Consider the following 57,671-nt stretch of genomic DNA (forward strand, 5'->3'; position numbering starts at 1 on the left):
AGTGCTCACATTTATTGACTGTTAATTGTTAAAGATCACAGAATATTGAATTCTTTTTTCTGCTTGCCTTCCGGCTTTTGCTTCGAATCGTTTTGTTCGTCAGCAGCAGAGAAACGAGATTATGAAGCCTAGCCACGCTTGTGTCAACACCCTTCGATGAATTATGCGATTGTCTGTGGTTTTATAAAGAAATTCCTTTGCGCTCAGCTGAAAGATTGAGGATGCAGATCGCTTGATGCAAAATCACTATTGTTCAAATTAGGAATTCAGCATGCTCCCGGAAACAACACCAGATACAGATATCGCCGCCGCAGCAATTATCGCTACAGGCCTTGCTTTAGATAATAAGGAAGAGGCTGGGCATGGCAGTTGCGCCAATTGTCAACAACCCGTGATAGGCGCTTACTGCCATCATTGTGGCCAATCCACCCATATTCATCGATCACTGCTACATATGGCAGAAGAACTGCTGCATGGTTTATTTCATTTTGAAACGAAAGCCTGGCGCACACTGCCTGCACTGGTTGTCTCCCCTGGGCAACTGACGCGTGACTATATAAACGGGAAAAGGACACGCTTCGTATCTCCACTTGCCCTTTACTTATTTTTGTTATTCCTGATGTTTTTCGTCTTCTCTTTAACCGGAACGACTTTGGATGGATTTCAAACTAAAGAAGAAACCAAGGTGCTTTCACAAAAACAAAAAGAATCGTTAAAGAAGGAAATAGCGGAATTACGTGCACAGGAGAAGCAAGCCCAGCCCGGCAGTGAGGAGGCAAGAGAGTTGCAGCTTGAGATAGAAGAATTAGGAAAGGAGCTAACGGCGAGCACTGCCAGTCAGGCACAAAGCAGCACGACTAAGCTCACTGAGCCCACAACTAAGGAACAATCCGCCGCTACAGGTTTAAAAGAACTGGCAACAGAGCTGGAGAAAAGTGCTGAGAAGAATACACCAACCTGGCTCACCACACGATTGAAACATGCAGCGGAGAATCCTGAGCTAGTAATTTACAAAATGAAAAGCGGGGCGTCCAAATTCGCGTTGCTGCTGCCGCCTTTGGCTTTGCCATTTCTATGGTTGATGTTTGTTTTCCGAAGACAATTTGTGATGTTTGACCATGCAGTCTTCGCCTTGTACTCCTTGTGTTTCATGGCTTGCCTGATGATAGTATGCTCTTTACTGAATACGCTTGATCTCGGATGGTTGGCGATTATGCTAATCATTTTCGTTCCGCCTGTACACATGTATGCACAACTCAAAGCGACGTATCAGCTGACGCGCTTCGAAAGTATCTGGCGCACTCTGTTTTTGATCGTGATCGCCCTTATTTCTATCGCGCTCTACATGTTGTCATTGCTCGCAGCCAGCATGTAATTATTTGACCCACTTACACGGCGACACCGCCAGTTAGCAACTGGCGTACATGGCTGCATGCAAATACTCCCGCATTAGCCATATGTCACCCTTACTCAAACATAAGCCTGACTTCATATGAAAAAACTAATCTTTGCTTTATTCATGAGCATCGTAATGACACCCACACTTGCTCAACAGGACTACATGGAGGCGATCGCTAACCGTTCCTGCACCTGCATAGAAAAAATTCCGCGCAAAGGAATTAACAAGGAGGCGCTTACCATGCAATTGGGTGTGTGCATCATGCAATCCGTCACTCCTGCGGACCGGGAAAAGATACTGGCGGATTACAAAGTAGACCTGTTCGATATTGAACGTAAGGGACAGGAAAAAGCCGGCGCTATTATCGGAACGAGAATGGCAGCTGCGTGTCCTGGGCCAATTACCACTTTATACAGCATGATCAAAGATACTGTGACCGACATATCTGGCACGGTACAAAAAATAGAAACCGAGGGTTATGTCAGTTTAATCATCAAAGATACCCAAGGTAAGACGCATAAAGTTGTATGGTTGTCCCCCACCAAAGGAAATCTGGATCTGCCCGCTCAATACACGGGAATGACTGGAAAAATGGTGACCGCGCGTTGTGAAGTCAAAGAAATATTTGATCCGCGTATCGGAGAATATCGCCCCATGAAAATCATCACGGAAATTTCAGAAGGTTTTATCAAACCGTCGGCCAACTGATACAGGCAGGCACAGCGTCTCAATACTAAATACTATTGAGACAGTTTGCCTCATGACGCAAAAAAGGTCCGCAATCACTGCAAACCTTTTTTTCATGCAAACCTACATACTGGAATGCGTATGTAAGTGCAAACGCTTGTCGTCCGCTTCCAGCGCAGTCTGACATGGCATGCAACGCTCTGCGGTCGGCTCTACGTCCAGACGCGCATAAGGAATATTGGCGCCACACTCCTTACAAACATCTGCAATATTTTCACTGAGTCTGGCCTGAGCACGCTGCAAAGCTTCCCATTCTGCATGCTGGTGTAAATACTGCGACATCGCTTCGTGATTCAGTGTATCACCTGTTGCACTGTCACCCGCTTCAGCGGCCAGGCTGTGTGTCGCCGGGTTATGTTGACGTAAGTCTCGCTGGATACGCAATTTTAAAGCGTCCAGCTTCTGTTTCAGGCTCTCGATTTGGGAACTGCTCAGACTCATTTTATCTCCGGATTGAAGTGATATGAGTCAGATTACTCCGCTACCCCCTGATGGCTTTGATACAGCGCAATACCTATGCAGGCAAAATTTCTATCCTGCTTTGATTACGTCCAGAGTGTTTAGCCTGGTACAAAGCCTTATCTGCGCGCTCAAGCAAACGCTCCAGTTGCTGATCTTGTAAATGGTTGGAGGCGATACCAATACTGACGGTCACACCAAACTGTGCACCATCATTATCAAAAAAACGCAATTCTTCCACTCGCTTACGGATACGTTCAGCAACGATCATTGCTTGCTGATCTGTAGTTTGCTGCAACAATACGCAAAACTCTTCCCCACCCAGGCGACCAAACAAGTCGATCTCCCTAAGCTCGATTTTTACGGCCTCTGCAAATCTGACCAAAACCTGATCCCCAACCAGATGCCCGTGCTCATCGTTGATGGTCTTAAATAAATCCAGATCCAGCATTAACAGGCTCACGCGCGTGTTATAACGCTGAGCACTTTTGAACACGTGCTCGGTGTGCTCAAGGAAAGCACGACGGTTTTCTATATTCGTCAACGCATCAGTCGTGGCCAGACGTTTCAGCTCCTGTTCCATCTCATTACGTTGCGTGACGTCGCGAAACACACCCTCTATCCCTGCAAAATTGCCCTGTTCGTCGTACAGCGCCTGGCTATTGAGAGAAATATCGATCACACGTCCGGATTTGCAGCGCATTTTCCCAGGAAAATCCGTCACTCGCCCGCGGGACAGTATCGCCTGACGGTAAGACTCACTGTCTTCAGCATCCAGATAAAAAGACTTCGCTTCCTTGCCTTCCACTTCTTCAGGATCATAGCCCAGCATATTCACGACTGAGGGGCTGATTTTTCTGATAAACCCAGCTGCATCGGTGCGGTAATACACGTCCTGCATATTTTCAAACAAGCGCCGGAGGTCCAGCTCACTCTGCCGCAGATGCGCATCCATCGCATCATGCTCAGTCATATCGAGCGCACTGATGAGTACCGCATCTTGTTGCTGGTATTGAATGGAACGGCTCGCCACCAATAAAATACGGAAATGATTTTTCAGCGTGCGGATGCGCATTTTTGTCGCTGGGTTTTCCCAGCTACCGCCATCTTTCTGAATTCTGACCTGTGAACGGGTTTGATCCAGGGTGTGCACCAGATCAGCAATTTTCTGCCCCTGTAATTGCGACAACGCATCTGCCTCCATCAAGCGCAATGCTGCCGGATTAGCATCAACCAATACGCCATCAAGCGCGACAAAGACCGCGCTGGGAAGAACCTCAATCAGGGAAATGGGAGAATGTAAGGAATTCAAAAAGAGACCTTTGGAAAGTAGAGGGCATCAGAACTGCTTTTATTTTACTCTGCGATCTGATAAAAGCACGCACAAAATTACTGTGCAACATTAATTTCACAAAGGAAATGTTAATCCTCTACGTTTTTCATGGCACCTGATCGCAAGCACATCATAAGCATGAAATAATAGCCATCTAAACTAGATCGGCAAGCTGGGGCATCGCATTCAACACCTGGAGTATGCTCCGCCCGCAATAGCTTAATTTTGCTTTCTCCTACTAACCAGGAAACCATTTCCATGAAAAAGACATGTTCCACATCCGCAAATCTGCTGCGACGTATGCTCATCAGCAGTCTGCTCAGCGCCCCTGTTATCGCCCTTGCCGCGCAAGCTGGCGAAAAGCCGGCGCAACCCAAACTGATGGTCGTACTGGTAGTGGATGGACTGCCACAAGAACAGGTTGTGCGTTACCGTGACCAGTTTGCTGCTAACGGTGGTTTCCGTCGTCTGATAGACAAAGGTGCCTGGTTCAGTAATGCCCACCAGGCCCATGGCGTGACGCTGACCGCTGTGGGTCATACCGCCGTCCTGACTGGTGCTTATCCTTATCAACATGGCATTATCGCTAACGAATGGACGGACCGTAAGACGCTGGAACAGATGTATTGCACGCAAGATAATGCACACAACTATATCGGTGAAGAAACCAAGGCCGGTGCCGGGACTTCCCCTGCCAACCTGAAAGTCAGCACTGTGGGTGATGAACTCAGATATGCAACTGGCAATCAGGCCAAAGTCATTACAGTATCCGGTAAAGACCGCGGTGCCATTCTGTTAGCAGGCAAAGCCGGTACAGCGTATATGTACATGAGCAAATCCGGCCATTTCGCGAGCAGCACTTACTATATGCAAAGTCATCCGGCCTGGGTGCAACAATATCATCAGAGCAATCCACAAGATCGCTTCTACGGTCAGGAGTGGAAACCTTTACTGGCTGATAAGGCATATACCAATGATGCCAGTGACGATCTGGTCGCCGATCCCAAAGAACGCTTCCCTTTTCAATACGTGAGCAAATCCGGTAAGCCGGATGCCGAGTATTACAACAAGCTGCTCACCGGCCCGTTTGTCGATGAAATGACGCTGGACTTTGCACGCGCTGCAATCGAGGGGGAGAATCTGGGTAAAAATCCAGCTGGCGTAACCGATGTACTGGGCGTGAGCTTATCCAGCCACGACTACGTGAATCATGCCTACGGACCGGAAAGCCGCATGTCACATGATCATTTGCAAAGACTGGACAGATTGCTGGGTAACTTCTTCAGCTATCTCGATAAACGTGTCGGTCTGGATAACACCATCGTCGTGCTGACCGCCGATCATGGTTTCCCTAACGTGCCTGAGTTTTCACAATCGATCAAACGTGAAGCGCAACGCATCAACAGCAAAGACATGATGGCAGCATTGAATAAAGCACTGAGTGCCAAATTCGGCAGCGAACAACTGGCCGAAAAATGGTCCAGCCCGACTATCCTGCTAAATACCAAGCTCATCGCTGAAAAGAACCTGAAGCAAAGTGACATCGAAGCCGCCGCCGCAGAATTCTTACTGGGCTATTCGGGCATCGCCAATGTCTACACCCGTCACCAGCTGGAGCAAGGTATGATACCGGACACACGTCAGGCCAAACTGATACAGCGCGCCTGGAATCGTCAATTATCCGGCGATTTGTTGTTAGTGACCCAGCCTTACACTTACTTCAGCTACGGTGCAAAAGGGACTTCGCATGGGTCCCCGTATAGCTACGATACCAATGTGCCATTGATGATCATGGGTAAGCCATGGTTCCGCGCTGGTAACTACAGTCAATATGCAGAAGTCGTTGATATCGCCCCTACCCTGTCTCATCTGTTACGGATACGTCCGCCATCCGGTGCAGAAGGCCGCGTACTAAGCGAAATTCTGCATTGATAGCAAGATGAGATAAAGCACAACAGCCCGTATCACCGGGCTCCGAACTAAGCTGCAATAAAAAAACCGCATGCTCAACACATGCGGTTTTTTTTTGACTGCAGCCTGCCAATATTCAGCAGCTACAGAATCCGTATCAATATCAGGACTTACGATAATTATTCAGCATCTGGTAACTGCGTGCATACAGTGCAAATAACAAGGCAGCGACCAGCGCAAAACCGGCGAAGAAGAACATCTGGAAAGCCGTCACGCTGATACCTGTCGTTTTAATATACTCCGTCACCGCCGGGCTTTTCACGCTGGAATTGGCGAGCAAAACCCACAGGTTACCGATAGTCACAGACAGATTCCAGAAGCTCATGATCACGCCCTTCATTGCCAGCGGCGCCTGACTGTAAGCGAATTCCAGACCAGTCGCCGATACCAGTACTTCACCAAATGTCAGCAAAGCATACGGCAGGATTTGCCAGGTAATCGACAAGGCATCCCCACCATCCATTGCGAGCTGCATAAAGCCAACTACAATCCAGGCCAGACCGGAAAAGGCGATACCGAGTCCCATGCGGCGCAAGGCCGTCAACTCCACACCCATGCGTTTGAGCATAGGGTACAGAATCAGGTTATTAAACGGAATCAGCAGCATGACCAGCATAGGGTTCAAAGCCTGCATCTGAGCAGCCTGAAACCATTCTGGCTTAGTCATGTCATTGGCCTGCAATACCCAGGTCGATGCTTTTTGATCGAACAGTGACCAGAACGGCGTGACCAGCGCGAATACCACCAGCACACGCAAAACAGCACGTACACCGTCTACGGCTTCATCCGGATGCACGTCGCGTGCACGCTCCAATTGCAGCCACGCGCCCATACCACCAAAACCCAGGATCAAGACCAGCGCCAGACAGAATGCTGCCACTAAGCCAACGTTAGGTGTCAGGAATAAGGCGGCAACAGCCAGCAGCGCACCCAATACCGCAATGAAATAACCCGTGCGGGATTGGCCTGGTTGGCGGGCATTCAAGGCAGTTTTCACCACATTCAGGAAAGAATGAGGATTGTTTGGGGATGGCGGCACATGTACATATTTAGTACGACCCGACCAGAAAATCACTGTCGCAATAAACATCAGAATCCCCGGGATACCGAAGGCCACACTCGCACCAAACTGTTTCAGGAAAATCGGCATCAGCAGCGACGCAAAGAAGGAACCGAAGTTAATGATCCAATAAAAGCCATCGAATACTTTCTGCGCCAGACTGCGGTTACTCTGATCAAACTGATCACCGACAAACGACGTGACCAGCGGTTTAATCCCGCCTGAGCCCAACGCTATCAGGAATAAGCCGGTATAAAAGCCTTCTTTATTATTCTCAAACACCGCCAGACAGGCATGACCCGCGCAGTACACCAGGCTGAGCCAGAACACCGTATTGTATTTACCAAAGAAACGGTCCGCCAGCCAGCCACCGAGTAAAGGGAAGAAGTAAACGCCGATCACGAAGGTATGAAATACCTCTTTTGCCATGCCAGCGCGCATGCTTTCCGGCATAGACAACAGCAAACTGGTAATCAGGAACGGGGTCAGGATATTACGCATGCCATAAAAGCTGAAACGTTCACATCCTTCATTTGCGATGATGTAGGGGATCTGCCCTGGCATCTTCGGCTTATCCAATTGAGCAGTTTGCTGCGTCATCGGTCTCTCCAATTCAGTTATTGTAAGTAGTGGTAAATATTTGCAGTTCGTAATGAACACAGTCCCTGCTGACAGCTGCGCTGACCGCAGCTTCAAGCGCTTCCAGCTCAGGCAAAAACGCAGTATGGGTGCTACCCAAACCCATACAAAATAGTGCGCGCAGTATCCCGATTTGCCCTGCGCAAGTCAAGCAAGAAACAATCCCGCAGCGCATCATGACTGATGTGCTGCGGTGTCGTGCTCAACGGCGCTGAGAGCGTAGCCGCAACGGCCACATCAGCATACGGAACACGAAGCGCACTAACAGCAAAGTCAGCAGGGCTTCGATGAACGTCATCACAAAAGCGACGAACGTATTCCAGCGTTGCTCACGGCGCAAAAACTTGGCGATCATGCTGTCGCGCTTGATTTCTATACTGTCATAGAAAGTCGGCACCACCAGCAAGGTCAGCAAGGTAGAGGTAATCGTACCGCCAATAATCGCAATGGCCAGCGGGCGATAGAATTCACCGCCCTCACCCAGACCTATCGCGACCGGCAGCATACCGGCGATCAGCGCAAAGGTCGTCATCAGAATAGGACGCAGACGCTTACGCCCGGCGGTCATCAGCGCATCTTCACGGTCTAAGCCCTCACGTTCCAGTTCACGTGCACAATCGAGCAAGAGAATCGCATTTTTTGCGACCAATCCCATCAGCATAATAATGCCGATAAAACTCATCAGATTCAGCGTCCCTTTGGTCATCAACAGCGCCAACACCACGCCGATCAGACTTAAAGGCAGCGACAACATGACCGCAACCGGCGCCGTAAAGGAGCCAAACTGCATCACCAGGATCAGGTACATCAGGCCTATACCCATGACCAGTGCGATCGCCATTTCGCTGAACAATTCTTTTTGCGAGCGCGCTGCGCCACCCAGTTCCAGCGCATAGCCAGACGGGAAATTCATCGCCTTAGCGATCTTCAGCGCGTCGGCAGTGACCTCGCCCGAAGAACGTCCCTGTGCATTCGCAGAAACCGAGATCATGCGCTTACCATCGAAATGCTGAATCTTGGCGGGACCTTTCGCCATGCTGATTTTAGCGATCTGTTCGAGAGGAACCATCTTATCGCTGCCACTCACGGCGATAGGCAGGCGCTCAATATTTTCCAGATTAATGCGGTCAGCCGGATGCAGCCTGACCGCCACATCGCGTGCCTCACCGGTCGGGTCTACCCAATCACCCACTTCAACACCAGCGAAGGCAACCCGCAACGCCTGCGCCGCATCGTTGACAGAAATACCCAGCGAATTCGCCAGTCCACGATCCATCTCTATCTGTAGCTCGTCCTTAGGTTCCTGCTCAGACAGACCAACATCCACCGCACCCTCCACCTTGCGCAGTTTGTCCATGAATTCATTGGCAATCGCCAGCAATTTGCGCGCATCCGGGCCAGAGAACTGAATCTGCACCGGCTTACCGCCACCATTATTCAGATCATCCTGCACCACATACTCAGCACCGACCAGACTGCCGACCAAGCCGCGTAACTCCACCGCAATCTGTGCTGCGGAACGCTGGCGTTCGGTACTTTTACCAATATCCACATACACGCGGCCACCGGTTGCATTCACATTGCTGTTGGTGGCCTTGGTTTCTTTGATGGTACGTGCAAGTTCAGCCGCTTTCTCTACCTTCAAACGCGCATAGTGCAGACTTGCGCTGGAAGGCGTTCTGACTTCAACGAAAATGGTGCCATTATCAGCTGCCGGTAAAAAACTGGAACCACCAAACTTCGCATGCAGGCCAATTGCGGCAACAAATGACATCGCAGCAATCACGGCCATTGAAGTACGGTGATGCAAAGCCCAGGCAATCACGTTGCCGTAACGGTCAGACTGATGATCAAACCAGGCATTGAATTTGGCCAGCACCAGACTCAGGCCGGACTTAGGCTGCTCATGATGACCAGGCGGATCACCCCAGTAGGCTGACAGCATAGGATCGAGTGTGAACGAGATAAACAGACTGACCAGCACCGAGCTGGCAACAGTCAGCGCAAACGGACGGAACCATTCGCCAGACACCCCGGGCATAAACGCGACCGGAATAAACACCGCAATAATCGAGAATGTAGTGGCAGCCACCGCCAGCCCGATTTCCTTGGTACCGTTGCTGGCAGCCGTGCGTCGGTCCACACCCATTTCCATATGGCGCACAATATTTTCCCGCACCACAATCGCATCATCAATCAGGACCCCGATCGCCAACGACAAACCGAGTAAGGTCATAAAGTTGAGGGTAAAGCCGCACAGCCAGATAGCGATAAAAGCTGCCACCACCGAGGTGGGTAAACTAAGTGCTGTAATCAGCGTAGAGCGCCAGGAATTGAGGAACACGTAGACCACAAAAATGGTCAGCACCGCGCCAAAAATCAGGGAATCGATCACATTATTCAGACTGCTTTCAGCATCCTTACCACCGTCCTGAGTAACCTCCAGGCGCGTGCCTGCTGGCAGCGTCTTATTGATTTCAGCCACCAGCTGGCGTACCCTGGCAGCGACCGAAACCGTACTCGCGTCACGCGAACGGGTAATCGAGATACCGACATTCGGATTTCCATTGCGCACACTGAAACCACTGATTTCGGCAAAACCATCCGCGATGTCAGCCACCTGTGCCAGGCGCACGACTTCCGTACCACGGCGCTTAATCACAATGGACTGAAATTCCTGTGGTGACTCAATGCGACCAATCAGACGGATACTTTGTTCTTTCAGATCGCCTTTCACCTTCCCTACCGGTGCCGTGGTGTTCTGATTTTTAAGGGCAGTGACAACCTCAGCCACTGAGACATTGTATTCACGTAGCTTCTGCGCATGTAGCAAGACACTCAGTTCACGTTTGAGCGAACCATTGACCGACACGGTGGCCACACCATCGATGCCACGGAATTTATCCGAAAATTCATCCTCAGCCTTGCGTGAAATTTCGGCGTGACTCAAGGTCGTCGATGACAAAGCCAGCTGCATGATAGGTTGAGCGGAAGGGTCCACGCGCTGCAGCACAGGTTCACGCATTTCTACCGGCAGCTTATAGCGCACGGCGGCAATCGCATTCCTGACCTCATCCGAGGCTTCGATCATGTTCTTATTAAAATTAAAGAAAATGACAATGCTGGCACTGCCCTCTGCGGCCGTGGAAGTCAGTCTGTCTACCCCTGAAATACTTTGCAGGGATTTCTCGATGCGGTTGATAATCTCGCGTTCTACGGTTTCCGGCGATGCGCCCGGATAAGGAACGCTGACCACCAGTACCGGTTGCTCGACATCGGGAATCTGATTGACTTTGAGTTTTTTCAAAGCCAGCAGTCCCAGCGCCATCAAGGCGATGATGATGACGATCATCGCAATGGGTCGCTTAATACTGAAGTCGGATAAGAACATGGCTTATTTCCCCGCAGCGGAAGACGCGGCAGCTGGCACGCTGACAGGTTTAGGCGGCATAGCCGATGCCACCAATTGCGCCTTTTGTCCATCTTTCAGGGTCGATAAAGGATTGCGTATCACCTGATCACCACTATTGAGTCCGGCACGCACCGCAAAATCACCACGGCGCTGGTCACGCTCACCGAGCTGTATCGCCACTTTAGACAATTTACTGTCTTTCATGCGCCAGACGTAAGCCTTGTCACCATCACGTACCACCGCCGAGTTTTCCACCATCAGGGTTTCTGAGGTACTCGCCTCTATCATGCCTTCCGCATACAAACCCGCGACTCTGGGTTGATTCGCATCGGCAAACGCAATTAAGACCTCGACCTGACGGGTCGTGGCATTCGCAGCCGGATCCACCCGCTTGACCTTACCAGAAAAATTCTGACCGGCATAACCATTGATACGGAAGCTCACATTCTGCCCCACACGTACCGCGGTTACCTTATCGGCAGAAATCAACCCCTCAAAGCGCATACTGGCGGGATCGATCACTTTCAACAATTCCTTTCCCAATTGCGCAGTATCACCGGGAGAGACTTTACGTTCGCTGACGACACCATCAAATGGCGCACGTACTTCGGTACGGGTAATCTGCTGCCTGGCCTGCGCAGTCCTCGCTCTCGCAGCAACCAGATCGCTCTGGCTGTTATTGCGCCGGATTTCTGCATCTTCCAGTTGCTGAGTCGATGCCATACCGGAAGCGCGCAGCGTTTTTAAGCGCTGGAACTGGCGTTCGGCCTGCTCAAACGACTGACTGGAAGCACGTTCTGCTTCCTGCGCAGAATGCAGACTGTCGCGAATGGCGGTGTCATCCAGCCTGACCAGTAAATCACCACGCCTGACCGCTTCCCCGTTTTCTTTCAGGACCTGTAAAACGACCGAGGAAATTTCTGAGCGCAAGTCCGCCTTGCGTTCCGGCTGTATCGAGCCGGTCACCACTGGCCCCGAACTCAGCGCGCTGCTTTGCACCTGAGCCAAGTCTTCACTGGTCACCATGAGGGCTTTGTCCAGACTGGCGGAGGCACTGGCCGAAGCAGAAGCAGAGCCAGCAGCGCTGGCCTTGCCGGATTCATCCTCTTTTTTCAACTTACTACAGCCTGTTAGCGCGAGCATTGCGCACAATACGATCAGACCAGGACGCGACATGGTGTATCTCCGGATAACAATTATTGTAATGAAGGCCGCTTAGATGACGCGGCAGATAAAAAGTTTCAGATCCAGGCGCTGCACACATGCTGCATACATCGTTTGACAGCCGGATCTGCTATAACACAAGACCTATGTCAGCCCCGGTCACCCATCACCATACTGCCGGCAATTCCTGACCTGCAATATGCGAGCCGGACAGCGCCAGCATACGGGGAGGGTGACATCAATGACATCAATGACATCAATGACATCAATGACATCAATGACATCTTATAAACGAAGCATGTTAGCAGACAAAGTTCTTTATGTAGACGACTAAACACATGGCTGCGGCTCCACGTGCACAGTGCGAAGCATCCTTGCAAAAATACGCCAAGTCCGGTAGTCTGCGCCCTCCCTGCTTTTGATGGTCTGTACTGTGTCTGTTTCTGCTGTAGCTCGCGCCCCTGTTGTCCTGATTGCCACCGATGTCTTTGGTCACACTGCTGCCGTTGACGGGCTGGTGCGTCAACTGGGTCAGCCAGCGCTCATCGTTTCCCCATTTGAAGACAGCAGCCGCCATTTTGTGTCTGAGCAGGAAGCCTATCAAGCTTTCCTGGCCGAAGGTGGCATTGCGCGTTTCGCCGACAAACTGGCCGCTGCCCAGCTAGCCCATGCTGACAGTCTGCGCTACGCGATCGGCTTCAGTGCAGGCGCCAGCGCACTCTGGGTCAATGCAGAGCACAGTATGATGTCTGGCCTGCGGCAGATGGTCTTGTTTTATGGCTCACGCATCCGCGAATACCGCCAACTGCAGCCGCTGTGCCCGGTCAGGCTGATTTTCGCCGAACAGGAAGCAGCATTCTCTCCCACAGAGTTAGTGCAGGATTTACAAAGGCGCGGCCACCAGGCTGAGTTGCTCAAAGGCAGCAAACATGGCTTCATGAATGTGTATTCGCGCGGTTCCTGCGTGAAAAGTCAGGCCCGCTATGGCGACGAGCTATACCGCATGATGCAGGACACCGGCATCGCTGATGCGGCCTGAGCAGCACAAATCAGCACTACGGGCTGTCCCGAATTGCCTTCCCCCCTTGCCTTCCCCTATACTCTGCCCCGCGTGACACAATCACCACCCGGTGCCTGACGCTGCCGCAACCAGCAGTCACAGGCCGTTTTTCTATCTGCAATACTTTCGGTAGCCTTTTATTGGGACATTTATCAAGACATTGATCTGCACATGGATGAAAAGCGATACAGCATCGTCTCTGCAGGAACAATGTCGTTAAATTCCTATTTATTAATTTTTTTGCGGGATGATGAGTCTGCCCTATCCGGCACTACGATTCAGTCAAACCGCGCGGAGCCATAAGCATGACCGCTTTTGTATTTAACGAAATCAATTTTGACCACCACGAACAAGTCGTTTTTGCCTCAGAAGAAAAATCCGGCCTGAAAGCCATCATCGCCGTACACAATACCAACCTGGGCCCGGCCATGGGCGGTTGCCGTATGTGGAATTACGCCAGTGAAGCCGAAGCGGTACGCGATGTACTGCGTCTGTCGCGCGGCATGACTTATAAAAATGCAGTGGCCGGCCTGCCTATCGGTGGCGGTAAAAGTGTCATCATCGGCAACCCAAAAACAGATAAAACCCCTGCGCTGTTTGAAGCGTTGGGCGAAGCCCTGGAACGCCTGGGCGGCCGTTATGTAACGGCAGAAGATGTCGGCACCAGCCCGGCAGATATGGCCTATGTAGCAGGCAAAACAAAATACGTCGCAGGTCTGGGCGACCGTGGCGATCCGTCTCCATTTACCGCACTGGGTTGCTTCGTCGGTGCTCAGGCAGCCGTTAAACATCAGTTTGGCCGTGACGACATGGACGGCCTGGTCGTTGCATTACAAGGTCTGGGTCATGTGGGCTTCGACTATGCACGTCGCCTGAAAGAAGCCGGTGCCAAGCTGATCGTGTCTGATATCGATGAAGGCGCGCTCAAGCGAGCTAAGGATGAGCTGGGTGCGGAAGTTGTCGGCACCGATGCCATCTATGACGTTGCGGCTGAAATCTATGCGCCATGCGCCCTGGGCGCTACCGTCAATCCTGACACCCTGAAACGCCTGAAAGCGAAAATCATCGCCGGTGCAGCGAACAACCAGCTGTCCACGCCAGAAATGGGTATCGCCTGCCGCAATCAGGGCATCCTGTACGCACCGGATTTCGTCATTAACGCCGGTGGCATCATCAAGGTGTGCTACGAATACCTGAACACACCGGAAGACGGTATGGATGCGCATGTACGCCGCATCGGTGAAACCCTGGCAGAAGTCTTTGCACGCGCTGATGCAGAAGGCTTGCCGACCAGCGTGATCGCCGACCGCGTTGCTGAAGCGAAGTTCAAACGCTAAACAAAACGACATGTCACTGGCTGAAGTCTTAGCCAACAACGAAAATAGCTACCCACCACGGGTAGCTATTTTTTTACCATTTTTTTGTGGATAGTTTTGAGATAAAATCGTCAACTATATAGATACTCAACATTGAGCTCCCATGACCATACTGCACACCGCCAGACTCAGGCTGGAACCGATGAACGATAGCCATCTGGATGGCTTGTTTGCCATGAACAGCGATGCGGAAGTGATGCGCTATATCACTGGCAAACCGGATACCCGTGCCGATACCCAGAACATGATCGATCTGATCAAACCACGTTGGGAACAGTTTGGCTTTTCCTGGTGGAGTTTTTTTGAAATAGAAACCGACACGCTGATCGGTGCCGGTTGCATACAATATCTGGGGCGTGATCCGGCCAATTCTCTGGAAACCGGCTGGCGTCTGCGGCGTGACCGCTGGGGAATGGGTTATGCCTCAGAAGCAGCCCAGGCAATGGCTGCGTTTGCCTTCGATACCCTGCACAGCCCGGATTTGGTGGCGGTATGTGATCCGAATAATCATGCTTCGGCCCACGTGATGAAAAAACTGGGCATGCGCTACCGCGGACTGGAGCACTGGTACAACCGTGATATGGCGGTGTATGCGATGCAGGCAGCGGATTTTCAGCGGCGCTGATTTACGCCTGTTGTTCGCTCTGTTGCCGCTCCAGCGCGTCCAACACCTGTAACAAGGCTTGTGGTAAGGGCTGACGCTGCTGGGTTTGAAAACTATCTAAAGCACGCGTCACCCCCTCTATCCAGGCCTCTGATTTAAGCAAACGTTCGAGTTGCTGCGGGATGTGAGGAGCGCGCCCGGCACAGGCAGACTGATCCAGCGAATGCGCTTTGCGGCACACTGCCGGGCGATAGGCATAAATGCTGCAAAGTTGATCCTGCAACAAAGGACAGGGCAAACCCACATGCTCTCTGGAAGCATCCATATAAGCCTGACAAACATGGCGTAATGCGGCAAGCTCTCGTCGCTCTGCAATCCAGCGATAGACAATAAAGCTGGCCTCTGCACTGTTAATTTCCACCGTCAGGTGACAACAATGGTTGCAGCCAGATGCGCAGGCAACCGCGGGATAGGTTACCGCCTGAGTCGCAATCAAATCCAGCGCACCGTGCAAACGCGGAATCACCTGTAGCGGCCATATCGGATGCTGCTTGCTGTTTTCCAGCAAAGTCTGATTATCTTGCTTAACACGCTCTATCGCCGATAAAAAAGCCTGTTGTTCTTGCTGGCTCAGTACCATATGTGCTCCGTAAACAAACCCACCGGCTTGCGGTGGGTTTGTCGTGCTGTTGTAATCTCTGCGATAAGTACTTTAGTTCGCGACGGCTGCAGCGCTCTTATTTTCTTCCACCTTTGCTGGCTGAATAGCCTTCGCTTCTATGCCCTTTTCCTCAGCGGGTTTAAACAAAGGCGTCACATCACGCTTGCCACGTTCGAGATAAGGAATCGGTTTCTCCATCCAGCCCGGACGGGCTGCGCCTAACAGGAAATGATCGAAAAACTCTGCCATATGGACCGTGTAATGCTTCACATTTTCGCGGTCACGCAGGCCATGTTTCTCACCATTATAGTTAAACCAGTAAGCTTCTTTACCCAAACGGCGCAAGGCAGTGAAGAATTCTATCGCCTGATACCATGGTACTGCATCGTCTTCATCATTATGCTTGGTCAGATAAGGCGTTTTCACCTTATCGATCTGAAACAAAGGCGAGTTCTCGATATACTCAGCGGTTTTGTTCCAAGGTGTGCCGCCCATACGGCTTTGTCCGGTTTCGTATTGGAAGGCACGGCTGACACCGGCGCCCCAACGTATACCGCCGTAGCCACTGGTCATATTCGCCATCGAGGCACCGGCTTCTGCGGCAGCAAACATATTGGTTCTGGTGATCAGGTAGTTGATCTGATACGCACCCCAGCTGTGCCCCTGGATACCGACACGTTTAGGATCGACAAACCCCATGCCGACCACTTTATTGACCGCACCGGTCACGGCTTGCAAGGCACTACGTCCGGGATGGCCCGTTGTGTAGGTGATGTCCGGGCGCAGTACGATATAGCCATTGCTCAGATAACGCGTAACGTTGATATTCTGGCTAGGCGCTGGCGCTGTATGACGGTGCAGATTGTCGCTCATCTTTTCATAGATGTAGACCATCATCGGATACTTTCTAGCAGGATCAAAGTTTTCCGGCTTAGCCAGCAAGGCTTTGAGTTTTCTGCCATCGGTCGTGCTGTACTCAATCATTTCCTGCGTGCCCCAGTTGTATTGCGCTTGCTGAGGATTGGCCTGACTGATTTTCTGTGGCGCATTCAGTGTCACATCACTGGCCCACACATCCGGGAATTCCGTGAAGCTCTGACGGGTGAATAACACTGTATCGGCTTTCTTCGCCTTGATCACACCGCCATACCATTGATCACCAAAGACCCGTTGCTGCGGCTGCGCACCGTTCGCGGACATCTGGTAAAAGCCCGAAGCACGTGTGTTTTCATTTAAGGCTGACAACAGCCAGTCACCCTGCGCCAACGGCTTGCTTTCGGCAACCGGTGTCGGTTCTTCCATGATTTCAGGGCGTGTATTTTCGAGATTAATATAGCGCAGCTGTAACTGATGCGCACGTCCATAGCCCTGACTCAGATTGCGGCTGGCCAGGGTAGCTGGAGTGACTTCCCATAAATCGAACTGATCGTACAGCACCACGCTGCGATCTCCCTCAGTCCAGCCCGCATAGCCATACGGTGAGCGTGGCTGCGGCGTATCGTGTTCATGATCTTCAAAGCGAGCTTTGATCTTTCCGGTCAGGTTAATTTGCTTGCCATCCGCAGTTGACCACGCCTGCCAGCTATAGTGTTTCGCATCAAACCCCAATACATATTTACCGGCCGGCGACATGCCTGCGACAAAGCGCTGTTTTTGCGCTAACAGGCGTGATTGCCCTGTCTTCAAATCAATCGCATACACGTCGCGGTAAGCGCCATCCCAGGACAACAGCATTTTGTACGGCACATCACTGCTACCCATCGCAAAGTCAGGATTATCGTTAACGGATACAGCAGGAATGTGCGCATTCCCTAACTGCACAAAACGCTGCTCCGCCAGATGTATCACAGCCTTATAATTTTTTTGCTTGTCTTTTTCGGCGCGGACTTTCTGTACCGATTGCAGCTCAGGATCTTTCCAGTGCCACAAATCGACTTTTACCGGTTCCGGTGCATCCTTGGGTTCTGCTTTCTGAATTTCTGCGGTACCAAAGAATAAGCGTTGACCGTCTTTGCTAAAGCCCAGTTCACCGAATTCGCTAACACCCCACTTTTCTGGCATGCCGGGGGTCGCTGCACTGGCCAGCAAGGCGGCATGGTGCTCACCTTTTTTCCAGTAATACAGTTGATACACGGGCGGATCTTCTTTCTCTGCAGCGGCGTCAGAAGCAGGTGTTTTCTTCGGTTTTTTTTCTTCCTCACCCCGGCGTTTTGTCAGGTCATCGCGATTGCTCAGGAAAGCGAGCTGTTTGCCATCTTCATCAAAGCGCAAATGCTTAATACTGCCGGTACCAGAGAAAATCTGCAGCTGTTGCTGATCGGCTGGAGTGAACAGATAGACACCTTCCTTCGCCGCTAACTCAGCGGCTTCTTTTGTACTTTCTTTAGTCGCCTCTTTATTTACTTCTTTATTTGTCTCTTTGGCCGGCTCTTTACTGTCTTTATTGTCCTTGCTGTCTTTCGCGACGGGTTTCAGTGTATAAGCGAGTGCAACTCCATTTTTCGCCCATACCATCTCACCCACGTCCTTGATACTGATGCGCTGCTTGTTAGCGACATCGATCAACAGCAACTCGGACCCGCTCTCTTTTTTCTTGGCAGCAGCACCCATCGCACCGGCAGCGGCGGCTCTGGCGACCTGATCTTCTTCCAGGTCTTTCTTATTTTCCGCGCTGTCTTTCTTCGCGTCTTTTTTAGCATCGGGCGCAGCTTCCATCAACACAGCCAGCCAGCCACCGCCCTCTTCCGACCAGGCATACTGTTTAACGCGCTCGATCAGTTCAATTTTTCCACTTTGCAGATCGATGATGCCAAGACCGGATTTCGGCGCATCTTCCGGTTTTTTCTTTTCTTTTTTTGCTTTGTCCTGTTCGACACGGGTAGGACGTACGGCAAATGCCGCAAACTTCCCATCTGCGCTGAACAGCGGTGCGGCACCACGTGGCGAACGGTATTCACGGCCGTCTTTGAGATGGCGGAATACCACTTCTCCATCACCTTCCTGGGCGGTCAGTGCATAGGCTGCCCATAGGCCGTCACGGCTCAGGATACTGCCTTGTACGCTACGCCAGTTGGCATACACATCATGGGTAATGACTTTTTTGGCGCTGACCGGTACCGGCGCTGCCAATACGGCTTCTGTTGCCAGACTGGCAGCGTGGGAGGCAGGTGACCAGGTTCCGGATAAGACACCTGACATCAGTGCGGCAGCACAAACAGGACGCCAGGCTGGCAAGGCGTGATAAAACGTAGGCATAAATTAAACTCAAACACAGAGGGAAAAACAAAGAGTGTGCGGCACTCACATGATTCAGGACAAGATATTGAGCGTGGTAACTGCACGCATTTCTGAGCGTTCACCAGTACCAGAGCTCATATTTTTTCTTTCTTTTTTCTGCACCAGCAAACGGTCACCTGTCACCGTATAAACCAGGTTGTCTTCATCATGGATTTCAAAGCTGACCACGACGAAGGCGCGACCCGATATCTGCTGGCTGGAACGGCTGGCCAGGGGTGTGCCGTCGGCATCAACCCAGACATCAAAACTACCTTCATACTTTTTAATGTATTTCTTTTCTTTTTCACTCAGCCTGTCGATAGATAATTCAAAATTTAACAAGCGTGCCGGCTTGCCGTTATAGTTATCTGCTTTCTCGCCTTTGAACTGGGCTCTTTCCAGTTTACGCAATAAGGCTGCTGCATAATTCACTGCCGGTCGTAACTCGGCCGGGCTCAATTCTTTGATACTGGTCAGTGCCGGGGTTTTCGCCTTCGGATCTTTCTCTTTCGCGCGCTCTTCTGCTTCCAGTTTGCTCAACAACTCTTTAGGGAACACCAGTTGCAGGCCTCGGTTGCCATCTTCCAGCTGTATACTGGCCTGGCCTGCGCTTTCCTCCAATTCCTTGCCTTCGCCGATGCGGTTATTGATGCGGGTTTCCACCTGTGCTTTGACTGGCACACTGCCATGCAAACGAGCCAGCGCCGTTTTGAGATCATTGAGGCCATCGGCATGTGCCGACAGCGCGCAGCTGGTAAATACGATTGCAGCGGATATCTGGTGTAAGGCAAGAGGCAGGCGCATAGACTTTCCTTTTCGAAGAGTGTGTTATGACCGGCAAATACGCCAGAAGTTCAGGCCGCCAGCGCTTTTGATTTCAGCTCGCGCCAATGCAGATACACCAGCAAAGCGACATGTGCATCATTGGCCGCGTAAAAGATTTGCTTCTCGCTTAAAGGATGCTGGGCCCAGTTAGAGGTCGAGGTTTTTTTGGACTTACTCATCTGCATGCCAAAATATTTGGCAACCGCAGCCTTAACGCCCATATCACGCTGTTTGCTCTCACGCATCACACGTGCCAGGTCCAGCACATTCGCCGTCACAATACCGAATTTACTTTTCAAATGACGCAAGTCGTCGACCAGGCCAAAACCGACTTTCTGTATTGCTGGCTGTTCCAGCAACTGACGGATGACATCGATAGACTCGGCCTGCAAAGCAGTGGTCAGCGGAAATAAGAAAGCTTGCGTTTCTGTGGCGAGTTGCACCAGATGCGGCCCCTCACTTTTCTGGCCTTTTTGAAAAACGGGTTTGGTCTCCGTATCGAAGCCGAGTATGCTGGCGCACTGTAATTGTGTGCGAGCATATTGCAAGCTTGCGGCATCTTCTACCATATAAATCTGCTGGCGCTTCAGCCCGGGATAGGCGGGAAGCGCAGACTCAGGCTCCAGCCGCGTTTCATCTTGTTCTTGTTGTTCTTGTTGTCGTTCTTGATTCATTAATCGGATTCTTTACACTTAACTGGTTTTGCCTTGGGCGATCAGCCGCCTGTGCTCATTCTTGCCTGTGATCAGCCTCATCCTGGCATTCCGTGACATCTTTATCTATACGACGCCGGCCCGGAGCAGAAAGTGGCTGCAGGCTGATCAACACCACATGCTCTTGATCGGTACTGAGTGCGACCATTTCCTCTTCACCAGCCTGAAAATGATATAGGGTAGCAGCACCCACCGCAGCAGAACTCAGTAATTTTGCGTCTACCAGCAATTCTGCCAGCTCAGCGCGCTGTGCGGCATGCCATCGGAGCTTGGTCATGTTGTCATACCTTTTTCTTCAACTGAAACTGAGCGAAACTTTGCGCATCCATGGGACGTGCAAAATAATACCCTTGCACCTGACTACAGCGCATCTCGCGCAACAACTGTATCTGTTCCAGACGTTCCACACCTTCAGCGACCACATTTAATCCCAGACTCAAGCCCATGGCAATAACCGCGCTGGCAATTGCCGCATCATCAGGATCGGTATGAATGTCGTTGACAAAGGATTTATCAATTTTCAGTTCATCAATAGGAAAGCGGCGCAGATAAGACAGGCTCGAATAGCCGGTGCCAAAATCATCCAGTGAGATCGACAAACCCAGTTTTTTCAAAGAACGCAAGGTAGTCAGCGTACTGTCCACATCCTGCATCACCATGCTCTCCGTCAGCTCCAGCGTGATATAGGCTGGGTTCGCACCGGTGACAGCAATAATCGCGGCGATCCGGCCGGCCAGATCGTCCTGCCTGAACTGGCGTGAAGACATGTTGACCGCCACTTTTAAGTCACCCAGCCCCTGCTCACGCCAGCGTACTTGCTGACGACAGGCTTCAGCCAGCACCCACTCACCCAGTGGCAGTATCAGCCCGGTTTCTTCGGCCAAGGGGATAAATTCTACCGGATGCACCATGCCTATCTGTGGATGATTCCAGCGTACCAGCGCCTCGGCACCGACCACGGTATGCTGGTCAAGATCGATTTTCGGCTGATAATGCAGCAGAAATTCGCTACGTTCCAGGCCGCGCCGCAATGCGCTCTCCATATTCAGACGGCTGATCGCGTTCAAGCCCATTTCCGGTACAAACTGGCGCATGCTGTTGCGCCCATGCTCCTTCACCCGGTACATCGCAATGTCTGCATAACGCAGCAAAATTTCCCCATGATCGCCATCACGCGGATACACCGAAATCCCTATGCTGGCAGTCACAAATACATCCACGGCCTGAATCTGGATAGGACTGGACAAGGCTTGCAGAATTTTATCTGCAACGGTATCAGCATCACTACTGTCAGGCAAATCAGTCAGTACAACCACGAACTCATCGCCTCCCAGACGTGCAACCGTATCGGTGTCACGTACACATTGCCGTAGTCTGTATGCCACCTGCTTGAGCATCTCATCACCGGCCCCATGACCTGAGCCGTCGTTGATCAGTTTAAAATGGTCAAGATCGAGCAGAAGCACTCCGACGTATAAATCCTGACGCTTAGCCCAGGCAATGGCCTGCGTGATGCGATCATTGAGCAAATTACGATTGGCCAGCCCGGTCAGGCTGTCATGATTGGCCTGATATTCCAGCTCTTTCTGGTAATTGACACGCTCGCTGACATCATTAATCACACTGACAAAATGCGTCGTGGTGGCACCACGTGCATCTTTCACTGGCGAGATATGCAATTCATTCCAAAACTGTGTGCCGTCTTTGCGGTAATTTCGCAGCAAAGCCCGGCCTTCGCGCTTTTCACGCAAGGCGGTACGAATTTCTTCCAGATCAGGCTGCTGTAAATCGTCGCGCACCAGAAAACGTCCTTCGCGCCCGATGACCTCATCTGCGCAATAGCCGGTAATCCGCTCAAACGCGGGATTGACATAGACGATGGAGTGATCATTCGCGTCGCTACGCGTAATCATGATGCCGTTACTGCTGGAAACCAGCGCCTGTTCGCGTAGCAGCAAAGCCTGCTCCACTTCTTTCAGCTGAAACTGAGATGCGCTCAAATCCTGACGGATCGCGACCAGATGGGTAATCTTGCCATCCACATCAGCGAGCGGGCTTACCACCTGTTTTTCCCAGTAGCGCTGGCCTTCACGGGTACGGCTCAGAATATCTCCGTGCCAGTGCTGCCCCAGCGTCAGCGCCTGAAATTCAGCCTGTAAACGCTGATCGGTTCCATCCCCGCTATTCCACAGTACAGGAATCCCCTGTAACTCTTCGAAGCGATAAGCTGTTCTTTGCAGATACGCCTGATTACAATATTCCAGCTTGCCAGCGCGATCGGTGATGAGCACAGAAAGCGGGCTTTGCGCAATTGCCAGCACCAGCAATTCCAGGTTTTCCTGCAAATTCTGATGTTCGTGGGTCGTCAGCACGGCATCCACGGCACGTTCCAGCTCCTGCGAAATTCGTGTCAGCAACTGACCGGTTTCGCTTTCATCCCACAGGCTTGCAGGACCAAATACTTCCAGCAGCACATCGCAGCCAGTGCGGGTCAGTGATCTGCGCTGTACTGGCTGGTCCACGCTGTCCGCATCGGCACCTGCCTCATATTTCAGGTCCAACTGCTCACTGTTGACCGTCAGCGTGCAACGCTGGTAGCCCGCGCGAGCAACCATCATGTGGCAAAAAGTATGCAGCATCTGCTCTATGCTATCGGGATACCACAAACAATGCGTGAGTTCGCCCAGCAGGCGATACCAGGCTTCGAGACGCAGTGATTCTACGTCCAGCACATCCTCGACCGGTGCGCTTGTTTTCATATTTGGCAAGTCTCCTCTCAGCCAACTTCATCGACAGGTAAAGCAGGCATCCCTCCCCTGCTTGCGGGGGATGCTGAAGGCGACTGAGGCTGCTCTTGTATGTGCTTGCGATGTGCCCTAACGCAAGCAGAGACTGCCTGTTGTGCCTATCCTGTTTGCTATTATTTTTTAAAAATCAGGTCGCCGCTGCCGTTGAAAGCCGACTGTGATGATGCGCGTGCGCCGGCCAAATTTATACCCTGTAACAAGTGTTACCGCAATAGAAACATTGCATCATGAACGGTATCACCACCAATAACTTGTTGCGCAGCGCAGCAAGTATTCGCGCCGGCAGCCGTGTTATCCGTAAGAACAGCAATTTCTAGGTTAAAATCTAAGGTTTGGCAAACCATTTTCTCCACTCCGTACGGAGTCACAAGGCAGATAGCACGATGCTCACATTTCAACAAATTATCCTGACATTACAAGACTACTGGGACAAGCAAGGTTGCGCTCTGCTGCAACCTTACGATATGGAAGTGGGTGCAGGAACTTCGCATACTGGCACTTTTCTGCGCGCCATCGGCCCTGAACCCTGGCGCGCCGCCTATGTACAGCCGTCGCGCCGCCCGAAAGATGGTCGTTATGGCGAAAACCCTAACCGTCTGCAGCATTATTATCAGTATCAGGTGGTGTTAAAACCGGCGCCGGACAATATTCTCGATCTTTACCTGGGTTCGCTCAAAGCACTGGGCCTGGATCTGCAGCAAAACGATGTCCGCTTCGTTGAAGATGACTGGGAAAATCCTACCCTGGGCGCCTGGGGTCTGGGCTGGGAAGTCTGGCTCAATGGCATGGAAGTCACCCAGTTCACCTATTTCCAGCAAGTCGGCGGTCTGGATTGCAAGCCGATACTGGGCGAAATCACTTACGGTATAGAACGTCTGGCCATGTACCTGCAAGGTGTGGAAAACGTCTATGACCTGGTCTGGACCGAGCGCGAAGAAAACGGCAAGACCGTGCGCCTGTCCTATGGCGACGTATTCCACCAGAATGAAGTCGAGCAATCGACCTTCAATTTTGAATATTCGAATACCGATTTCCTGTTCTCGCTGTTTAACAACTACGAAGCAGAGGCCAAGCGCCTGCTGGATGTCACAGAAAAATCACTGGCCCTGCCTGCTTACGAAATGATCTTGAAAGCAGCCCACACCTTCAATCTGCTGGATGCACGTGGCGCAATCTCGGTGACTGAGCGCGCCGCCTACATAGGCCGCATCCGTAATCTGTCGCGCGCGGTAGCCGCTGCGTATTACGCTTCGCGTGAAGCGCTGGGCTTCCCTATGTGTGCAGCTGACGATATGCATAAGCCGGCGCCGTTGGTAAGCTCCGCAGCTACTGCAGCCACCACAGCCACGACAGCAGACGCTGCCTGAATCAGCAGCCGGACAGAATGGACAGGAATTTCTATATGAACCAAACTTTATTAGTCGAATTATTTACTGAAGAACTGCCGCCAAAAGCACTGGCAAAACTGGGCGAAGCCTTTGCCGCCGGTATCGTTGCCGGTCTGCAGTCGCGTGATTTTTTAGAGGCTGCTTCGGTCGCTACCTCATATGCCTCACCACGCCGTCTGGCGGTCAGCATCACCCAGGTGCGTGCGACCTCGCCAGACAAACAAATGCGTGACAAAGTGCTGCCAGTCTCGGTCGCACTCGATGCTAATGGTAATCCGACTGCCCCGCTGGCGAAAAAGCTGGCTGCGATGGGCTTCGCGGATGTGCAGCTGAGCCAGCTCGAGCGCGCGCAGGACGGTAAGGCTGAGAGCTTTTTCTATAGCTATACCAGTGCAGGTTCAGCACTGGCACCGGCACTGCAAAGTGCGCTGGAAGAATCCATCAGCAAACTGCCGATTCCTAAGGTCATGAGCTACCAGCGTCCGGATGGCAGCACCGTGCATTTTGTGCGTCCTGTGCATCAGCTGATCGCGCTGCATGGTGACAGCGTGGTACCGCTCAGCCTGCTGGGTCTGCACAGCGATCGTCTGACTGGCGGCCACCGCTTCCTGTCTCAGGGTCAGGTCAGCATTGCGCACGCCGATGACTATGCCAGCACCTTGCAGCAAGAAGGAAAAGTCCTTGCGCATGTCGCGCAACGTAAAGAACAGATACGTCAGGCACTGCTCGCAAAAGCAGGCGCTGACCTGGTGCTGATGCCTGACTCTTTGCTGGATGAAGTCACCGCGCTGGTCGAATGGCCAGTGGTGTACGAATGCCATTTCGAGCAGGAATTTTTGGCTGTACCGCAGGAATGCCTGATCCTGACGATGCAAACCAATCAAAAATATTTTGCACTGACCGATGCACAGGGCAAGCTGCGCTCGCGCTTCCTGATCGTGTCCAATCTGGAAACCAGCGATCCGCAACATATCATCCAGGGAAATGAACGCGTGGTCCGTCCACGTCTGGCGGATGCGAAATTCTTTTTCGAGCAGGATAAAAAAACATCGTTAGAGTCTCGTATATCCCAACTTGAAAAAGTTGTTTACCACAATAAATTGGGTACTCAAGCCGATCGCATGAAGCGCGTTCAACGATTAGCTGCTCAAATCGCCAGCGCATCTGGATTTGATCCAATAAAAGCTAGTGAAGCTGCAACTATTGCTAAATGCGATCTTCTGACCGACATGGTGGGTGAATTTCCAGAACTGCAGGGAATTATGGGAACATATTATGCTCGGAATGACGGCAAAATAGATGAAGTTGCCAGAGCAATAGAAGAACATTATTTGCCTCGGCACGCTGGCGACTTATTACCGTCAACAGGAACTGGAATTTCGTTGGCAATCGCAGATAAGCTTGAAACATTAACGGGAATATGGTCCATAGGACTTGCACCTACCGGAGATAAAGATCCATTTGCGTTGCGACGTCAAACACTTGGAATTTTAAGGATATTAATAGAGAAAAAGTTGCCTATTCCCTTGAAATCCATGATCGAAGATGGATTATCGAAAATTCAAGAATATAATGCAAGTCGCATTGAACAAGGTAGAAAAGCCGAAATTACGATTCCACCAATCGATCAAATTTACAACTTTATGCTTGATCGATTACGAGGCTTACTCCGCGATTTAGGTTATTCCGCAAATGAAGTTGAAGCTGTAGTGTCTCAAAATCCGTACACGATAGAGAATATTGTTGAACGACTTGATGCAGTTCACGCGTTTGCAACACTGCCTGAATCGGCTTCTCTGGCTGCCGCCAATAAGCGTATTACCAATATCCTCAAAAAAGCAGAAGCCGCACCCGGTGCAGTCAATCCTGCCTTATTGCAGGAAGCCGCCGAGCAGGCACTGGCCAAAGCGATGGACGATGTCAGACCGCAAGTCGATGCGGCCTTCAGCCAGGGTGATTACACCGGTGCGCTGAAAACCCTGGCTGCGTTGCGTGCCGAAGTCGACAGCTTCTTCAACGATGTGATGGTGAATGCGGACGACCTGGCCTTGCGCAATAACCGTCTGGCGCTGCTGTCTGCATTGCATGGCATGCTGAATCAGGTTGCTGACATTTCTAAACTGGCAGCCTGATATGCCAGAAAAAGGACAGCCTATGAAACTCATCATTCTGGATCGCGATGGCGTCATCAACCACGACTCCGATGCCTTCATCAAATCTCCGGAGGAGTGGGTGCCTATCCCCGGTTCGCTGCAAGCCATCGCCCGCCTCAATCAGGCGGGTTATCAGGTGGTGGTAGCCACCAATCAGTCTGGTATAGGACGTAAGCTGTTCGATATGGCGACCCTGAATGCGATACATCAGAAAATGCATCAGATGGCGCAGCAGGTCGGTGCCACCATCGATGCCATTTTCTTTTGTCCGCATATGGCCGACGATAACTGCGACTGCCGCAAACCGAAACCGGGCATGCTGCATGAAATCGCGCGCCGCTATGACATCAGCCTCAAAGGTGTACACAGCGTGGGTGATTCACTGCGTGACTTGCAATCCGGCTTTGTGGTCGGTTGCCTGCCCCATCTGGTATTGACAGGCAAAGGCCAGAAAACCCTGGACAAAGGCGGCCTGCCGCCAGGTACCCGCATTTATCCGGATCTGGCGGCCATGGTCGATCAGTTACTGGATGCCCCCTCAGAACAACAAAACGCGAACTGAGTACCGATTCGCTACTGGAGATGTCATGTTTGGTTTTACCTGCTTTATCCGTTCGCTGATTTTCATGGTCGTCATGATCGTGGCGACAGTGATCTGGGCCCCGATCAGTATGCTGTTTGCTTTTTTGCCGTACAACCAGCGTTACTATGTAACCTCACGCTGGAACGTGTTTATCATCTGGGCTGCCAAAGTCATCTGTGGTATCCACTATGAACGCCGTGGCTGGGATAATTTCCCGGATGAACCTGCGATATTACTGGCAAAACATCAGTCTGCCTGGGAAACCATCTTCCTGCTGATGGCGACTCCACGTCCGCTGGTGTTTGTATTCAAAAAAGAAATTACCTATATTCCGTTTTTTGGCTGGGCGATTTCTTTGTTGCGCATGATACCAATAGACCGCAGCAAGGGAAAAGACGCGTTTGCCCAAGTGGTCACACATGGTAAAAAACGCCTCGCCGACGGACAGTGGATCATCATGTTCCCGGAAGGCACACGCATTGCTGTCGGTAAAAAAGGCACTTACAAAGGCGGTGGCGCACGCCTGGCGGTAGAGACCAACACGCAGGTCGTTCCTATCGCGCTGAATTCCGGTGAATGCTGGCCGAAAAATTCTTTCATCAAAAAACCCGGTATTGTCACCGTTTCTGTAGGAAAGCCGATTTCGTCTGAAGGAAAAACAGCGCCTGAGCTGATGCTGGAAGTGGAACAATGGATAGAAGCTGAGATGCGGGTGATTTCACCGCAAGTCTACCAAGAATAAGTCTGCCCTCATGCCCTGTGATCAGGGCATTTTTTTTGTGCAAATCAGGCCTGCAGAGCGAAGTTTGACGACTTGGTATACATTGCTGTCCTGAACCAGTCGCTGCACCTGTCTCTACACACGCTATGTCATCATTCTCATCGCTAGGAAAAGCTATACAAATGGCCTTACAGCTGGATTTATTCAGCGAAGTCTTGCCATCTGGCACAGGCAAACCCGGCTTGCAGCCTGCGGCGGCACCGGCTGCTTTACCCAACCCGCTGACTGAACTGGGAACAGCGCTTGCGCCACCGTCTGCCAGTGATACGGCGACGGGCAATAAACTACGAAAAATGGTGCTGGCTGACTGCACCATACAGTACGAATTACTGCGTTCAAAACGACGCAGCATCGGCTTTCTGATTCATGATGGTGGCTTACGTGTCACCGCGCCGCGCTGGGTCACCATCAGCGATATCGAGCATGCCATCAGTGAGAAGCAAAGCTGGATACAGCGTAAGCTCAGTGAGCGGCGCGAACGGGTTGCCCGACGCCTGGAGCCCGCTATGCAATGGCAGGATGGCGCAACATTTCCGTTTCTGGGACAGACGCTGACTTTACGGATTTCACCCGGCTCACTCAGCGGTACTTTTCTCGACCAGGCAGCAGCGCAATTGCACATCCATGTACCGGCGGATGCCGCTGAACAGCAGATCAGGGACCGGGTCCAGGGCTGGCTGCAACAGGAAGCGAAACGGCTGTTTCAGGAGCGACTGCCTGTATTTGCCGACAAGCTGGGCGTGCAGTATCGCAGCATGGCGCTGTCGGCCGCACAGACGCGCTGGGGCTCCTGTACCTCCGATGGAAAAATACGGCTGAACTGGCGACTGATTCATTTCTCACCCATGATTATCGACTACGTGATAGCCCATGAGCTGGCTCACTTACGTGAAATGAACCATAGCCCTCGCTTCTGGGCGACAGTACAAAGCGTGTTTCCGGAAATGGAACAGGCAAGACAACAATTAAGGCAGCAATCCACTGCCGATTTACCGCCATTCTGAAGCGCCTGGAAAACCTGCCAGCTTCAGCTTGATGCTCAGAGCAACACCCACATTCATTAAAGGAAAAATAATGCGAATTCTGCACACCATGCTACGCGTAGGCGATCTTCAGCGCTCCATCGACTTTTACACTCAGGTACTGGGCATGCGCCTGCTGCGCCAGTCAGATAATCCGGAATACCAATACACGCTGGCTTTTCTGGGCTACGGCGCCAACCCGGAACATGCCGAGCTGGAACTGACGTACAACTACGGCGTGGATAGCTATGAAATGGGGACAGCTTACGGTCATATTGCCATCGCTGTGCCTGACGCTTATGCTGCCTGCGAAGCTGTCCGTCAAAAAGGCGGGAATGTGACGCGCGAAGCCGGACCCGTGAAAGGTGGTAAAACAGTGATCGCTTTTGTACAGGACCCGGATGGCTATAAAGTAGAACTGATACAACGCGACAGTGAAGTCACCTTGTAAGTATTGCACTCAGTAGCGATAAGGATTTTCAGGTAACAGCAAGCTGACAGGATGCCAGCTTGCTGGAGTAGAGCTGACGGTAAGAATAGGTCCCGCCCCAAGCCTCAACGCTCGTCAGATTTCGTTTTCTTAGCTGGCATATGAGTGACGTTGTTCATCGCTTTCACGAGAAAGATGATGCCTAAAATAAACACTAGAATTAAACCGGTAAAAATACCTGTCCACATGACGGCTACCCTGATGAAAAATGGTCAGGACTTACGCAAAAAACCATGAAAAGATTGTATGTCCGCTCATCAGAGCGCTTTGCTACAACGCGTTTGGCCAGCAACATGTTTGCGTAATTCCCGATAGAAACTACTATTGCCCCAAAGCATATCTCAGATCAGTTTCACCCCAAATTGAATGACGAGTTTTTTTACATTATTTAACGGAATTTCAGCTTTGTGGAAAAATACCAATCACAAACAATGCTGAAAATCAACATTGCTTGCAGAATTTGTGGTGGGATTGACATGTTGCGCGTCAAGCTGAGGTCGCGCTGCCGGGCGGCTGCAGGTGCTGCAGTTGTGCGCCGATGGCACTTGCAGCTTAGCCGCAAGTGCCCTGCGCTTTAAACGTGACCGTGTCGACGGAAATAGGCAATCAGCCCACTGGTCGACGCGTCCAGTTGCGCATCAAAGGCCTGATCGCCAAGGATCGCGGGCAGCAAGCGGTTAGCCAGTTGCTTGCCTAATTCCACACCCCACTGATCGAAGGAATTAATACTCCAGATCACACCCTGTACAAATACTTTGTGCTCATACAAAGCGATCAGCATGCCAAGCTGGAACGGGTCCAGGCCTGGCATCAGGATAGTAGTCGATGGCTGGTTACCGGCAAACACCTTATGCGGTAACAGACGGGCCAGCTGCGCCTCAGACAAACCGGCCTGACTCAGTTCTTCACGCGCCTGCTGCTCGGTTTTACCGAATGCCAGTGCCGCACTCTGTGCCAGACAGTTCGCCAGCAGCGGTGCCTGGTGACCCGGCAAAGGATGATCGCTGGATGCGGCCACCACAAAGTCACATGGAATCAGCCAGCCGCCCTGATGCAGCAACTGGAAGAAAGCGTGCTGACCATTCACGCCGATTTCGCCCCAAACAATAGGGTTGGCGCGGCAGCTCAGCGGTTCGCCATCACGGCTCACGGTTTTACCATTCGACTCCATTTCCAGCTGTTGCAGGAAGGCCGGTAAATGGCGTATTGATTCGTTATAAGGCAGAATTGCGGTGGTTTCTGCGCCCAGGAAATTGGTGTTCCAAATGGAGATCAGTGCCATCAGTACCGGCAGATTTTTTTCCAGCGGCGCCTCACGGAAATGGCTATCCATGGTTTGTGCACCTTGCAGCATGCGCTCGAACGCATTCATGCCGATAGATAAAGCCACCGACAAACCGACAGCTGACCACAGAGAGTAGCGTCCACCAACCCAATCCCAGATTTGTAGGATATTTTCGTCAGGAATACCAAATTCATGCGCTTTGTCCGGACTGGACGTCACCGCGATAAAGTGCTTCGCAATCGCCCATTCCTCCATCGCCGCAGCCATCAGCCAGGTTCTGGCGGTCTGTGCATTGATACTGGTTTCTTGCGTGGTAAAAGTCTTGGATGCCACGATGAACAGTGTTGTGCGTGGGTCCAGTTTTTCCAGTAAAGGAGCCAGGTGCGCACTGTCCAGATTCGATACATAGAAAAAATTCAGATGCGGATGCTGATAGGCCGACAACGCGCGGCTGGCCAGTTTGGGCCCGAGATCGGAACCACCGATACCGATATTTACCACGTTCTGAATCGCATCGCCTTTAAAACCACGCCATAAGCCACTACGCACACGTTCCACGATGTCGCGCATTTGCTTGCGTACCGCACGCACTTGCGGCATCACATCGAGCTCTGCACTTGGGAAAGGACTGAACTCCATATGGCGCAAGGCTGTATGCAAGACCGCTCGGTCTTCGCTGAAATTAATCTTTTCGCCCGCAAACATGCGGTCACGCCATTCCTCAACATTCGCCAGACGCGCGAGTGACAGCAAATGCCGAACAGCTTCCGCGTCCACCCTTTGTTTGGAATAATCAATCAGCAAGCCATCGAGTTCAGCTGAAAAGCGTTGAAAACGCTGTGCATCATTGGCAAACAGGTCACGTAAATGCGTGTGCTCCAGCCTTTGCTGATCCTGTAACAAAGCCTGCCATTCAGGGGTCTGGGTAATGTTCATCGTTGCAATAAAATGAATAAGGTTCAGTCTTGGCTGCCTGCATGACGCAGACTGTACAGACGTGTCAGCGCTATGTATTGCTCCAGCCCCACGGTTTCCGGACGTGCCTGAGGATCGACGCCAGCTTCCTGCAATTCCATCTCATTGAACATACCGGCCAGGCAGTTACGGATCACTTTGCGACGCTGTGAAAAAGCCTTGGTCACCACCGCCTCTAAATCAGCCTGGCGGCAATCCAGCATATCGCGCTTAGGTATCATGCGCACGATAGCTGAATCGACTTTGGGTGGCGGATCAAATGCGTCGGGCGGCACGACAAACAATAACTCCATGTGATAGCGCCATTGCAGCATCACGGACAAACGGCCATAGGCTTTACTGCCAGGCTCAGCGACCATGCGCTCCACGACTTCTTTCTGCAGCATGAAATGCTGATCCGACACTACATCTGCCAGTTCAGCCAGATGGAATAGCAAAGGGCTGGAAATGTTATACGGCAAATTACCAACCACACGCAGCTTTTGTCCTTCCGGCACCGGGATAGTACGGAAATCGAATTTGAGTGCATCACCTTCATGGATAGTCAGCTTGTCTGCCGGAAAAGTCTTTTTCAGACGCACCACCAGATCGCGATCCAGCTCCACCACATGCATATGTGGCAGGCCTTCGAGTAACAGGCTGGTCATCGCGGCCAGACCGGGGCCAATTTCCACCATGGTGTCCGCCGGACGCGGGTCGATGGCACGGATAATCTGGCTTAGCACCAGCTGATCCGTCAGGAAGTTCTGGCCAAAGCGTTTGCGGGGTATGTGTTTCATGATTTAAGTATGTGAGTTGCCATGGTGGCGGCGCTGCGGATGGCCACCACCATGCTGCGGATATCGGCCAGGCCGGTACCCTGAATTGCGAGGTCGAGTGCGGTACCATGATCGACCGAAGTCCGTATCAGCGGCAGACCGAGCGTGATATTCACACCCAGGCCAAAGCTCGCATGCTTCAGTACGGCCAGTCCCTGGTCATGATACATGGCCAGCACGCAGTCAGCCTGCGCCAGATATTTTTGCTGGAACAGAGTATCAGCCGGATAAGGTCCTTCAACCTGAATTCCTAACGCGCGCGCTTGCTGCAACACAGGGATAATCACATCGATTTCTTCACGCCCCAGGTAACCGTTTTCACCCGCATGCGGATTGAGTCCAGCCACCAGTATGCGCGGTGAGGCGATACCAAATTTTTGCTTCAGATCGGCGTCTACGATCTGTATCGTACGCAGCAGTTCGCCTGCCTGTATTGCGTCAGGCACCTGTCGGAGCGGCAAATGGGTGGTCGCCAGCGCCACCCGCAAAGGCTGCGGCAAATGGGCGTTCGCGTCCGCCGCCAGCATCATCACGACTTGCGCTGTGCCCGTCTTTTCAGCCAGGTATTCGGTATGACCGCTAAACGCGACACCCGCATCATTGATGATGCTTTTTTGCAGTGGCGCCGTGGTCATGGCGTCAGCCCAGCCCTGTTGTACACATTCGATGGCGACATCCAAGGTATGCAGCACGGGTCTGCCATTGCGCGGATCAGGCTGACCTGCTTTGACATGGGCATTGAGCGGACAATCGATCAGGGTCAGCCGGTCCGGCGGACAACCCGGCATGCCCGCATAACGCAGGGCTTCCAGGGAGATTCCCATGAATCGGATATCCGGATTAATTTCATTGGCGATCATGGCCAGGTAAGCGGCGTCACCAATCAGGACAGAACGCACTTCGTGCCGCAATTCCCAGGCGGCACGCAAGGAGATTTCCGGCCCTACTCCTGCCGGTTCACCTACCGTCAGGGCGATGACCGGCAATCTGGATTCAGGCATTATTTTTCTTCCGTACGGAGTTCAACATAAGTGCGGTCACGTAATTCACGCAACCAGTCTTGCAAGGCTTCATCAGATTTGCGTTCACGCAGTGCTTCACGTGCTGCCATGCGTTTGCGGTCTTTTGACTGGTCTTCAGATTTACGTTCTGTCACTTCGATCAGGTGCAGACCAAACTGAGACTGGATCACGTCACTGACCTGACCAATAGCCAACTTCACAATCACTTCATCGAAAGCCGCTACGTCACCGGGGTTGATCCAGCCTATATCGCCGCCTTTTGCAGCGGTACTGTCAGCCGAGTAGTTTTTAGCCGCGTCTTCAAAACTGATTTCTTTAGCAGCGATTTTGCGTTTCAGTTCCGTCAATTTTTGACGTACTTCGGCCTCTGGCACGATCTGGCTAGGCTTCATCAGAATATGACGTACCCGGTTTTGCTGAACGATTTCTGTGCCGGCTTTAGGATCATTCCCGGCACGCTTGCCAACCAGTTTCAGAATATGAAAGCCATTGGCGCTGCGGATAATGCCGGAAAACTCACCGGTCTTCACCTGCGCGACCGCATCGAGGAATAATTGTGGGATACGTTCCTGTTCACGCCAGCCGATTTCACCGCCTTTTAAAGCTTCTGCACTGTCGGAATAAGTCACGGCCATCTTGGCAAAATCAGCGCCGCCACGTAATTTTTCCAGCACTTCTTCGGCACGGTTACGGCGCAAGGTAATTTGCTCTGCACTGGCGTTTTCCGGAATACGTACCAGAATATGAGCCAGATTGATTTCCTGCTTACCGGCTTTGGCACTGGCTTCAGCAGCCAGGAAGTTGTCGATTTCGGTTTCCGTGATGATGATTTTGCTGTCGACTTCGCGGTCACGTATGCGCTGCATCATGATGTCGTCACGCATCTCTTCGCGGAAGCGCGCGAACGGTGTGCCTTCACGCTCAATCTGATTCCGCATTTCCTGCAAGCTCATCTTATTTTGCTCTGCCATGCGCTGCAAAGTACGGTCCAGCATCAGATCGTCGGCACGCATACCGTTTTCTTTCGCCAGTTGCAACTGAGCACGGTCCAGTATCATGCGCTCCAACAATTGCTTTTGCAGCTCTTCACGTGAAGGCAGTGGCGTACCTTGTGCCTTAAGGCGTTTTTCTACCACGCTGATACGCTCGTCGAGTTCCTGGCGAGTAATAATTTCATCATTAACTACCGCAATGATGCTATTTACCGGACGCGGCTTATTGCTGACAACAGGCAGCGTGGTCGTAGGTTTCAGTTGAGTTGTTTGCGCCCAGGCACCCGGGTTAGCCAACAAGCCGGTAGACACTGCCAGTAAAGTAACAAGAGTACGTTGTTTCATGTGCAATAGTTGTCGCATAAAAAGTTAAAACCTGGTTAAGCTTTGCCCTGAACTCAGCATTGCCGATGGCGCAAAAGCTGCAATATACACGTTAGCAAGCATTTCACAAACTGGATAGCTGCGAACACCCATGTGTCGCAGGCCTGCATCCAGCCCTGCAAGGCTAGCGCTCGCTACTTGTCTGATACCCATAAATATTACGTTTTAAGGCTTCCAGCGGATTCCCGCCTACCCCCAGCCGTGCCAGTCCAGTTAACTCCAGCTGGATAGAAAATCCGCTATTACTGGTCGTACTATTGACGGCAAAGCGTTGCGCCACAAAGCGTAAGGACCAGCAATCCGCTTTATATTCAAAGCCTGCCAATCCATCCACAACCCGCTTATCCATCAGCGAGTAATTACCACGACCGACCACATACCAACGATTCGCCACCGGCCATTGTCCGGAAATATCAACCTGCTCCAGACTATCGCGCTGGAAGCGATACGATACATTCAGCACTTTCTTCGCTTCCGGCTGCCAGCGTATGCCGTAGCTGGATTGCACAGACTGACGCGTGCCGGCACTGATCTGAAAGCCCAGATCTGCATATAACTGATCCGACCACTTACCACTGGCAGCCATCAAGATATCCGAGCGGCTCGGGCTGGCTGTATTATCCAGTGTGACCTTCTGCGTATTAAAGTAAAACCGCTGACCCATCGCCAGTTTCAGCCTTTCACTGCCATCCTGCTCCAGATAACGCGACACCAGTGCCGCCGTAATCTGATTCGAGTCACCAATCCTATCCTGCCCCACAAACCGGTTTTCACTGAAAATCTGGGCAAAGTTAAAATCGGCCAGACCGCTGTCAAAATTCGGCAGTTTGGACTGATCGCGATATGGCGTGTTCACGTAAAACAAACGCGGTTCCAGAGTCTGGGTAAAATCGCGCCCCAGCACATTGGTCTGGCGTTCAAAGATTAAACCACTGTCTACCGAGAAAGTCGGCACAATTCTATGCGAATCTGCCTCTTGTCCGGGGTTAGGATTCACTAAATGATAATTGGTCGCGTGCAGCGATACCTTAGGTGTCAGAAAATATCCCGAACTGATCAAAGGCAAAGACACCTGGAAGTTATTGGCAAAGCGGTCACCGCGTACCAAAGTCGGATGCCAGAAACGGGTGACGCTGGAATCCATCATTAAATCCAGCCCCATCACATCGTATTTCTCTGCATGAAATTGCAGTTGCGGCAAACGGTCGTAAGGGCGACCGATCTGGACAGCCGAAGTTTTGTCCTGCAATACCTGATAATTGGTCGCTCTGAGTCCCAGATTCCAGAATGAGCCGTAATAAATCAGGCTGGTTTCACGCGCCAGCAAGCGCTGCGCCGTCTTAGCAATCGAAGTAGAAAAATCAGCCGGATAATCGTCATCAGAGGCAACATTGATGTTCCAGGCCAGGCGCAGGCCTGGCATCAGATCCTGCTCATGCACCGAGGTCACGGCATAGCGATTGGTCTGCGTAATACGATCGCTGGGTAAATCTTCGACCGTCGTTTCACCCTTATATATTCCCCCAGGGAAAGTCTCTCCCATGTAACGCGCTTCTGCGCCTAGCTGCATGCCGCGACGGCTGATCATTTTCGGGTATAGCGTCAGATCACGGTTAGGCGCGATATTCCAGTAATACGGCAGTGCGAACTCGACGCCGCCCTTGCTGGTCGTTCCCACCGTCGGTGGCAAGAAGCCGGAGTGACGGGCCCCCGACAAGGGGAAAGTCATGGAAGGTGTCGCCAGAATCGGGATATTTTTGAAGTACAGCACTGACTTACCGGCGACGCCGGTATCAAGTCCGGTATCCAGACTCAGGGTATTTGCCTTCAGATACCAGTCAGGATTGAGGCCTTCACAGGTACTGTAGGTCCCCTCATGAATCAGGGAGCGCTCATCATCCAGCAAGTCTATACGCCTTGCGTGCCCCTGCGCATTACTGCGTAACAGCTTGTAGACAGGGTTATCGATACGTCCGGCGCCGGATTCGAGCTGGACGGTCGCATTATCCCCGTAATAGCAGTCGCCATTTTTCTCTACCCTGACATTGCCACTCGCCTCTACTTCATCTTCCAGAAAACGGTAACTGGCTTTATCCGACCTCAAATTCAATGCGCCCTTATTGACGTCGACATCGTGTTCAAAATGAATAAAGCGATCCGAACGGCCCCAGAACTTATACGACTGCACAATGACAGGGGCATCTTTGTCGTTAGCTGGCTTTGTTTCTGGCTTTGTTTCTGGCTTTGTTTCAGGCTTTTTCTCATCCTTCCTGACTTCTGCATTTTTCTTTTTATTGCGGGCCAGTTCTTCCTCGAAACTGCTGCTAGCCTGCGTCTGCGCCCTGGCCTCAGAAAAGAAGGCAGGCAGCAGTACCGACACGACAATCGCGGGGATAGTAGGAAACAACAGCGGTGAGTGAGATAATACGGGTTTCCTGCGCATGTATTCAGTATGTAGTAAGCGTTTTGGCAAGTAGGCTGGCTGGTATCCGGCCGACTGGCCGCCAGAAATCAGCCGCCTATTATAGGTGAAATGCTGCTGAACCGATCTGAAGCTTGTGTACAAACCTATTCAATTATTCATTTAGCCATGTCCTCTCACGTTCCAAGCACGCCGTCCACAGTCGCACCGGACAAAGAACAACGCCGCATCGCCCTGCAACAATGGCTGAACAGTCTCAGCGATCAGGAACTGCTGACTGACACCCTGCGTGCAGCCTCGTCCGATGCGAGTTTCCGTTCGTTTTACCGCTTAGACACTGCCGATGGAAAAACACGTATCGCCATGGATGCGCCGCCTGCGACAGAAAACTCGGCCGCGTTCATTCGCATGGCTGGCTTGCTCAAGTCCATGAATCTGTCGGTGCCGGAAGTCTTAGCCCATGATCTGGAGCAGGGCTTCCTGTTAGTCAGCGATCTGGGTCAGCATACCTATGCCCATATCCTCAATCATGACACCGCGTTCAAACTGTATATGGATGCGATTGATACGCTGGTGCTGATGCAGGCACAAAGCCAGCCGGATGTATTGCCGGAATATGACCGTGCTTTCTTAGAACGCGAACTGCAGATTTTCAATGAATGGTATATCGGCAAACACCTGGGTGCGACGCTCAGCGAAGATCAGCAAAAAACGCTGCGTGGCGTGTTCGATCATCTGCTGGCCAGCGCGCTGGCCCAGCCTCAGGTATTTGTCCACCGCGATTTCCATTCACGTAATCTGATGTGGATGGATCAGGGTAATCCCGGCATCGTCGATTTCCAGGACGCGGTATATGGACCGATCACCTATGATCTGGTGTCGCTGCTGCGTGATGCCTATGTACAGTGGGATGAAGAAATGGTGCTGGACTGGGCTATCCGTTATTGGGAAAAAGCACGCCGTGCCGGCCTGTCAGTACCGCCGGATATCGACCAGTTCTATCGTGATTTTGAATGGATGGGCCTACAGCGCCATCTGAAAATCCTCGGCATTTTCGCGCGCCTGTCGCACCGGGATGGCAAGCATCAGTTCCTCAATGATATCCCGACCGTAATGGACTATGTGCGTAAAACGGCTCATCGTTACAAGGAATTAGTCCCGCTGCTGCGTCTGCTGGATCAATTAGAAAACACAGCGCCACAAGTTGGCTATACGTTCTGAGGCCAGTACGATGAAAGCCATGTTACTGGCAGCCGGCCGTGGCGAGCGTATGCGACCACTGACTGACAGCTGCCCCAAACCTTTATTGAAAGTGCGTGGACGCCCGCTGATCGTCTGGCACATCCTGAATCTGGTCAAAGCAGGTATTACCGAAATCGTGATTAACCATGCGCATCTGGGACAGATGATTGTGGACACGCTCGGCGATGGCAGCCAGTTCGGCGCCAGCATACAGTACTCGGCGGAAGAGCAGGCACTGGAAACCGCGGGCGGCATCGCCAAGGCACTGCCCTTACTCGGCGATGCACCGTTTGTGGTGGTGTCGGCCGATATTTACATTCCGCATTTCAACTTCAAAGAATGTCTGAATACGCTGGAAGACAACGATCCCTGGGGTAATCCACATCCGCCTGAGCAGCGTGATATCGCCTGGCTGTACATGGTAAAAAACCCCAGCTTCCATCCACAAGGTGATTTTGCGCTGACCCTGATGGGGCTCGCGAATGAAGGTGAACCAAGGCATACCTTCGCCAATATCGGTGTCTATCGTCCGGAAATGTTCGCCAGTATCAAAGCGGGTGAGTATGCCAAGCTGGGACCGCTGCTGCGCGACTACATTGATGCCGGGCGCATAGGCGGCGAGCTATATCGCGGTGAATGGCATAACGTAGGCAAGCCTGAGCAATTGCAGGCGCTGAACGCGCCCCTGCAGTTCACACAAGGTAAAGCATGAGCACCGCCTCCCTGAGCCTGGCCTGCCAGACACGGCGGCACCAGTTGATACAGCAGATGCTGGCGCAGGGCGGCGGCGTTGCCGTCATCCCGACTGCACAGGAAATGACACGTAACAACGACAATCATTTCCCATTTCGGCACGACAGTTATTTTTACTACCTGACGGGCTTTTGCGAGCCCGAAGCCGTGCTGGTGCTGATCGCGACTGCTGAGAAGCAGGAATCCATCCTGTTCTGCCGCGAAAAAAACATAGAGCATGAAATATGGGATGGCTACCGCTATGGTCCGGAAGCCGCACGCCAGCACTACCTGTTGGATGCAGCCTATCCGGTGAGTGAACTGTCCGTGAGGCTGGAAGATTATCTGGCCGCAGCTGCCACGCTATACACCAGTTCCTTATTTGATCATCGTCTGACACCGCAAATCCAGCAGGCGCTGGCTGGCATCGCGGCCAAAAGCCGCACCGGGATTCAGGCTCCGGCCGGTTTGGTGGATGTCTGCCGCCTGATAGATGAAATGCGTCTACACAAAGATGCGCAAGAAATCGCGTGTATGCAGGAAGCCGCACGCATCTCCGGACTGGCGCACCGCGCTGCAATGCGGGCCGCGCGTCCCGGTCTGCATGAATATGCGCTGGAGGCAGAATTACTGTATTGCTTCCGACGCCATGGCGCTCAGGCACCCGCCTATCCATCTATCGTCGCCAGCGGTGCCAATGCCTGCACCCTGCACTATCAAAGCAATCAGGCTAAGATCAATGACGGCGACCTGATACTGATTGATGCCGGCTGTGAATTTGACAGCTATGCCTCGGATATCACACGCACGTTCCCGGCCAATGGCCGCTTTAGTCCGGTGCAGAAAACCCTGTATCAGATCGTACTGGCAGCGCAGCAGGCAGCGCTGGCTTGCGCCCACCCCGGCGCAGGCTATATGGATGGACATCATGCTGCAGTCAGGGTCCTGACGGAAGGGATGCTCGAGACCGGCCTGCTCAAGCGCCAGCAAGTTGGCAATGTAGACGACGCGATTGCGAGTCAGGCTTACCGCCAGTTTTACATGCACGGCACCGGCCACTGGCTGGGTCTGGATGTGCATGATGTCGGTGATTACCGTAAGCCGCACAGCGCAGGTGATGCAGCGACTACACGCGCTTACCGGCCACTGCAACCCGGCATGGTGCTCACGATAGAACCTGGCTTATACGTACGTCCGGCTACTGGCGTACCTGAGCAATACTGGAATACCGGCATACGGATAGAGGACGATATACTGATCACCGCCAGCGGACATCAGAATCTGAGTCAGGACACCCCGAAAACCATCAATGAAATCGAAGCCTGGATGCGCGGCGACTGAGATACAACATGACTACCATCATCAACGATGCAGACATTGCGATTTGTGGTGCCGGCCCGGCCGGACAGGCACTGGCTTTGCTACTGGTACAGCAAGGCATACCGGCCGCAAGAATCGCACTGTTCGACGGAAAAACCGCAGCCGAAGCGGAACAGGATGCGCGTTCGATAGCGCTGTCTTACGGCAGCCAGCAAATTCTGCAGCAGGCCGCTTGCTGGCCGCTGCGTGCGACTGCGATTCAAGACATTCATGTCTCTCGGCGCGGCCATTTTGGACGCACCCTGATCCAGGCTGCAGATTATCAGTTACCCGCACTTGGTTATGTCGCCCGCTATGGTGACATCGTGGCACCGATGCAAACGGCAATCGCACGCACAGGTGTACAAATGCATAGACCCTGCCAGGTCAGGGCGATCGAAGAATTGACTGATCATGTCCGGCTGACGGTGCAAACTGGGACTAAGACTGGGGCTGGGACTGAGCTGCAGCGTCAGTTTTCTGCGCAGGTGGTGGTGCAGGCTGAAGGCGGAACATTTTCCGACCAGAGCCAGCGCCAGCAAAGCCGCGACTATCAACAGACTGCCATCATCGCCCATGTCTGTTTTGATGAAGCGATTGCGCACCGTGCGTTTGAACGTTTCACCGAAGAGGGGCCGCTCGCCCTGTTGCCGCAAGAAGATGGCTATGCGCTGGTCTGGTGTGTGCGGCCAGACCATGCGGCGCAGTTAATGGCGCTGGATGAGGCCACATTCCGGCAACGGTTGCAAAACGCATTCGGACAACGTATGGGGCAACTGACACGCATCAGCACCCGGGTTAGCTATCCACTGGGCCTGAATGCCCAGGCCCAGGCCAGCGCGCGCGTAGTCAGCATAGGCAATGCCGCCCAGACGCTGCATCCAGTCGCCGGACAAGGTTTAAATCTGGGACTGCGCGACAGCATGGTCCTGGCGAAATGCCTGGGCCGTGAACTGGCCATGCCGGAAGCCGCGTTGCAGCAGTTTTTACGTGAACGGCAGACCGACCGCAGTCTGACGATAGGTCTGACCGATACACTGGCCCGCATTTTCGCGAGTTCACCCGATGGCAGCTTAAAGCAAAGCCTGCTGGGCTTGTCGCTGGGAGGCCTGGATCTGTTCCGCCCGGTCCGGCATCTGATTGCCGAGCATATGCTGTATGGCTGGCGCGCCTGATCGTCTCAGTACCCGCAGAATTACGCTATTTTTTTTCGCAGGCCTGTCCTGCATTTTTAAACGAAGGATCTACCATGAAATTACGCACCAAACGCCGCCTGATGAACTACGGCCGCCTGTACAACCATCAACTCGCCAGCGTACTGGAAGCGGCATTTGAAGAATTCCGTGCCAGCTTCGTTCAGGAAGGTGAATCCATCGCTGAATCGGTTGAGGCGATCGAACACCTGAGCGCGAGCTACCGTCATTTCAAAAAATTCTCGCTGCGTTTTGCGATCGTACGCTGATCAGACGCCGGAACAAATCAACTTAGTTTGTGCATCCCCGTCACACTTCCGTTGCGGGGTCTTGGGGATGCAAACTCTGACTATTCAGCATTTCTTCTGCTCGGACTTTCCTGCTCTGAATTGATATGCATCCCCTGATCGCGCAACTGGATACGGCCCTAAGGCCAGCCGCTGACACACAGCACGCAGAAAAAATGTCTGCTTATATGCAGCATCAGCTGCACTTCCTGGGCATCCCGACTCCTGCACGGCGCGCCTTATCAATACCATTCCTGCGTCCCTATTACCGCGCAGATTTCGCCGAAATTCAAGACATCGTGCTGCAGCTATGGGGGCAACACGAACGCGAATTCCATTACTGTGCAATCGACTTGCTGGGCAAAGCCAGACGCTATCTGCCCGCCTCTGCCCTCCCTTTTCTGCTAGACCTCGCACGACAACACGCATGGTGGGATAGTGTTGACGGTCTGGCCGATGTAGCCGGCGACCTGATCCGTCTGCAAAGACAGGATCAGCCGCAAGTACTGAGCCAGATAGAACAAGCTGTTCAACATCCCTCATTCTGGATCAGGCGTATCGCCATGCTGCATCAATGCGGCTGGCGCGCAGAGACGGACAGCGAGCGCCTGTTCCGCTTCGCACTCACACTGGCTCCTGAGCAGGAATTCTTTATCCGTAAGGCGATAGGCTGGGCCTTGCGCGACTATGCGCGTCATGCACCGCAAGAGGTCGCCCAATTTCTACATCTGCATGGCACACAACTCTCCGCACTAAGCCGGCGCGAAGCCGCGAAACATCTGCCAGTCGTCATTTGAGGGCTGAGCTGGTCGTTTAAGTTTTACAAAGTGTTAAACCAACATAAAGATCGCTGCGCTTTCGGTAATTAGTCCTTACGATGTGTCAGTTCAATGACTACAATCAGTTATCGCCCCGGGTTCTCGCTCCAGGGTACCGCTACCTAAAGCCTTTGTATGCGCCATTCAGTCTGCCTATCCACATTGCTCATTTGCTGCTTGCAGCCAGCTTTGGCTGCTCCGGTCAGCTTGTGCTATGAAGATAGCTCGGTCTATCCGTGGATCACGGGAACCGGGCAGGGGCTGGCAATCTTACAAATGCAATTGGTCGCCAAAGAAACCGGTATCGAGTTTGAGTTTATGCGCCTGCCCTGGAAACGCTGTCTGCTGGAAGTGGAAGCCGGGCGCATCCATGCTGCAATTGCCGCCAGCTACAATAAAGAGCGGGCGACCTGGGGCGTCTATCCTCACAGGCCTGACGGTAAGCTACAGCGTGATTACCGCATGCATACGGACAGTTTTTATGTGTATCGCCACGTCGATAGCCAGATACGCTGGCAAGCCAAGGGATTTCAACATCTGGGGTATGAAGCTGTAGGCGCACAACTGGGCTATAGCGCGGGCACGGACCTGGAAGAAGCAGGCTATCGCATCAAGTATTATCCTGCTTCCAGCGATCTGCTCAACTACCTGGAAAACCGTATGCTGCAGGTCATCGTACTGCAGGATCACGAAGCGAAACGCCAACTCAGCCACCGTCCGTCACTCAGAGACATCGTCATCCGAGAAGCGCCGCCAGTCAAGGTTGCAGATCAATACCTGTTATTCGGCAATGCGTTTTATAAAGCCAATAAGGCGCAAGTTCAGACTATCTGGCAAAGCATAGAGAAAGTGCGTAAGAGTAAAGTCTATCTGGACGAAGAACGCGAGTTGCTAGGTTCAGGAAAGGTTACTGGCGACAAATAAGACCTGCTTTCTGCTACAGAATATCGCGCGATCTGCGCTGCCAGTATGGGCGAATACACAGTAAGATACTGGCTTCCGCTTTAACCTGCCACCGGCACCTGCTATGTTGTCTTCGTTAACGTCCTCCACACGATTTCCACTTTCATCTAAACGCCGCAGCAGCGTTGGCGGCCTACTGTGCGCGCTGCTGTTCAGCATCGCACTGGTGCCGTTCCATATTCGGGCGCAAACACCGGCGCCTGTCAATGATGGCCCTCATGTATTCTTCAACCGCGACAACGCACAACTGCAGGCAAGCTGGGTCTGTAACGATGAACGTCAGGATCAGCTGCTTGCGACGGGCAGTGCAAGCATAGCGCCGCTATGCGGCTATCCCTACACAATACAGCTGCGCGCGCAAGCCGCCACTGCGCCGGTCGCGGCCAGATTTGAAGCAAAAAAAATCGCGGCTTTCAGTGATATTCATGGTCAGTTTGATGTGATGCTGAACCTGCTCAAAGCGAATCAGATCGTTGATGCGCAAGGTAACTGGCAATACGGCAGCGGCCATCTGGTCATCGCTGGCGATGTGTTTGACCGTGGTCCCAAGGTGACTGAAGCGCTATGGCTGCTGTATATGCTGGAAGCACAGGCCGAAGCGGCGGGTGGCAAAGTACATTATCTGCTCGGTAATCACGAAGCGATCAGCCTCGCCAATGACCTGCGTTATCTGCATCCTAAATATCGCGTCGTTGCAGATAAACTCAATACGACTTACCCGCGTCTGTTTAGTCAGGAAACCGTATTGGGACGCTGGCTGCGCAACAAACCCGTCATCATCCGTATCAACGACAGCCTGTTCATGCACGGCGGTCTGCATCCCGATTATGCGCAATTAAAACTCAGTCTGACTGAGGTGAACGCGCAGTTTCATGCCGGTCTGGGTTTACCCAAGGCCAGTTTCAAAGAAAACAATGTGCTTTCCTTCCTGTATGGCAGCATCGGCCCACTGTGGTATCGTGGCTATCTGAAGGCACCGCTGCTACAGAGTGAAGCACTGAATCAGTTGCTGCACGACTTACAGGTGCAAACTATTGTAGTCGGCCACACCACCATGAACGGTGTCTACGCGCACTGGCAAGGACGGGTTTATTCCATTGATTCAAATATCAAATCCGGTCAACGCGGCGAAATGCTGTTTTGGGAAAACGGAGTATGGACTAAGGCCGGGCTGGATGGCAGGCAGGTGCCGGTTCCCAGTCCGGAGTCAACACAAAACGTGACTGAATGAGCAGTGTTGAAGTGAGGTAGCGTCAGGCAATAAAATTGAGTTCTATGCCATTCCCGGCAGGATCATGAAAAAAAATCTGACGCTGCAAAGCAAAATCGGCTGAGGCCGGGACTTCCGATAAGCGATAAGCGATCCCGTCCTGCTGCAGGCATTGCAGCATCTGCTCAAAGTCAGTACAGGCGAAAGCCAGATGGTCAAAGGTCGTCTTCACTCCGGTCTGCGCAGATTCGCCTGCACGATTTTCAGAAATATGCAGCACAGCCTGTCCACCCGCATACAACCAGTAACCAAAACTGCTTAAGGCCGCCCGCGGACCATCAACCAGTCCTACATAGCGAATATAAAAATCACGCAGCTGTGCCATCCCGGCACGGTCAGTACGCAGGTTAGCATGATCGAGTCTGATAGCAGCCATTATTTCAACCACCCACGACGACGGAAATACCAGAATGGCGTAATCGCCGACGCCAGCATCAGCATCAGGGCGAACGGATAACCAAGCTCCCACTCCAGCTCAGGGAACCAGCCTTTGAAGTTCATACCGTAGATACTTGCGATCAGGGTAGGCGGCAGGAAAGCCACGCTCGCGACTGAGAAAATTTTAATGATTTTATTCTGATTAATATTAATAAAACCGACCGTCGCATCCATCAGGAAGTTGATTTTATCGAACAGAAATGAGGTATGGCCATCGAGCGATTCGATATCACGCAGAATCTGTCTGGCCTCTTCAAACTGATCCGCATTGAGCAAACGGCCACGCATCAAAAAACTCACGGCGCGGCGTGTATCCATCATATTGCGACGGATGCGGCCATTCAAATCCTCTTCCTGGGCGATCGCATTCAAGGCAGCAGCGGCGTCCTGATCGCTGAATTCTTTTTGCAATACAGCGCGGCTGACTTCTTCCAGTTGTTGATAAATGCCTTCCAGCGCATCCGCCGAATATTCAGCGTCAGTCGCATACAAATCAAGTAAGACATCTTTGTAATCGCCTATCGAACCCGGACGGGAACGTGCACGCATGCGCACCAGACGGAACACAGGCAAGTCGGTATTGTGTACTGAGAACAGGATATCACGCGCCAGGATGAAGGCCACCGTCACGGTGCGGGCTGGTTCATCATCCTCATCTTCATCGATCAGAAAATCCGTACGCAGATGCAGATCACCATTGTCCGCCTCGTAATAACGGGCTGATGCTTCAATATCCTTGACTTCGTCTTCACCCGGTAAAGTCACACCATAGATGCTTTTGACCCATTCACGCTCTTCCTCGCTGGGATCTGTCAGATCAACCCAGATCGGCAAGGTATTTTCGAGATCTGCGCGGTTTTCGATATTGATCTGGCTCAGCCGGCCATTGTGTAAAACAAAGACATTAATCATGAGGTGATTCCGGAAAAAGCGTGACAAACGGTTGGGCTGGATTGTAAACCCGTTTGAGCTCAGCGCAACCAGCGGCGCAGGACTTTTTTACACTTTGCCTGATTCCGCTGGTCCGGACTACTCCATTCAAACGCAGCTTTATTTAGATGCCTTCTCGATGGCTTTTTCTATCATCTTGATACGTGCATCCTGCTCAGGCGAACTGGCTGACGCCGCATCTGCAGCAGGCTTAGGTTTCTGGAAGCCCTGAGTATCCTGCAGCTTGAGGGTGGTCGCGGTCGCATTATTGTGGCAATCGGTATCGGAGTACACGGTTTTACCATTGATGACGCAGCGTTTGACACCGGATTCTACTGTGACCGGTGCTGGCATATTTTCAGCGCCGGATGCACTGCCAGTCGCCGGAGTGGACGAATCCGGTATGCCGCTTGCATTCTTTAATTCTTTGCCGATCACATTGGCCGACTTACCCCAGCGTGCCCAGACTTCCTGCATAGGCAGATGACCATAGCGTATGCTGTATAAAAATCCCATCGCAACCAGACCCAGTATCATAAATAAAACCGATACGGCAACCAGACTCATTCCTCGTTGTTTGTGTAAATTCATGGTAATTCTGCACTATTCATGCGTTTCATGATCAGTTCGCTGCGTCTTTGCAGATAAGCCGATCCCTGATTTTTATCAAAATAGCGTGGTTTTGGTAACATCACCGCCAATCTGGCAGACTGCGCCGGACCCAACGAAGCGGCGCTGCTGCCGTAATAATGCCTGGCGGCGGCTTCTGCACCGAATACACCCACGCCCCATTCCACCACATTCAGATAAATTTCCAAAATACGTTGTTTATCCATACAGGTTTCAAGCATGTATGTTATGACAAGTTCTTGTCCTTTGCGCAAATAACTACGCTGCCCGGATAAAAATAAATTTTTGGCGAGCTGCTGGGTAATGGTGGAACCACCGGAAACGACTTTGCCTTTCTTTTGATTTTTTTCGTAGGCTTTCTGCATCGCTTCCCAATCCACGCCGTCATGATCAACAAAGCTGTCGTCTTCCGACGCGATCACTGCACGTTTTAAATGATTGGAGATTTTGTTATACGGCACCCATTGATGCTGTAATTTCGCATCTGGCTTTTTTTCCTGAAGTACGCTCAGTTGCTGGCGCATGAAGCTGGTTGAGGATGGATTAAACTGAGTCCACCACAGTATCTGCAGCAAGAAATACAGCTGCAACGACAGCACCAGCAATAGGGGCACACCGACCAGCCAGAACAGTAAGCGCCGCAGTATCTTCACGCACCCTCCGCCACTTGCATTTCCAACCTGAGCTCATGCAGTACCGGCCCGGTAGCCGGCTGTACGCCGCGCCACAGGGCGTATGCAGCAGCAGCCTGCTCTACCAGCATCCCCAGACCATCGCGACACTGCGCAGCATGCTGTGCCGCGACCTGCAAAAAGGCGGTAGGTGTAGCGCCATACATCATGTCATACGCCAGCGGCCGTGCCCGCCACACATGGTCAGGCAGCGGCGGTACCGCATCCTGCAAACTGGCAGAAGTCGCATTGATGATTACATCAAAAGCACAATCTGCCGGAACCGTTTCGAAAGAACAGGCCGCGACCACAAGGTCAGGGAATTCAGTCTGTGCCGCCTGCGCCAGTTGTTGCGCTTTACTGAGTGTGCGGTTGGCGATGATTAACTGCGCAGGCTGCTGTTCCAGCAAAGGCAGTAAAGCGCCTCTGGCGGCACCGCCCGCACCTAGCAACAGTATGCGCTTCGCTTGTAAAGGGATAGCGGCATTGCGCACGATGTCGTTCACTAATCCAAGGCCATCGGTATTGTCGCCGATGATGTCTGCACCATCAAACATCAGGGTATTCACCGCACCGGCCGCCTGCGCCCGTGCAGTCAGCCGGGTTGCATAGTCAAACGCTTCCAGCTTAAAAGGCACAGTCACATTCGCACCGCGTCCGCCAGCCGCACGGAAAGCCTCGACGGCGGCAACAAAGCCATCCAGCGGCGCCAGCAGTGTGGTGTACTGCAGGAACTGTTCCGTCTCTGCCGCAAAACGTGTGTGAATGCGTGGCGATTTGCTATGAGCTACCGGATTCCCTATCACCACATATTGATCGACTGCCTTGGCTGCGCTTTCCTGTAAGGGTTCAGACATCAGTTTTTCCCTCCGCGCAAATCCGTTTCCAATTGCTGATCGCGGGTGAAACGGAAACGTGAAATCACGACCCACAAATCATCTTTGTCACCGGAACGCATATTCTGTGGGAACTTACCAAAAGGCGCGGCATTACGCACGATGCGCAATGCCGCTTTATCGAGCGCCTTATTGCCGGAGGATTTTTCTATACGCGGCCCGCCTTCCTTTTCATAGATGCTGCCGTCCTGAAAAATCGGGATATAAATCACCAGTTCCCCGTACAGTTTTTTCCCATCTTTTTGCGGAAAATTCAGTGTACCGAAATCCTCTATGCGCTTTTGCAACTGCTTGTAGTAAATCGCATAGCCGACCCGCTGGGTACTCGGGGTGATAAAGGTTTTACGCGGACGACGGTTCTGGTCTTCGATGGTCTGATTGATTTCAGCCGCCATCCGCGCCAGCGCCTTAGTCGTTTCCATATCTTCAGCACCGGCATTCGGCGCACGCTTATCGTCGAGCTTACGTTTATCCTGAACTGGCAGCAGGAAGTCCGTATTTTGTTTGACCTGATCCAGCAGGCGCTTTTGTTGTTGCTCGATTTCTTCGATACGTTTGGTAGTAGCGATTAAATGATCGCCATTTTCACTGCGCTGCATATCGGGCAACGGCGACTTGCTGCGCCCCGCATCATGCATACCACCGCCATCCAGATCGGCTTGCGCCAAAGCCTCTGCCTTGACGGGCTTCTTATCATGTTTGGCATTGACCAATATCACTTCCAAGCCCGGATCGGCAGCGGGCGACGATACCGCCGGAGGATTGACGAAATGCATAAAGGCGAGTGGGATCACATGTGCCAGTAAGGATACGGTGAGCGCCGTACCGAGAACGAGATTTTCAAAGCCTGGTCGGTTAGACATACTGCGCGTCTCTGTCATCAAGGGTTAGCTGTCGTTTCATTACTGTCTGGCACAGATTGCGTTTCAGCTTCAGCCGATGCAGGCACTGACATTGTTGCCTCATCCGTCAACTGGGCGTCTGCCGGCGTTTGTTCCGCCGTATCCGCCATATCCACAGTCTCCAGCGCGACTTCATTCTCGTCGTCGAGTTCTTCCTCGCCAATATCCGTCACCACATTCAAGACTTCCAGCAAGCGTGCTTCGACCGTCAGGTCAACTTCATCCCAGCGCAGAATATCAAGTCTGACCTGGGCACCACGGGCCGTTTGCGGCATACCTGGCAAGCGTATCACGAGTGGGATATCGACCAGGCGCAATACCTCGTCTTTCAATACCACCGCGTCAACCTGACGTGCATTTTCCTGCTGCAGCCAGCGCAGGCACCAGTAACGTTCCATATTGCTTTGGAAATCGGCATAGGCGGAGTAGGCTGCATCAAATCCGGACACGATTGCAAACAGATCGGCATCTTTCGGTTTAAACGGTGCGACCAGCGGTGCGGTAATGCCATGCTGAACACAGGCGATAATCTGCCATTGATTGACCAGATCGGTATAGCGGCGCAGCGGCGATGTGCTCCACGCATATTGATCGACACCCAGGCCCTGATGAGGTGCCGCATGCGTCAGCATACGGACTTGCATGCGCGCCGCCCAGCCACCCGGACCACGGCCGCCAGCCACACCCTGGGCACGGTAAATGCCGGGGATGCCATGCTCTGCCATCAGTTTGCCCCAGGTGCTGTTAGCGAAAATCATCAGCTCAGCCACCATCTTATCAAGCGGCGCACCACGCTTACGGCGCACGATGCTGACCACATCATCTTCAACATAGAAGTTAAAATCGACGCGATTATTTTGTTCCGGCTTCATGCCGAAACTCTCACGCTTGGCCATACGACCCTGCTCCAGCGCCAGCGCCCATTGCCAGATACGGGCGATTTCAGCTTTATGCGGATAATCACCGGCATCATTGGCCAGGTTTTCTTCCGTGACCAGCGCATCCAGATCGTTATGACGCAGGTTGGAAGCCATGGTAATCGCTTCCACTTTAGTCTCGGTACTAACTACACTCCAGTCCGCAGTATTCAGGGTCGCATACAGCGATAAAGCCGGACGGCTTTGCCCTGCACCCAGCGTGAATACATCCACCAACTCATCTGGCAGCATGGTGATTTTATCGCCGGGCATGTACACAGTAGACATGCGGCTGCGCGCGAGCTGATCGATCGCGTCATTCCTTTGTATCGACAATCCCGGTGCCGCGATATGGATACCGATCCGTATCTGCCCCTCACCTAATTCGGTGACGGAGAACGCATCATCAATTTCTGTGGTGGTTACGTCATCAATCGAAAACGCCTGCACGTCCGCGACCGGCAGATCAGCCGCCAGCGCCGGTAAAGGCAATGCAGGAAATCCTGTGCCCTTAGGGAAGTGCTCATAATGAAATTTCGCCAGGTGCAGATGCTTAGGACTACTGATTCCACCGGCTGCCAGCATCAAACGTGCCGCACTGGTTTGCAAGGCATCGCAGGCTTCCACCAGTGCCTTGTATTCGATACTGTTTTTATCCGGCTTAAACAGCAATTGCAGCGCCAGCGGGCGCATCGCTTCCGGTAGCTGATGCTGCATCAGCTGTTCTACATAGCCCGCTTGTATCAGCAATTGCTGCTTCTTTTTCTCTATCCCGGCCAGCGCCGCTTTGAGCGCAGTCTCGGGCGCAGCCTTATAACGGCCACGGCCTTTTTTGTAGAAATAGACGGGCGCATTATGCAGTGCAAAAATCAATCCGGCCGCTTCCACTGGCTGTGCAGCCTGACCGAAATATTCCGCACCAAGTTCAGCAAAACCAAATTCTTCCTGACCTGCGACTTCCCACAAAAATGGCAGATCAATTTCAGCCGCAGCCGCTTTGGCCTGCTCAATCAGGCTGACCGGATCGGGCGCAGTGAACTGCAGCAGTACATCTTTCGCTTTGACCTTAGCACGCTTACCGCTGGCCAGTTCGACCTGATAGGCTTCCCCTGCCTGCGATAACACGCTGCCTGCTTTAAAGTCGCCTGACTCTTCAAAAAATACATTCATTCTAGTTTTTCTTTTCTCTACGGACAGATCAATGGCGGCGGGCTTTAGAGCTGCACACGCTGCGCTACCTATCCTTGCTATGATGCAGCAAACTGATGTGGGCGCGTCCAGCGACGCGCCTCAGCTCCAGTCTGCCAGCTTAATTCTTGTTTAGCCCGGCTGCCAGTGGCAGATCCGGTAAATTTCTGCTGGCTGGTAAAAATACTTCAGTCACCAATAAACAGGCACCGCGTCGCCAGAACAATGAACGCCTGGCCGGCAGCCAGCTGACGCCACTTAATTCCGGCAGGTGACTCATGACACGCTGCATCAGCGGGTGACTGGCATGCAGCCGCGCATAGCTGAGCGCGCCACGCCGCACGCCAGGATCATTAAACAAAGTGCTGCCCAGCGACTTTTCACCCAAAGCATGAAACAAGGGCCATTCCTTGGCAGTGGCGCTCAGCGGCACCACGGTATGACCATAAATCATCGGCGTTTCATCACAACGCAGTATCACTTCCCGTTCATGCACCATCTGCACCCGTGCCAATCCAATCGCAGCATACTCATCAGCCAGACAGCGCGCTTTGTGTTGCGACAAGCGCTGCACCCGGAAGCGCTGACAGCGCGCGACCAGCCTGGCTGTCAGCGAGTCGCGATTGCTCAGCCAGGTCTGCATCTGACGGCTGACCTGCACCGCATTCACATGCGCGCTCCAGCTGGCTGGTTTGCAGTGATAACTTTGCCGCAGTTTCTGGCTCTCCATCCGCTTAAGCACCCCGGCCATCGCAGTAATCCAGCACCAGATCCAGATGCTCAGCAAATTCAGCGATACCGTGATCACTGCCCTCGATAATGAGTTGTCTGGCCCCGGCGTAAAAACTGATCATTTCACGGTAATCCAGCACTTCATCACCGGTCGCTGCCATCAGAAAATAGCGTTCAGGCCGGGTAATGCCGCTGATGGCCAGCGCGCGCAGCTGATCCACGTATTCCGCCTTAAATTCAAATACCTGATCGCTGTGATAATACGTCGTCACGCCCACATAGGACTCCAGCTCGCGTGGTGGTTTGACGGCCGGATTCACCACCACAGCGCGACAGCCATACTGTTCAGCCAGCCAGGTCGCATAAAAGCCACCCAGCGATGAACCGATGATCGTCAGTTGTTCCGGTGCGGTATCTGCAATGATGGCCCGCGCCTGTGCTATTGCCTCTGCGGGTGATGGCGACAAGGCCGGACTATGAAATTCTGCGCTGCGGCCCAGCTGATCCATATGGGCCTGCATCATCCTGGCCTTAAAGGAACTGGGTGATGACCGGAAGCCATGCAGATACAGTATCATGCCAGCTCCGCTGGCAGGGCTGTGAGCGCGTCGAGCAGCTTTTGATGAATGCCGCCAAAGCCGCCATTACTCATCACCAATACCGTATCACCGGGACGGGCCGCCGCGACGATGGCATCGACTAAAGCCGGGATTTGCTGAAACGCGGCGGCCTTGTCACCCAAAGGCGCAAGCGCTTCGGCCAAATCCCAGCCCAAGGCATCCTTGCCTTCCTGAGCGCCGTAGCCAAACACCAGATCGGCCTGCGCCAACGCTTCCGGTAAGGCCTGCTTCATGGTGCCCAGCTTCATGGTATTGGAACGCGGTTCCAGCACAGCCAGGATGCGCTGCGCACCGGCTTTGCGGCGCAAACCCGCTACCGTGGTACTGATTGCCGTCGGATGATGGGCAAAATCATCAATCACGGTAACACCCTGTACCACGCCACGTACTTCCATGCGCCGTTTGACGCTCACGAATTGCGACAATGCTTCTATCGCCAGTGCCGGTGGCACGCCCACATGGCGCGCAGCGGCAATCGCTGCTAAGGCATTCTGACGGTTATGTTCGCCATTCAGTGCCCACTGCACACGACCTTGCAATTGCTGCTCAAAATACACGTCGAAATCTTCACCCTGCTGCAACTCCAGACGCCAGCTTTGCTGTTGTCCAAAGCTTTCCTGTTCGCTCCAGCAACCGCGCTGCATCACATTGACCAGTGCTGCACTGTCACCATTGAAGATCACGCGCCCCACACCGGGCACGGTACGTACCAGATGATGAAACTGGGTTTCTATCGCTTTCAGGTCAGGGAAAATATCGGCGTGATCGTATTCCAGATTATTCAGGATCGCGGTCTTGGCATGGTAATGCACAAATTTACTGCGCTTATCGAAGAAGGCCGTGTCGTATTCGTCCGCTTCGATCACAAAAAAATCAGAAGCATGATTGCCCTGTAAGCGTGCCGAAATACCGAAATTCATCGGTACCCCGCCGATCAGAAAACCCGGCGCATAACCGGCATACTCCAGTATCCAGGCCAGCATGGCCGACGTCGTGGTTTTACCATGCGTCCCCGCTACTGCCAGGACCCATTTATGGCGCAGAATGTGCTCGCCTATCCATTGTGGACCAGAGACATAAGGCAGACCACGGTTCAGGATTTCTTCCATCAGCGGATTGCCGCGCGAGACCACATTGCCGATCACATAAAGATCCGGCTCCAGTGCGATCTGTTCTGCACCAAAACCTTGGGTCAGCGTGATGCCCTGCGCTTCCAGCTGGGTGCTCATGGGCGGGTAGACATTGGCATCGCAGCCCGTCACGGTATGCCCGGCTTCTTTTGCTAACACCGCCAGTCCACCCATGAAGGTACCGCAGATACCTAAAATATGAATATGCATAATGCCTCTAAATTTCAGAATCCCGCAATTCTACCCGACATCAGCATGGATACCCTATGGGGAAATCGGTGGAAAACGACAGAAATGCGGCGTCTCTAACCTCTTACTGCGACACCCGGGCAGCAGCGACGTCTGGCAAGCCTGACAGGCTTGGGCTATGATGCCCGCATGATGATACACACACCGAATGAAGCCGAAGCACTGCGTGCCGAAATCGCGGCGCTGGCAGCCCGCATGATCGCTGAGGATGGCGCAGATTACGCGTCGGCCAAGAAGAAGGCCGCCAAACAATTACTGGGCAATCAGCGCATCAAGGGCGATGTACTTCCTGACAATGCACAAATAGAACAGGAAGTGCGTGAATACAATGCGCTGTTCTTTGGCGACACCCAGCCGCAGCGCTTACAGCAATTAAGGCTGCTGGCGCTGGAAATCATGGAGCAACTGGAGCAATTCCAGCCTTATCTGGTGGGCGCCGTACTCAATGGCACCGCTGGTCAGCATTCCGATATCTATCTGCATCTGTATACCGACAATGCCAAGGAAGTTGCGATTTTCCTGCTGAATAAAGATGTGCAATTTGAGGTATCGGAAAGCTATAACGCGCGCAATGAGAGCGTAGAGACGCTCAGTTTCCTGTACAAGAATGAAGGCGTACATCTGATCCTGCACGAGCAGGATGGTTTGCGCAGCGGGCAAACCCGCAGCAATGAACGTGCTAATCTGTCCACCTTACGCCAATTGATCGCTACGTCTGCGGAGTAAGCTACCCGCTTAAAATCAGCCAGCGCCATTTCAGCATGACGCTGGCGTTTCAAACCTTTCCGCTACTTCGCTGCTGCAGCAGCGCGCGCGCGTTCGATGCGCAGCCTGGGATTCGGATGCGAACTCACATAGTCCAGACTTTTACGCATCCAGATCGGCAGGCTGTTCATTGCACTGTCGCTTTTTTTGCTTAACATTTCAAATAATTCAGCAAAGCGATCCGGGGAAATCCCCAGCGCCTGCAGTCGTGCAAACGCATAGGCGTCCGCCTCAGACTCAGCGTCACGTGAATAGTCCATTTTTAGTAAGAGGCCAGGTGCTACCGTCATCACCACACTAAAATCACCAAACAGCGTGGCCATCATTACCGTCACCATGGAGTCACTGATCAGCCCGCGCATGGGATGGCGATACTGAATATGGCCGACTTCATGCGCCAGCACTGCAGCGAGCCGCTCCTCTGCTTCAGGGTTGAGTAAGTCATCTTTTCCCGTTTGCAAAAGCCGTATCATCTGATCCGTCACCACGACCGTGCCACCAGGCAGAGCGAAGGCATTTGGACCAAACTGCCCGGAATCACGGACTTCCAGATGAATCGGGAACAGCGCTTTCGCTGGCTTAATACGTTTTAGTAACTGCTCGGCCTGCAGGATTTGTGCGTCGGTGAGCAGACTCGGCTTGAAAGTATGCTCATCTAAGGCTGTCATTAGCTTGGCACCTAACTCACGCTCAGTGACGACAGGCACCCAGTTCACAGCCCGGTCAGCAATCGCCGGGATCAGCCAGCGATACACACTGAACAGCATGGCCGCCATCAAGACGATCGCCAGCAAAGCCAGCATCCACCTGGACTGCCAGCGTTCGACCAGGCCGGGCTGGTAAGCCATCATCTGGCGTAGCGTCTGCTTATCAGAGGCTGCCTGTACTTCGGCATGCGATCCGTCCGGGAAGCGTAACAATCCTGGAGCCGCAAGAAATAACTCGTCCAGCTGGGTTTGCGCTTTGCTGTAACGCTGCGTCCAGGCTTCACCAATTAACTCCAGGACATCACCGTGATCCTGCAGCTCGGCAGAACGATGCTGCGCGTGAAGGCCATCGAAATACAATACTTGCATCACATCACCCTCACCAGGAAAGATCAAAACCAAACATATCTGCCGATGCATCCGCAGTCGAGGTGCTGCGCTGCCCATCGGCGGCAGCTCCAGCCGCCTCAAAACTGGCGACCGTCAATTGCATATGCTCAAGCCGGAAACGATACGCTGCCACAACCGCGAAAGGACGATAAAGCCCAAGGCTCAACACGGTCAGGAAGAAATTTTTTGTTTGCAGTTTGATATAGGCCGACATAGGCAGTACAGATTGAATTTGCACGCCTTGTAAAGAGGTGCTGTTCCAAAGCCGGTTCCAGAGACTGACTTGTAAAGCCGGACCCAGTATCAGATAAACAATATAGGCGGCGCTAACCCCACCCAAGATGGCCATCAGGACAGAAGCAAAAACGACTTTATCCTTAGCGAAAATTTTTGAACCATTGACAGTGACTGCAGTCGTCAAGCCGATGATAAACACTGCCAGCAGCATCACTAAAACAGCAGCGACAAAAGGCCATACAAAACGAGTCCACCCCAGCGTCGTGGCAGAACGCAAACGCCCATAAGCAAAATTCCCATTTTGATAGCGCTTCATCCCCGCATAGAGCCAAGGCCAGCTCAGATAAGGGAGGAAAGCATAGATAAGCCAGGTGGTGCGGCGTGGATACAGTACAGTCACCAAGCCTGGCAACAGAAAGATCACCACCACCGGCAAGTACACCAGGTAAGCACGCATGCGGCTGCCATGAAATTGAAAGCGAATGCCGCGATAGCTGGTATTTTGTAAGCGAAAACGTAAGGCCCCTCTGAGCATCAGCGGCAACATGAAGAGCAAAGCCAGCGCGATCAGGATTGCACTCAAT

At 52.5% G+C, this 57,671-nt stretch carries 49 protein-coding genes (1 of these 49 running past the window's edge); 21 read left to right on the forward strand and 28 right to left on the reverse strand.

Going from position 1 to position 57,671, the window contains the following annotated elements:
* Positions 1-271: 271 nt before the first annotated feature.
* Both H8K47_RS04705 and H8K47_RS04710 read left to right on the forward strand, forming a co-directional pair.
* Positions 272-1,375: a DUF3667 domain-containing protein gene (locus tag H8K47_RS04705; RefSeq protein ID WP_186880276.1), complete on the forward strand. Its 1,104-nt coding sequence runs from the start codon at positions 272-274 to the stop codon at positions 1,373-1,375.
* Positions 1,376-1,492: 117 nt separating this feature from the next.
* Positions 1,493-2,107, forward strand: coding sequence for a hypothetical protein (locus H8K47_RS04710; RefSeq protein ID WP_186880277.1), 615 nt, complete (start codon positions 1,493-1,495; stop codon positions 2,105-2,107).
* A gap of 102 nt (positions 2,108-2,209) precedes the next feature.
* On the opposite strand, the gene H8K47_RS04715 is transcribed toward H8K47_RS04710, so the two are convergent.
* Together H8K47_RS04715 and H8K47_RS04720 are read right to left on the reverse strand one after the other, a co-directional pair.
* Entirely contained in the window at positions 2,210-2,587 is a 378-nt protein-coding gene (locus H8K47_RS04715) for a TraR/DksA family transcriptional regulator (RefSeq protein WP_186880278.1), read from the reverse strand.
* 73 nt (positions 2,588-2,660) lie between these two features.
* Positions 2,661-3,917, reverse strand: a complete 1,257-nt coding sequence (locus tag H8K47_RS04720) for a sensor domain-containing diguanylate cyclase (RefSeq protein WP_186880279.1) — start codon at positions 3,915-3,917, stop codon at positions 2,661-2,663.
* Positions 3,918-4,196: 279 nt separating this feature from the next.
* On the opposite strand from H8K47_RS04720, the gene H8K47_RS04725 reads away from it, so the two are divergent.
* Entirely contained in the window at positions 4,197-5,870 is a 1,674-nt protein-coding gene (locus H8K47_RS04725; protein WP_186880280.1) for an alkaline phosphatase family protein, read from the forward strand.
* A gap of 142 nt (positions 5,871-6,012) precedes the next feature.
* On the opposite strand, the gene H8K47_RS04730 is transcribed toward H8K47_RS04725, so the two are convergent.
* The 3 genes from H8K47_RS04730 to H8K47_RS04740 all read right to left on the reverse strand — a co-directional run bounded on the left by H8K47_RS04730 (position 6,013) and on the right by H8K47_RS04740 (position 12,196).
* A complete protein-coding gene (locus H8K47_RS04730) occupies positions 6,013-7,569 on the reverse strand; it encodes a POT-type proton-dependent oligopeptide transporter (protein WP_186880281.1) in 1,557 nt (518 codons plus the stop codon).
* Positions 7,570-7,810: 241 nt separating this feature from the next.
* Complete coding sequence (locus H8K47_RS04735; RefSeq protein ID WP_186880282.1) at positions 7,811-10,999, reverse strand: efflux RND transporter permease subunit; 3,189 nt, start codon at positions 10,997-10,999, stop codon at positions 7,811-7,813.
* 3 nt (positions 11,000-11,002) lie between these two features.
* On the reverse strand, positions 11,003-12,196 hold the full coding sequence (locus tag H8K47_RS04740) for an efflux RND transporter periplasmic adaptor subunit (protein WP_230405255.1): 1,194 nt from the start codon (positions 12,194-12,196) through the stop codon (positions 11,003-11,005).
* A gap of 421 nt (positions 12,197-12,617) precedes the next feature.
* Here H8K47_RS04740 and H8K47_RS04745 point away from each other — a divergent pair, with 421 nt between their 5' ends.
* From H8K47_RS04745 to H8K47_RS04755, 3 genes are all read left to right on the forward strand, one after another.
* The gene (locus H8K47_RS04745; RefSeq protein ID WP_186880283.1) at positions 12,618-13,223 is read left to right on the forward strand and encodes a dienelactone hydrolase family protein; all 606 of its coding nucleotides are present in this window, start codon (positions 12,618-12,620) and stop codon (positions 13,221-13,223) included.
* A 326-nt stretch (positions 13,224-13,549) separates the two neighbouring features.
* On the forward strand, positions 13,550-14,581 hold the full coding sequence (locus tag H8K47_RS04750; RefSeq protein WP_186880284.1) for a Glu/Leu/Phe/Val family dehydrogenase: 1,032 nt from the start codon (positions 13,550-13,552) through the stop codon (positions 14,579-14,581).
* 142 nt (positions 14,582-14,723) lie between these two features.
* Entirely contained in the window at positions 14,724-15,245 is a 522-nt protein-coding gene (locus H8K47_RS04755) for a GNAT family N-acetyltransferase (RefSeq protein WP_186880285.1), read from the forward strand.
* A gap of 1 nt (position 15,246) precedes the next feature.
* On the opposite strand, the gene H8K47_RS04760 is transcribed toward H8K47_RS04755, so the two are convergent.
* From H8K47_RS04760 to H8K47_RS04785, 6 genes are all read right to left on the reverse strand, one after another.
* Positions 15,247-15,864, reverse strand: a complete 618-nt coding sequence (locus tag H8K47_RS04760; protein ID WP_186880286.1) for a YkgJ family cysteine cluster protein — start codon at positions 15,862-15,864, stop codon at positions 15,247-15,249.
* A 72-nt stretch (positions 15,865-15,936) separates the two neighbouring features.
* Positions 15,937-19,140, reverse strand: coding sequence for an alpha/beta hydrolase family protein (locus tag H8K47_RS04765; protein WP_186880287.1), 3,204 nt, complete (start codon positions 19,138-19,140; stop codon positions 15,937-15,939).
* Between the two features lie 54 nt (positions 19,141-19,194).
* A complete protein-coding gene (locus H8K47_RS04770) occupies positions 19,195-19,965 on the reverse strand; it encodes a hypothetical protein (protein ID WP_230405254.1) in 771 nt (256 codons plus the stop codon).
* A 50-nt stretch (positions 19,966-20,015) separates the two neighbouring features.
* Positions 20,016-20,660 carry a 3'-5' exonuclease gene (locus tag H8K47_RS04775; RefSeq protein WP_186880288.1) on the reverse strand — a complete coding sequence of 215 codons (645 nt, stop codon included), beginning with the start codon at positions 20,658-20,660 and terminating at the stop codon, positions 20,016-20,018.
* Positions 20,661-20,715: 55 nt separating this feature from the next.
* Positions 20,716-20,976 carry a hypothetical protein gene (locus tag H8K47_RS04780; RefSeq protein WP_186880289.1) on the reverse strand — a complete coding sequence of 87 codons (261 nt, stop codon included), beginning with the start codon at positions 20,974-20,976 and terminating at the stop codon, positions 20,716-20,718.
* 4 nt (positions 20,977-20,980) lie between these two features.
* Entirely contained in the window at positions 20,981-23,458 is a 2,478-nt protein-coding gene (locus H8K47_RS04785) for a putative bifunctional diguanylate cyclase/phosphodiesterase (protein ID WP_186880290.1), read from the reverse strand.
* A 431-nt stretch (positions 23,459-23,889) separates the two neighbouring features.
* Here H8K47_RS04785 and glyQ point away from each other — a divergent pair, with 431 nt between their 5' ends.
* The 6 genes from glyQ (at position 23,890) to gloA (ending at position 29,884) form a co-directional block, all read left to right on the forward strand.
* The gene (gene glyQ, locus H8K47_RS04790) at positions 23,890-24,873 is read left to right on the forward strand and encodes a glycine--tRNA ligase subunit alpha (RefSeq protein ID WP_186880291.1); all 984 of its coding nucleotides are present in this window, start codon (positions 23,890-23,892) and stop codon (positions 24,871-24,873) included.
* A gap of 35 nt (positions 24,874-24,908) precedes the next feature.
* The gene (glyS, locus tag H8K47_RS04795; protein ID WP_186880292.1) at positions 24,909-27,026 is read left to right on the forward strand and encodes a glycine--tRNA ligase subunit beta; all 2,118 of its coding nucleotides are present in this window, start codon (positions 24,909-24,911) and stop codon (positions 27,024-27,026) included.
* Between the two features lie 22 nt (positions 27,027-27,048).
* Positions 27,049-27,609: a D-glycero-beta-D-manno-heptose 1,7-bisphosphate 7-phosphatase gene (gene gmhB / locus H8K47_RS04800; protein WP_186880293.1), complete on the forward strand. Its 561-nt coding sequence runs from the start codon at positions 27,049-27,051 to the stop codon at positions 27,607-27,609.
* A gap of 25 nt (positions 27,610-27,634) precedes the next feature.
* A complete protein-coding gene (locus H8K47_RS04805) occupies positions 27,635-28,372 on the forward strand; it encodes a lysophospholipid acyltransferase family protein (protein WP_186880294.1) in 738 nt (245 codons plus the stop codon).
* A 161-nt stretch (positions 28,373-28,533) separates the two neighbouring features.
* Positions 28,534-29,415: a M48 family metallopeptidase gene (locus H8K47_RS04810; protein ID WP_230410149.1), complete on the forward strand. Its 882-nt coding sequence runs from the start codon at positions 28,534-28,536 to the stop codon at positions 29,413-29,415.
* 70 nt (positions 29,416-29,485) lie between these two features.
* A complete protein-coding gene (gene gloA, locus H8K47_RS04815) occupies positions 29,486-29,884 on the forward strand; it encodes a lactoylglutathione lyase (RefSeq protein ID WP_186880296.1) in 399 nt (132 codons plus the stop codon).
* Between the two features lie 613 nt (positions 29,885-30,497).
* Here the strand turns inward: gloA and pgi are convergent.
* The 5 genes from pgi to H8K47_RS04840 all read right to left on the reverse strand — a co-directional run bounded on the left by pgi (position 30,498) and on the right by H8K47_RS04840 (position 37,842).
* On the reverse strand, positions 30,498-32,144 hold the full coding sequence (pgi, locus tag H8K47_RS04820; RefSeq protein ID WP_186880297.1) for a glucose-6-phosphate isomerase: 1,647 nt from the start codon (positions 32,142-32,144) through the stop codon (positions 30,498-30,500).
* 23 nt (positions 32,145-32,167) lie between these two features.
* The gene (gene rsmA, locus H8K47_RS04825; RefSeq protein WP_186880298.1) at positions 32,168-32,962 is read right to left on the reverse strand and encodes a 16S rRNA (adenine(1518)-N(6)/adenine(1519)-N(6))-dimethyltransferase RsmA; all 795 of its coding nucleotides are present in this window, start codon (positions 32,960-32,962) and stop codon (positions 32,168-32,170) included.
* The gene (gene pdxA / locus H8K47_RS04830) at positions 32,959-34,002 is read right to left on the reverse strand and encodes a 4-hydroxythreonine-4-phosphate dehydrogenase PdxA (protein ID WP_186880299.1); all 1,044 of its coding nucleotides are present in this window, start codon (positions 34,000-34,002) and stop codon (positions 32,959-32,961) included. The genes rsmA and pdxA overlap by 4 nt, the downstream gene beginning before the upstream one ends.
* The gene (locus tag H8K47_RS04835) at positions 34,002-35,360 is read right to left on the reverse strand and encodes a peptidylprolyl isomerase (protein ID WP_230410150.1); all 1,359 of its coding nucleotides are present in this window, start codon (positions 35,358-35,360) and stop codon (positions 34,002-34,004) included. Before H8K47_RS04835 ends, pdxA begins: the two co-directional genes overlap by 1 nt.
* 163 nt (positions 35,361-35,523) lie before the next feature.
* Complete coding sequence (locus H8K47_RS04840) at positions 35,524-37,842, reverse strand: LPS-assembly protein LptD (protein ID WP_186880301.1); 2,319 nt, start codon at positions 37,840-37,842, stop codon at positions 35,524-35,526.
* Between the two features lie 147 nt (positions 37,843-37,989).
* Here H8K47_RS04840 and H8K47_RS04845 point away from each other — a divergent pair, with 147 nt between their 5' ends.
* From H8K47_RS04845 to H8K47_RS04880, 8 genes are all read left to right on the forward strand, one after another.
* Positions 37,990-39,042 (forward strand): aminoglycoside phosphotransferase family protein, encoded by a 1,053-nt coding sequence (locus H8K47_RS04845; protein ID WP_186880302.1) that lies wholly within the window; start codon positions 37,990-37,992, stop codon positions 39,040-39,042.
* 10 nt (positions 39,043-39,052) lie between these two features.
* Complete coding sequence (murU, locus tag H8K47_RS04850; RefSeq protein WP_186880303.1) at positions 39,053-39,775, forward strand: N-acetylmuramate alpha-1-phosphate uridylyltransferase MurU; 723 nt, start codon at positions 39,053-39,055, stop codon at positions 39,773-39,775.
* A complete protein-coding gene (locus H8K47_RS04855; protein WP_186880304.1) occupies positions 39,772-41,136 on the forward strand; it encodes an aminopeptidase P N-terminal domain-containing protein in 1,365 nt (454 codons plus the stop codon). Before murU ends, H8K47_RS04855 begins: the two co-directional genes overlap by 4 nt.
* An 8-nt stretch (positions 41,137-41,144) precedes the next feature.
* Positions 41,145-42,329: an FAD-dependent monooxygenase gene (locus H8K47_RS04860; protein WP_186880305.1), complete on the forward strand. Its 1,185-nt coding sequence runs from the start codon at positions 41,145-41,147 to the stop codon at positions 42,327-42,329.
* Positions 42,330-42,403: 74 nt separating this feature from the next.
* Complete coding sequence (locus H8K47_RS04865; protein WP_162020796.1) at positions 42,404-42,616, forward strand: hypothetical protein; 213 nt, start codon at positions 42,404-42,406, stop codon at positions 42,614-42,616.
* 125 nt (positions 42,617-42,741) lie between these two features.
* Positions 42,742-43,431, forward strand: a complete 690-nt coding sequence (locus H8K47_RS04870; protein WP_186880306.1) for a DNA alkylation repair protein — start codon at positions 42,742-42,744, stop codon at positions 43,429-43,431.
* Between the two features lie 210 nt (positions 43,432-43,641).
* Complete coding sequence (locus H8K47_RS04875; protein WP_186880307.1) at positions 43,642-44,376, forward strand: type 2 periplasmic-binding domain-containing protein; 735 nt, start codon at positions 43,642-43,644, stop codon at positions 44,374-44,376.
* A gap of 103 nt (positions 44,377-44,479) precedes the next feature.
* Positions 44,480-45,646 (forward strand): metallophosphoesterase, encoded by a 1,167-nt coding sequence (locus H8K47_RS04880; protein ID WP_186880308.1) that lies wholly within the window; start codon positions 44,480-44,482, stop codon positions 45,644-45,646.
* Between the two features lie 22 nt (positions 45,647-45,668).
* On the opposite strand, the gene H8K47_RS04885 is transcribed toward H8K47_RS04880, so the two are convergent.
* From H8K47_RS04885 to mpl, 10 genes are all read right to left on the reverse strand, one after another.
* Positions 45,669-46,061, reverse strand: a complete 393-nt coding sequence (locus H8K47_RS04885) for a VOC family protein (protein WP_186880309.1) — start codon at positions 46,059-46,061, stop codon at positions 45,669-45,671.
* Positions 46,061-47,035: a magnesium/cobalt transporter CorA gene (gene corA / locus H8K47_RS04890; RefSeq protein ID WP_186880310.1), complete on the reverse strand. Its 975-nt coding sequence runs from the start codon at positions 47,033-47,035 to the stop codon at positions 46,061-46,063. Before corA ends, H8K47_RS04885 begins: the two co-directional genes overlap by 1 nt.
* Before the next feature lie 138 nt (positions 47,036-47,173).
* The gene (locus H8K47_RS04895; RefSeq protein ID WP_186880311.1) at positions 47,174-47,644 is read right to left on the reverse strand and encodes a hypothetical protein; all 471 of its coding nucleotides are present in this window, start codon (positions 47,642-47,644) and stop codon (positions 47,174-47,176) included.
* Positions 47,641-48,336 carry a monofunctional biosynthetic peptidoglycan transglycosylase gene (gene mtgA / locus H8K47_RS04900; RefSeq protein ID WP_186880312.1) on the reverse strand — a complete coding sequence of 232 codons (696 nt, stop codon included), beginning with the start codon at positions 48,334-48,336 and terminating at the stop codon, positions 47,641-47,643. The genes H8K47_RS04895 and mtgA overlap by 4 nt, the downstream gene beginning before the upstream one ends.
* Positions 48,333-49,211, reverse strand: a complete 879-nt coding sequence (gene aroE / locus H8K47_RS04905; protein WP_186880313.1) for a shikimate dehydrogenase — start codon at positions 49,209-49,211, stop codon at positions 48,333-48,335. The genes mtgA and aroE overlap by 4 nt, the downstream gene beginning before the upstream one ends.
* Positions 49,211-50,113 (reverse strand): TonB family protein, encoded by a 903-nt coding sequence (locus tag H8K47_RS04910; RefSeq protein WP_186880314.1) that lies wholly within the window; start codon positions 50,111-50,113, stop codon positions 49,211-49,213. The genes aroE and H8K47_RS04910 overlap by 1 nt, the downstream gene beginning before the upstream one ends.
* Positions 50,114-50,130: 17 nt before the next feature.
* The gene (locus H8K47_RS04915; RefSeq protein ID WP_186880315.1) at positions 50,131-52,239 is read right to left on the reverse strand and encodes a ribonuclease catalytic domain-containing protein; all 2,109 of its coding nucleotides are present in this window, start codon (positions 52,237-52,239) and stop codon (positions 50,131-50,133) included.
* A gap of 139 nt (positions 52,240-52,378) precedes the next feature.
* Positions 52,379-53,008, reverse strand: coding sequence for a chorismate--pyruvate lyase family protein (locus H8K47_RS04920; RefSeq protein ID WP_230410151.1), 630 nt, complete (start codon positions 53,006-53,008; stop codon positions 52,379-52,381).
* Positions 52,992-53,567: a YqiA/YcfP family alpha/beta fold hydrolase gene (locus tag H8K47_RS04925; protein ID WP_186880316.1), complete on the reverse strand. Its 576-nt coding sequence runs from the start codon at positions 53,565-53,567 to the stop codon at positions 52,992-52,994. Before H8K47_RS04925 ends, H8K47_RS04920 begins: the two co-directional genes overlap by 17 nt.
* Positions 53,564-54,949, reverse strand: a complete 1,386-nt coding sequence (gene mpl / locus H8K47_RS04930; protein ID WP_186880317.1) for a UDP-N-acetylmuramate:L-alanyl-gamma-D-glutamyl-meso-diaminopimelate ligase — start codon at positions 54,947-54,949, stop codon at positions 53,564-53,566. The genes H8K47_RS04925 and mpl overlap by 4 nt, the downstream gene beginning before the upstream one ends.
* A 168-nt stretch (positions 54,950-55,117) precedes the next feature.
* On the opposite strand from mpl, the gene H8K47_RS04935 reads away from it, so the two are divergent.
* A complete protein-coding gene (locus H8K47_RS04935) occupies positions 55,118-55,714 on the forward strand; it encodes a hypothetical protein (RefSeq protein ID WP_186880318.1) in 597 nt (198 codons plus the stop codon).
* Positions 55,715-55,776: 62 nt separating this feature from the next.
* On the opposite strand, the gene H8K47_RS04940 is transcribed toward H8K47_RS04935, so the two are convergent.
* The gene (locus H8K47_RS04940) at positions 55,777-56,862 is read right to left on the reverse strand and encodes a M48 family metallopeptidase (RefSeq protein ID WP_186880319.1); all 1,086 of its coding nucleotides are present in this window, start codon (positions 56,860-56,862) and stop codon (positions 55,777-55,779) included.
* Positions 56,840-57,671, reverse strand: the 3' portion of a protein-coding gene (locus tag H8K47_RS04945; RefSeq protein WP_186880320.1) for a YjgN family protein. It continues 374 nt past the right edge of the window; the window shows 832 of its 1,206 coding nt (coding positions 375-1,206); its start codon lies beyond the right edge, outside the window; the stop codon is at positions 56,840-56,842. The genes H8K47_RS04940 and H8K47_RS04945 overlap by 23 nt, the downstream gene beginning before the upstream one ends.

Origin of the sequence: Cognatundibacterium rugosum (assembly GCF_014284365.1) — a bacterium.
Taxonomy (GTDB): Bacteria; Pseudomonadota; Gammaproteobacteria; order Burkholderiales; family Burkholderiaceae_D; genus Undibacterium; species Undibacterium rugosum.

Bases quoted from the DNA above. Each gene is read 5' to 3' on its own strand.
- H8K47_RS04705 (WP_186880276.1), top strand. From the start codon at position 272: ATGCTCCCGGAAACAACACCAGATACAGATATCGCCGCCGCAGCAATT.
- H8K47_RS04710 (WP_186880277.1), top strand. From the start codon at position 1,493: ATGAAAAAACTAATCTTTGCTTTATTCATGAGCATCGTAATGACACCC.
- H8K47_RS04715 (WP_186880278.1), bottom strand. From the start codon at position 2,587: ATGAGTCTGAGCAGTTCCCAAATCGAGAGCCTGAAACAGAAGCTGGAC.
- H8K47_RS04725 (WP_186880280.1), top strand. From the start codon at position 4,197: ATGAAAAAGACATGTTCCACATCCGCAAATCTGCTGCGACGTATGCTC.
- H8K47_RS04730 (WP_186880281.1), bottom strand. From the start codon at position 7,569: ATGACGCAGCAAACTGCTCAATTGGATAAGCCGAAGATGCCAGGGCAG.
- H8K47_RS04735 (WP_186880282.1), bottom strand. From the start codon at position 10,999: ATGTTCTTATCCGACTTCAGTATTAAGCGACCCATTGCGATGATCGTC.
- H8K47_RS04740 (WP_230405255.1), bottom strand. From the start codon at position 12,196: ATGTCGCGTCCTGGTCTGATCGTATTGTGCGCAATGCTCGCGCTAACA.
- H8K47_RS04750 (WP_186880284.1), top strand. From the start codon at position 13,550: ATGACCGCTTTTGTATTTAACGAAATCAATTTTGACCACCACGAACAA.
- H8K47_RS04755 (WP_186880285.1), top strand. From the start codon at position 14,724: ATGACCATACTGCACACCGCCAGACTCAGGCTGGAACCGATGAACGAT.
- H8K47_RS04760 (WP_186880286.1), bottom strand. From the start codon at position 15,864: ATGGTACTGAGCCAGCAAGAACAACAGGCTTTTTTATCGGCGATAGAG.
- H8K47_RS04765 (WP_186880287.1), bottom strand. From the start codon at position 19,140: ATGCCTACGTTTTATCACGCCTTGCCAGCCTGGCGTCCTGTTTGTGCT.
- H8K47_RS04770 (WP_230405254.1), bottom strand. From the start codon at position 19,965: ATGCGCCTGCCTCTTGCCTTACACCAGATATCCGCTGCAATCGTATTT.
- H8K47_RS04775 (WP_186880288.1), bottom strand. From the start codon at position 20,660: ATGAATCAAGAACGACAACAAGAACAACAAGAACAAGATGAAACGCGG.
- H8K47_RS04780 (WP_186880289.1), bottom strand. From the start codon at position 20,976: ATGACCAAGCTCCGATGGCATGCCGCACAGCGCGCTGAGCTGGCAGAA.
- H8K47_RS04785 (WP_186880290.1), bottom strand. From the start codon at position 23,458: ATGAAAACAAGCGCACCGGTCGAGGATGTGCTGGACGTAGAATCACTG.
- glyQ (WP_186880291.1), top strand. From the start codon at position 23,890: ATGCTCACATTTCAACAAATTATCCTGACATTACAAGACTACTGGGAC.
- glyS (WP_186880292.1), top strand. From the start codon at position 24,909: ATGAACCAAACTTTATTAGTCGAATTATTTACTGAAGAACTGCCGCCA.
- gmhB (WP_186880293.1), top strand. From the start codon at position 27,049: ATGAAACTCATCATTCTGGATCGCGATGGCGTCATCAACCACGACTCC.
- H8K47_RS04805 (WP_186880294.1), top strand. From the start codon at position 27,635: ATGTTTGGTTTTACCTGCTTTATCCGTTCGCTGATTTTCATGGTCGTC.
- H8K47_RS04810 (WP_230410149.1), top strand. From the start codon at position 28,534: ATGGCCTTACAGCTGGATTTATTCAGCGAAGTCTTGCCATCTGGCACA.
- gloA (WP_186880296.1), top strand. From the start codon at position 29,486: ATGCGAATTCTGCACACCATGCTACGCGTAGGCGATCTTCAGCGCTCC.
- pgi (WP_186880297.1), bottom strand. From the start codon at position 32,144: ATGAACATTACCCAGACCCCTGAATGGCAGGCTTTGTTACAGGATCAG.
- rsmA (WP_186880298.1), bottom strand. From the start codon at position 32,962: ATGAAACACATACCCCGCAAACGCTTTGGCCAGAACTTCCTGACGGAT.
- pdxA (WP_186880299.1), bottom strand. From the start codon at position 34,002: ATGCCTGAATCCAGATTGCCGGTCATCGCCCTGACGGTAGGTGAACCG.
- H8K47_RS04835 (WP_230410150.1), bottom strand. From the start codon at position 35,360: ATGAAACAACGTACTCTTGTTACTTTACTGGCAGTGTCTACCGGCTTG.
- H8K47_RS04840 (WP_186880301.1), bottom strand. From the start codon at position 37,842: ATGCGCAGGAAACCCGTATTATCTCACTCACCGCTGTTGTTTCCTACT.
- H8K47_RS04845 (WP_186880302.1), top strand. From the start codon at position 37,990: ATGTCCTCTCACGTTCCAAGCACGCCGTCCACAGTCGCACCGGACAAA.
- murU (WP_186880303.1), top strand. From the start codon at position 39,053: ATGAAAGCCATGTTACTGGCAGCCGGCCGTGGCGAGCGTATGCGACCA.
- H8K47_RS04855 (WP_186880304.1), top strand. From the start codon at position 39,772: ATGAGCACCGCCTCCCTGAGCCTGGCCTGCCAGACACGGCGGCACCAG.
- H8K47_RS04860 (WP_186880305.1), top strand. From the start codon at position 41,145: ATGACTACCATCATCAACGATGCAGACATTGCGATTTGTGGTGCCGGC.
- H8K47_RS04865 (WP_162020796.1), top strand. From the start codon at position 42,404: ATGAAATTACGCACCAAACGCCGCCTGATGAACTACGGCCGCCTGTAC.
- H8K47_RS04870 (WP_186880306.1), top strand. From the start codon at position 42,742: ATGCATCCCCTGATCGCGCAACTGGATACGGCCCTAAGGCCAGCCGCT.
- H8K47_RS04880 (WP_186880308.1), top strand. From the start codon at position 44,480: ATGTTGTCTTCGTTAACGTCCTCCACACGATTTCCACTTTCATCTAAA.
- H8K47_RS04885 (WP_186880309.1), bottom strand. From the start codon at position 46,061: ATGGCTGCTATCAGACTCGATCATGCTAACCTGCGTACTGACCGTGCC.
- corA (WP_186880310.1), bottom strand. From the start codon at position 47,035: ATGATTAATGTCTTTGTTTTACACAATGGCCGGCTGAGCCAGATCAAT.
- H8K47_RS04895 (WP_186880311.1), bottom strand. From the start codon at position 47,644: ATGAATTTACACAAACAACGAGGAATGAGTCTGGTTGCCGTATCGGTT.
- aroE (WP_186880313.1), bottom strand. From the start codon at position 49,211: ATGTCTGAACCCTTACAGGAAAGCGCAGCCAAGGCAGTCGATCAATAT.
- H8K47_RS04910 (WP_186880314.1), bottom strand. From the start codon at position 50,113: ATGTCTAACCGACCAGGCTTTGAAAATCTCGTTCTCGGTACGGCGCTC.
- H8K47_RS04915 (WP_186880315.1), bottom strand. From the start codon at position 52,239: ATGAATGTATTTTTTGAAGAGTCAGGCGACTTTAAAGCAGGCAGCGTG.
- H8K47_RS04920 (WP_230410151.1), bottom strand. From the start codon at position 53,008: ATGGCCGGGGTGCTTAAGCGGATGGAGAGCCAGAAACTGCGGCAAAGT.
- H8K47_RS04925 (WP_186880316.1), bottom strand. From the start codon at position 53,567: ATGATACTGTATCTGCATGGCTTCCGGTCATCACCCAGTTCCTTTAAG.
- mpl (WP_186880317.1), bottom strand. From the start codon at position 54,949: ATGCATATTCATATTTTAGGTATCTGCGGTACCTTCATGGGTGGACTG.
- H8K47_RS04935 (WP_186880318.1), top strand. From the start codon at position 55,118: ATGATGATACACACACCGAATGAAGCCGAAGCACTGCGTGCCGAAATC.